This is a genomic window from Longimicrobium sp., from assembly GCF_036388275.1.
GTDB lineage: Bacteria > Gemmatimonadota > Gemmatimonadetes > Longimicrobiales > Longimicrobiaceae > Longimicrobium.
Genome location: NZ_DASVSF010000043.1, coordinates 56,963 through 114,633, shown reverse-complemented (window position 1 = coordinate 114,633; position 57,671 = coordinate 56,963). Strand labels below are relative to the sequence as shown.

The following is a 57,671-nucleotide window of genomic DNA, read 5'->3' as shown; positions in this document are numbered from 1 at the left end:
AGAGAGATGACGGTGCACGACGGCATGGACGCGAGCGCCGCAACGCCCGCTCCACTTCCTGGGCGGGCGCAGGGGAGATAGGGTGGTGGCTGGTGGCGTGAACGAGTCCCCACGAACGCAGAATCCCGGCACCGCTGGTGCGGCGCCGGGATTCCGTCACCTCAGGGACTTGCCGTCGCGAGGACGGTATAGGACGACCTGAGGAATGGTGAAGAGAATGTATCAGCGATGAGGCGTCGGCGGAAGCCGAAGGTGGAGAGCGGGCTGGGTGCGTGCACCCAGCCCGCTCTACTTGTATCCAGAGTAAACACCCGTCCAAGCAATAACCTTCATCCAAATTCGCGCCAGTTCGGTGTTCGTCGGCGCGATGAGTTTGCGGCTACCTTCCAGCCAGGTACTCCTCCCAGTAGAGCGGCGGTCCCACGAGCTTCATCCCGTGCGACTGGAACAGCTGGCGAAGCCCGTCGATGGAGAGCGCCTCGTGCACGGGCGTTTCCACGTGGGTGCCGAGTTCGCGGAAGAACTCCTCCATGGCGCCGGCCGGCTGGTACACGTTCAGGATTCTGCCCGGCCCGCCGCCCGCGAACACCCAGACGTGGGGCACCTCGCGCGGAACGAAGGCGCTTTCCCCCGGGCCCAAGCGAAGCTGCTGCTCCCCGATGTGCAGCTCTACCTCGCCGTCGAGCACGTAGATCCACTCGTCCTGGCCGTGGTGCAGGTGGCGCGGACCGCCGCCGCTGCCGGTGAACTCGAAGATGCTCATGGCGCCGCCCGTGTCGCGTGCCGACACCTTGCAGTCGTTCGGCTCGCCGCCCAGCAGCACGTGCTCACCGAACCGGTCCTTGCCGGCCGCCACGTTGAAGCCGGCGAACATCTCCTCGCTTTGCATGGTCGTTCTCCCTTTCAGGTGGTCGAGGGTCCTGTCGATCGTTGCGATCAGCCTGCGGGTCCGCGCGACGTTCTTCTGCAGGACCTTCCGGTGCGATTCCAGGGCGTCTACGGTCGCGAACTCGGGGCGGCCCAGGATCTCCTTGATCTTCTTCAGCCCGAACCCGAGCTCGCGGTAGAACAGGATCTGCTGCAGCATCAGCAGCTGCGGCTCCTCGTAGTAGCGGTAGCCGTTCGCGCCGTACGAGGCAGGCTTCAGCAGGTCCGTCTCGTCGTAGAAGTGAAGCGTGCGCACGCTTATTCCCGACATCGAGGCGACTTCCTTGACCGTGTAGGCCATCGCAAGCTCCCTGAAAAGTCGAACCGCACCAGACGGCGACGTACACTCTAAGGGATCACGCTACGTGAGGGTCAAGGGCTTTCGTGCCCGGAGAGAAATGCGGCGCAGGCCGCCGTTCGGCGCCATGGCTCGCATCAGTAGCACGAAGGCGGGACGGACGCGTCAGGGCGGGGGGGCGTGCTGTCGACATCGATGGCCGGATCAGGAGATCCGATCCGCCGATCACTTGGTGAGCACGGTCGCGTGGCCTTCGGGGCAGATGCCGCGCAGCGTCCCGGGCCAGGGATCGTCGTTCTCGGTAATCGTCCAGCACTGGCCGCAGTAGACGAGGGCGCACGAAGGGCAGAAGAACGGCGTCCACTCAGGGTTCAGAAGGTGCAGCGAGATCACGTCCGCATTGTGCAGCGCATCCTGCACCCCCTCGGCGACGCGATCGCCGAACGTGGCCTCGTCCGCGGGCACGGGCACGCGCTGCCATCGACGGCCGGCGTAGCTGTCGATGGTCAACTCCGAAGCGTCCGAATATCGCCGGACGAACTCGACCACGGCGGCTTCCGTCCCGTGCCGTGCGCAAACGAAGCGCCCCCGGGTGGTTGCCATCTCGCGCAGCTCCGCCACCAGGTTCTCCACGGACCGCGGCGGGGCAGCGGGTGCCTCGTCCCGGCCCTCGGGCGTGGGCGGCGTTGGGGGATCGCGGCGCAGGATGGTGCGCAGCATGGCGATCACGCTCCTGCGGTTCATGCTCGATCTGCTGGCCGCGGGTTCGGGCGGGGAGGCAACGCGACGCCAATCTGCGACATGCGATGCGTGTACGCACCAGGCGCCCCCGCCGGATGGGACGCATCGCGGCTGCCATCATTTTGCTGACTGCCGGCGCGTCGCGGGCGGCGGAAGAGGTGAACAGAGCGAGCAGTCGTGCGAAATTCTGTGGATGTTCTTGGAAGTTCTTGACCGGTCAACGAGCTTGTTGTGCAAGTCGCTGCCGCGGCTGTGGATAGCATTGAATTAAGAAGTCGGCGTGCGGCGTACCGCGGCTTCGAGATCGCCTTCGCGGTCCAGGAACTCGCGCGGGCGAGGCCACGTGATCGCACCGGCAGCAGGGGAGCGCGGCCGACCGCGGAAAGCCAGCACCGCTGAACCCGATAATCGAATCTCTCTCCCACGCTGGCCGGTTGAGGGCGTCGCGTTAGCCCGACTGCGGCTGGGCGGCGCTCGGCGGCTGTCTTTGTGCGGCCCATGGTGTACTTCCGATGCTCTTGACCCATGGCGCGCGGCAGGGCAGCTTCCTTACACGACCGGCTTGGGGAACGAAGCCGGGACTCGGATGAACAATTTCCTCGGGACCCAGACCTTCATGAGCAGCTTCCGCGAGCGGATCACGATGGATCCGGCGATCTGCCACGGCAAGCCTACTGTGCGCGGCCTGCGTTATCCCGTGCAGATGATTCTCGAGTTGCTCAGCGCGGGCATGACCCCCGATGAGGTGCTTGCTGATTACGAAGATCTGGAGCGCGAGGACATCTTTGCCGTGCTGGAGTACGCGGCGCACCTGAGCGGCGTGAAGCGCATCGAGCCGCTTGCCGCATGAGGTTCATCGTCGATGCCCAGCTGCCGCGGCGCATCGCCGGCTGGCTGCGGGAAGCTGGGCACGACGCGATCCACACGCTGGATCTTCCCGAGGGAAATCGCACCACCGATCGCGCGATCATCGGCCTGTCGCTTCGGGAGCAACGGGTGGTGGTGACCAAGGATGCAGACTTCGTCTCGGGATTCGTACTCCAGAACGAACCCGAACGCCTTCTGCTCATCTCAACGGGCAACATCACCAATGCCGAACTCCAAGACATTCTCGTCCCGAACCTGCGTGCGATCGTGGCGGCGTTCGATGAGGCGCGGTTCGTAGAGATCAGTCGCGCCGGAGTGATCGCTCACGAGTAGAAGACTGTTCCGTAAACCATCTGCCTGTCTCACAGGTTCAGCTGTCAGGGTCGGTGTACGCTACGGAGCGATTCTCCCGGCGGATCGGTCGACTGCGGCGGCGTGACTCCCTCCAGCACGAAGCGGCTGAGGTCGCGGGTGAGGGCGGGGATCAGGCCCTCCTGGTGGGCGGCCTGGCCGCGGGCGGCGATTTCGGCGGCGAGGGCGGGGAAGGTGCGCGCGGCGCGGTCAAGCGCGCCGGGCTCCAGCGCGCCGCCCTCGGTGCGTAGCGCGTCGCGGTAATCATCCATGGTCATGCGCCAGGGGCTGGCGGCGCCGGGGTAGCGCGCCAGCACCAGCGCCGCGATCTCCAGCCCCTTCGCGTCGAAGTCGCCGCCGTAGAACAGGTGCGCGCCGCGCTGCACCAGTGCGTCCAGCAGCGCCTTGTCGGCCAGGTTCAGGTTGCCGTTCGTGCAGATGAGCGTGGGATGATTGTCCGGGACAAACTGGCGCACGTGCTTGATGAGCGCCGCCAGCACCGTCGGGTTCTCCACCACGAACGCCACGTTGCGCCACGCCCGCACGTCGCCCCCGATCTCGGCCAGCGTGTTGAGCGTGAACGGGCGGTCGATCCCCTCGCGCCGCAGCTCCCTCAGGTACGGGGTGTCGCCGTCCAGCCCAAAGGTGTCCACGCGCACGGAGATGGGATCTCGCGCGATCCCGGCCGCGGAGAGCAGGTTCAGCTTCCACGCCGCGGAGCCGCGCTCTTCGCGGGCGGCGGTCTCCGGAAAGGTGAAGGCGAGCGCGCGGATGAGCAGCGCGTGCGCCGGCTTGCCCGCATCCAGTCCGTGCGCGTTTCCCGTGACCTGGTTGGCCAGTTCCGCCAGGTAGACGGGCGGTGCGCCGGGCGCGGGAAGGCGGTGGAAGGCGAGTGCGACGGCGCGGATTCCCTCCAGCAGCGCCTGGTCGCCCCAGCGGGTGGCGTCCGCACGCAACTCCGGTTCGCCGGCGTGCATCCATCCGACGACACGGGCGTAGGCTTCCGTCGAAACTCCGAGCGTCGGCAGCAGTTCGAAGCACTGGCGGACCGCGCGCTCGCGGTTCGCGATCCGGCGTGCCCGTTCCTCCTTCGGGCGCGGGATCGGCGCGCCGCGGTGAAGCTCGATGGCCTCGTCCAGTGAGCAGTGGAAGACCGTCTGCTCCCGGAGGCGTTCATCGATGTCGCGGACGCCGATCGTTCGTCCCGGCTCCACCCATTTTCCGATCAGGTCCTGCAGCGCGTCGGCTTCGTCGCGCGACCGGATCTCCACGCGCCCCTTGGGCTCGCCGTTGCGGGCGAGCGAGGCATGCAGATCCTCCAGCAGCGGCGCGAGGTGCTTGTTGCGCAGCAGTGCGAGCAGATCGCGCCGAAGGTCAGGGTGCATGCTCCGTCTCCATTGATCCGCGCGATGAAGTTTCCATCCCCAGCAACTCGTCGCCGATGAATTCATACCGCCGCACGCCGTCCCACAGGCTGAGCGTGGGGGCGACGGTCACGCCGTCCGTGAGCATCTCGTAGGTGGCGGAGCCGCGCACCTCTTTCCCCAGCGCAGTGGCCTTTTCCGTCGCCATGATCCAGCAGAAGTCCAGCTCCGTCAGCAGCGCGTAGATCTCTGCCGCGTTGCGGTCGTCGACACCGGCGAAGGCCTCGTCGAAGCCGACCAGGCGCGGCGCCGCGCGGTCGGCGGACTGCAGGCGCGCGCTCACGGCCGCGATCAGCGGCAGCAGCAGGTCCAGCGTGCGCCGGCCGCCGCTTCCCTGACCGTAGAGCCGCTTGGTGAGCGGAATCCATCGGCCGGATTCGTCCTTGCGCTGCACGGTGAGCGTGTACCACTGCGTGTAGTCCACCATGCGCAGCAGCGCCGTGCGGTAGTCCTCCAGCAGCTCGCGCTCGCGGTTCCGGCGGCGGATGTCCGCCACCATCGTGCGGAAGATCTCCAGCAGTTCCTCGCGCCGCGCCTCGTCCAGGGCAATGCCGCGCTGCGTGAGCAGGTCGTCCAGGCGGCGTGGGTCGAATGCGTCCGTGGCTTCGCGGGTGCGCACGTCCCAGTGCAGGCGCATGATGCCGCCCTTGAACAGCTTCATCCGCCCGAGGATGCCGTTGATGTCGCTCACCCAGTGGCGCGTGTTGCGGATGGCGTCGCGGATGGCGTCTACCACGTCGCGCAGCATCAGCTGCTCGATCAGCCGGCGGTCCTCGTCTTCCAGCAGCGTCTCGTTGCGCGCTTGCTGCTCCTCGAGCGTGCGATACAGCTCGTCGAGCCGCATCGGCCCCAATTCGTGGGTAAAGCGGAGGATGTCGCCGTCCAGCTCGGGGCTCATCTCCTCGAACGCGCCCCGCGCCCGGGCATAGGCGGCGTTCAGCTCCTGCTGGGCGCCCTTCACCTCGTCGTCGATGGTCTCGGGGGCGATGTCGTGCAGGATGCGCTGCATGGCCCTGGAAAGGCCGGTCCCGCGCATGTCCCTGACGTATTCCTCCAGCGTGGGATACGCCTCGATCCGCTCCCGGAAAGCGGACTCGGCGGATTGGAGGGAGATGAATGCGCTCCGAAGCTGGCCGGCGTAGTCCGGCTCCTGGGCGGTGAGGGTGTCGATTTGGCCCGTGTTCCGGTCGATGGACTTCTCGGCCTCGCGGTCCTGCCGCTCGATGGCGTCCAGCCGCTTTTCCAGGTCGCGGATCTCTGCCGCCAGCACTTCACGGCCCACGCTGGCGCGGGATAGCTGCTCGTTCAGCGCGGCGATCTGCGCGTCCAGCGTCTGCACGCGCACGCTCGCCTCGGCGATACGGGGCGCCAACTCCTCGATCTGGACGCGGAACGCGTCGTGGGCGCGCGTGCGAGCGGCGTAGTTGCGGCGCAGCTCGTCCAGCCGTTCCACGTCCTCACCGATGGCGCGGAGGACGGCGACCACTTCGCCCAGGGCCGCCGCCGCGGCGTTCACGTCGGCGCGGGGTCGGCCGCGCAGCCAGGGCGCGTCGTCGGTGGCGCGTTCCAGCGCCGCGTGCGTCTGCTGTACCTCGCGCGTGGCGGTCTCGACGGCCTCCGCGGCCAGCTCGGCGGCGGCGCGGCGGCGCTCGCGCTCGTGCTCCTCGCGGCGCACGGCAAGCAAACGATCGTGCAGCGTCTGTAGCTGCGGAAGCTCATGCGCCGCCCGCCACTCGCGCGCCAGCGCCCGCTCTCGCGACTGCACGGTGTCCAGCGCTCCGCCCAACCGACCGATCTCCTCGCGCAGATCGGCGAGCTGGCGCCGCGCTTCCTCGATGCGGCGGCGGCGCTCCTCGCGGCGCGCCGTCTCGCCCAAAAAGCGGACACGCGGCTCCGCCGGCGCAGGCGCAAGGCCGTGCAGCGGACCCAGGCGCCATCCGCCCTCCGCATCCACCACTCCCGCACCGCCGCCCACACCCAGCGCTCGCAGTGCGGCCGCGACATCCTCCGGCGATACGGGGGATGATGCGACGGGCACCAGCCAGGGTGCCGCCCCGTCCCCTCCACCGTCCACAGACCCATCCACCGGCGCGATCCAGCGGTCGCCGAGGCCGTGCGCGTCCAGCAGCGTCCGGACGCGCCCCGCCTCCGCGCGCGGAACGACGAGCGCGTCGAGCAGCCCCGCATCCAGCAGCGCCGCCTCGAACCGCGCGGCGAGCCCCGCGTCCACCGCGAGCGATCCGCCCAGGTCCACGGCGGCGAAGAGCGGGGTGTGGGGGATGCCGTGCTCGCGCAGCAGGCGGCGCGCGCCGGCCTGCGCGGGCGTACGCTCCGGCTCCACGTCCGCCTCCTGTGACAGCCGCCGAAGCCGTGCATCCACCTCCTCCGCCTCAGACTGCAGGCGCCGCCGCTGCAGCCCGAGCTCCTGCCCCTCGGTGCGCAGCGCTTCCTGCGCCTCGTCGTGCGCGGCTTGCAGGGGGGCGAGCACGGCCGCGGGGCGCCCCGCGGGACGATAGGACTCGATGCCCGCCAGCACGGCCTCGAACGCATCGTCCGGGACGAGCAGCTCCGTGGCCGCGTGGCGCCACGCGGTGACGCCCTCCACCGCGGCGGCGCGCGCGGTGTCTGCCTCGCGGCCCGCCGTGCGGAAGCGGTCATCGGCGTGCCGCAGCTCGCGCCCGGCTACCTCGCTGGCTTTCCGCGCCCCGTCCAGCCGGCCCGTTGCCGCGGCCACTGCGTCGAGCGCCGCGCCCACGGCGTCGAGCACCAGGCGACGCTGTGCCGCCTCGCCTTCGATGGACGAGCGGGCCAGGTCCGTCGCGATGCCGCCGCTCCCGTCGATGCCGTGCGTGCCCAGCGCGTCGACAGCCAGCGCAGCCCGCTGCTCCAGGGATGGCCAGTGCGCGCGATGCGCCGCGTCCCGGCCGGACTCCAGCCGCTCGCCCAGGCGGGCACGCTGCCGCGTCCACGACTGCTCGAGCGCGCGCAGGGCCTCCTGTTCGCGGTCGGCGGCTTCTTGCGTGCGGTTGCGATCGGCCCGCAGCGCCTCGTAGGCGTCGAGCGCGCTCCCGTGCTCCGCTCGCACCTCGCGCAGCCGGTCCTCGACGTCGAACGCTTCGCTGGCCCGGTACTGCTCCTTGAGCACGGAGACCCGGCCGCCCTTCTCCGCGCGCTCGGACGCCAGCTCCGTCCGCACGTCGCTCTGCCGCGCGATCTCGGCGCGGGCGGCGTCCAGCCGGCCGAGCAGGTCGTCGTGCTTCTTCTTCCGATCCGCGTGCTCGCTCGAAGCCTTGCGGTATGCGGCGGCGGCTTGGCGCGCGCGGGCCAGCACGGCGGCTTCCTGCGGGCCCTCCAGCTCGCGGGCCACCGCCAGCTGGTCGTGCAGGCGCTTCAACTCCTCCTCGATCGTGTCCAGCTTCGAGAAGACCTCGGAAGCCGCGTCGATCTTGTCGGACTGGATGGGCGGAAGCGACTCCTTGAGTAGCGCCTCCACCTTACGCGGGTTGAGGCCCTCGCCCAGCTTGGGCGTGCGCACCACGTGCAGCATCTCCAGGAAGCGCTCGTAGTCCTCCACGGTCTGAAAGCCGAAGAGCGCATCGTTCACGGCCGACTTGTAGGTGCGCTGGTCATCCGTCACCTGGCCGTGGCGGCCCAGCCGGTCGCGCAGCTCGCCCGGGCGCAGTGGGCGCCCCTTTTCGTGCAGGTGGAATCCGCCCTCCTCCACGCGATGGCTTCCGTCCATCACGAAGCCCCAGCGCTCCACCTTCTGGTTGGTCCAGTCGCGCGACGAGCGCAGGCCGATGCCGATGGTGTGATGCATGCCGGACGCGCCGCGCTCGAACTCCAGAGCGATGTACGCCGTGCGCTCGCGGGGCCAGTTGAAGCTGCCCTCCTGCGCGTCGTCCTTGCCGATTAGGTAATAGCGGATGCTGCGGTCGTTGCTGCCCATGGTGTCCACCCGGTCGGGGGTGAGCATCATGTCCAGCACCAGGGTGATGGCGGTGACGAGCACGGTGGACTTGCCGGACTCATTCTGCCCGGTGAGCATCAGGTTGCCGCGCCCGAAATGGAAGATCTCCGGCTCCTCGAACAGCCAGTAGTTCTGCAGGATCAGCCTGCGCGGCAGCCACCGGTCCGGGTCGCCCGCATGCATGGCGTCCAGCAGCGCCTGCATGCGCGGGGGCACCCCCGTCAGCTTGAAGAAGTCAGACTGCATTCGTTCGCCAGTCGCCATCGTTCAGGGCTATTCGAGGTCCGGAAGCTGGTCGCGAGGAACGCCCAATCGGATCGAACGCGACTGGCCGGGAATGCGCGAGATCAACTTCGCCGACTCCAGCTTGAGGATCATCTGGTGGACGGTCGGCGCGCTTACGCCGAAGTAGCGAACGAAATCCGCCTCGGCCGGCGGCACGCGGTTCAGCTTGGCGTAGTAGTAGATGAACGTCAGGTACTGCCCCTGCTTGGGCGTGAACGCCGCTTGTGCTGGATCGAGGTTCGTCATCGATCCTCCGCCTCGTCGTCCGAAACCGCCTCGCCGGCATAGTGCGCGGCCAGGCGCCCGGCGGTGGGGAGCACCAGGTACTGGCTGGGCTCCTCCGTATCGCGCATCAGCCCCCACGCCTTCATCTCGGCGACCACGTCGTCCGCCAGCGCGCTCACCTTCTGCTGCTGCATGGTCTTTCCCCACTTGGCGCCGAACCGCTTCTGCAATTCATCGAGATCCTGCCAGATGCGGCTCTCATCGATCAGAAAGGCTTCGTTCCCCGCTGAGACCAGCCGGCCCGCCTGCTGCCGCTCGCGCAGCAGCCCGCAGAAGCAGAGGACGGCGTGCGCCAGGCCTGAGGTGACCGGAATGGGCGTCTGCACCGCATCGTCGGAGCGGGCCGGGCGCAGCACGCGCGCGTATTCCGGCGTCACCTCCAGCTCCCAGTTCGTCAGGTACTTGAGGTTGTGGATCACCCGGGCGAGGCTTTCCTTCGCGTCCAGCAGCCGGAACGCGGCGGGATCGTCGCGGCGGAAGAGGGCGGGGTTCAGGAGCAGCGTGCGATAAAGACGGAGCTCGTCCGTGCCGTCAGGCGGGGCGGGGGACGCGGCGGCCGGCCGGCCCTCCGCCAGCCTCTCCAGCTCCGACGCGGGGATGCCCACGTGCAGGCGCCATGCGGCGTCGCCCCAGGCGTACAGCGCGTCGCGCTTGCCGTTTTCGTCCGCCCACTCGTCGACGCTGCCGTCCTGCAGCCGCAGTACGCCCAATTCCTCCAGCCCGCGGAACACGCGCCGCGCCGCCAGCCGCTGGTCGCGCGATGCCCAGTCCAGCCCGGGATCGCCCGGCGCCGTGCTGCGCAGCTTGATCTCTTCGGCGATCTGCGACACGGTGAACCTGCGGCCACCCGTGTGTTCGCCGTACCACAGCACCCACGTGAGCAGCGCGTAGTCCGTCCGTCCCCGCGCCCACGCCAGCCCGTGCGACGCTTCGGCCCTGGCTGGCGTCTTGACCAGCCGCGCGAATTCCGGGTGCGCCTGCACGCGCCAGCCGGTCAGCCGTCCGAAGGTGGACTGGAGCGCGGGCTGATGGCGGCGGATCCGGTCCAGCAGGGGCCGGTCGTCCGCGGCGGTGACGATGGGCCGATCGATGAGCGCCTCGGCGCAAATGCGGAACTCGGCAGCGCGCGCGACATCGCTAGTGATCATCGCGCGGCCTCGGTGCGGCGCAGCCGGAACGCGCGAAGGTAGAGAAGACCGTCCGGCGCGACGATCTCGGCGATCGACCGCAGATCCTCGGGAGGGAGGATTTCCACGCGCGAACCATCCGTCAGCCGCACGTGGCGGTCTGGCGAGCGCAGGCAGTCGCGCACCAGGCGCACCACGCGCGAGCGGTCGGCGCCGGAGCGCAGCGTCAGCCCGTCCAGCACCAGCTCTCCATCGTGGAAGACGGAATCCCAGAAGCGTTCCTCCGCCCGCTTCTGCTCCAGCACCCGGGCGCGCAGTTCCGCGCGCTCCACGCTGCGGTCCTGCATGGGCGTGACCGCGCGGAAGTTGGGGTTGCCGCGCACGCGGGGATGCAGCTCCACGTCCCACGGCGGCTGCAGCCAGACGGAGGCTTCCGCGTCCAGGTCCCGCACCGCGTCGGCGCTGTAGGCGCGCATGTGGCGGGGCGTGCCCCAGCCGAACGCCGCCGCGGCCAAGCGGTGTGCGTCGTCGTCGCTGCCCGCGCGGCGAAAGGCCTGGGCCAGGAGCCGCAGGTCGCGCGAGCGGTTCAGGGCATTGCGCCGCTCGGTGACCACGCGTTCGATCTGCTCCACCAGGGCGCGGACGCGGGCGGTGGTTCTGGCGTGGAGGATCTCCGCGTCGCCGCCGCGCGCGCTGAAGCCACGGAGAGAGCGGATCTGCCCCGCAAAACCGGCGACGACTTCCTCCTCCGCCCGCAGGTCGCCTTTCCGCTCGCGCTCGTTGCGGGCGAGCGCGGAGGCCAGGCGCGCGTCGAGCCCGGCCACCGCCCAGTCGTCGAACAGGTCGCGGGTGCGCTCCACGAAGTCCTTGAGCCCCAGCGCGAACTCGTCCAGGTAGTCGCGCAGCATCCGCTTGTACTGCAGGAACACCACGAGGTCCGCCGCCGTGGGCATGCGGTCGTGCTCCAGCTCGCGCATGTAGCGCAGGGCCTGCTCGCGCAACTCGCGGCGCGCGTCGTCGGCCGCGTTCCACAGTCCCTCCACCTGCCGGAGCGCCTCGTGCGGCGCGTGTGCGGGGTCCAGCTCCGCCAGCACGCGGCCCAGTTCGATGAGCGCGTCGCGCAGCCGGGTGAGGCGCGTGGTGTCCAGCGAGCCGCGTGAGCCGTCGTGGCTGCCCAGCCGAATGAGCATTTCTTCGATCACCCGGGCCGTCTCGGTGATCTGGTACCGCCGCGCCGCACGCACGAATTCCTCGATGGTGCGCGCCTGGTTGACGTCGTGCTCCGACGCGAGCACGCCCCACGCCTCCAGCTGCTTGAGATGGCCCTCGCACTCCTCGTCCGCGTACGCCGGGTAGTGCGGATGGTGCTGGCGGATGAACGCGGCCACCTCACCCGGCCACAACCATCCCGTTTCGCCGGATTCGTAGCGCTGGTGGAAGAGGCGGACGATGGGCCGATAGAGCGCCGCGTTTGCGGCCACGAGGTAGCTCACCTCGTCCACCCGGCGCATCAGCAGGTCGTCGACGAGCAGCCGTTCGCGTGCGTCCATGAGGGCAGGGCGGGGGAGGGTGCCGGCGGCGGTTTCCGAATCGTACTCTCCGCGCTCCCCAGCAGCAAGAAGGTCCGTTTCGGAGCGGCAGACTGGTCGGGTTATGCCGCGGGTGCGACATCGTCGTCGTTCCAATCCAGGCGAGAGTCCCGCCGAGTTCCCATTTGCGCGGCTACGTGGTATTTTCACGAAACATCTGCCGTTCCCCGTCACCTCGCTCGTCGATCCCATGCTCGCCCGCATTTTGGTGCTATTCCTCGTCGCCGCAGCCTCGCCGGCCGCTGCCCAGCACTCCACGCCCGCCGCCGCCGACACGGCACGCGTTTACGAGTTGGCTGACGTGCAGATGCAGCCATCGGCGCTGAACGGCGATGATCTCCTCGCCGCGCTGGACGCCGCGTATCCGCCGCACCTGCGGGCTGCCGGAACGCCGGGAACGGTTCACGTACGGCTCGTGATTGGCGCCGACGGCGTGCCCCGCGACGTGACGGTGCTCAGCACCACCGACACCGCGTTCAGCGCCCCGACGGTAGCCGCGCTCGGCATGCTCCGGTTTCTGCCCGCGAGCCTGGGCGACAAGCCCGTGGCCGTACGCGCCGTGTTTCCGGTGAACTGGAGCGTCGCGCCGGATTCGCCGCCTCCGCCGCCCGCTGCCGGCGCCGCGACTGCCCCGGCGGATCGCGAGCCCGTCGCCGAGACGCAGCCCGAGTTGCGCAATGGAGGCCGGATCGCGCAGCGGATGCGCGAACTCCATCCCCGCGGTGCTCCGCGGCAGGGGGAAGTGTGGGTGCGGCTGCAGATCACGGCAGAGGGAACCGTCACCGACGTAACCATGATCCGCGCTTCCGATCCGGTCTTCGTGCAGCCGTCCCTGCAGCTGGCGTCCGAGATGCGGTTCTATCCCGCGCAGGTGGAGGGACGCGGCGCAGTCGCCGTGTGGGTCGCCATCCCGATCACCTGGTCGCGCTGAACGCGCCCTCCGCAAACCTGCATGGAGGTATCAACGGGGACGGGCGCGGAGCCGAGAGCTCCGCGCCCGTTCGCGTTCCACACGTCGCCTGGGCCCTCGATCACTGCCTCCTGGTGTGGGAACGGCACGTGGGGGATCTCCGACGGGCCCTTGATGAAACTACGCAACGGCCCCTAACGTATGCAGGTGCGTTCGGGCCGATTGAGCCTTTCCATCTAGAACTGTGTGCCGATGTCCAGCTTCATTCTCCGTATCGCGCTCCCGATCGCGGTGTGCGCCGCCACGATCCCCCTGACGGCCCAGGCCCCGGCGGCGGTACCGGATACCGTGTACGACCTGGAACAGGTGCAGGTGCGTCCGGTGGCGCTGCACAATCCAGAACTAGCGCCGGTCCTGCGGACGACCTACCCGCCGCACCTGAAAGAGGCGGGGATCGGAGGGATCGTGGTGGTGTCGATGGTCATCGGCGCCGATGGGCAGCCGCGCGACCCGCGAGTGGTCAGCACCACGGATACGGCCTTCGACGCGCCGACGCTCGCCATGCTGCCGCTCCTCCGCTTTTCTCCCGCCCAGGTAGACGGGCGCGCGGTGGGCGTCAGGGTAGCCATGCCGATCACCTGGGAGCCCGGGCCCAAGCCCGTGGACGAGCCCGTACCGGATTCCACCGCCGGCTATGAACTGCGCGAGTTGGATGAGATGCCTCGAATCATAAACCGGGCGGTGATGAGCGCGGCGCTGGTGCGTGAGTATCCGCCGCACCTGAGGGATGCGGGGACTACGGGCACTGTAGAGGTCCGATTCCGGGTGGAACTGGACGGCAGTATCTCCCAGTCGGCCATCGTCCGCTCCTCGCACCCCCACTTCAACGAGGCTGCCCTGCGTGCGATTCAGGTACTGCGGTTTGCGCCGGGAAAGATCGACCGGAAACCGGTCAGGGTGTGGGTGGTTCTCCCCATCCAGTGGCAAACGCGACCCGAAGTGTCGGCCCCGAGCGGGCTGTACGGCGGTCAGCTGGCGCCGCGCTGTGCCAACGATGCGCCGGAGAGGTGCTGAGTGGAGTCGGCTGGTGAACCTGCGAGCCACGGCGGCTCGTACGATCATCAAGATCTTCGTACCGTGCCCATGACGCTTATCTTTCACTTCCGCCCTCATTCACGTCCCATGATCGGCTTTCTTGTTCGATGCGCCCTCGTGGCCGGCGTATGCACCGCCGCTTCGCCGCTCGCTGCGCAGGAGCCGGCACCCGCGCGCGACAGCGTGTACGAACTGGCCGAGGTAGATGTAGCGCCCGCGCTGCTGAACGCGGCGGAGTTGGAGGCCGCGCAGGAAGCTTCGTACCCGCCGCGCCTGAAGGACGCCGGAATGAACGGCAGCGTGCTGGTCGCGATGACCGTGGGCACCGATGGCCGGCCGCGCGACCTGCAGCTGGTCAGCTCCGGTGACACCGCGTTCGATGCGCCCACGATGGCGATTGCTTCTCTGCTTCGCTTTTCGCCCGCGCGGGTGTCCGGGCGCAACGTACGGGTGCGGCTGGAACTGACCATCGACTGGCGATTGGAGCGTCCGCGTGATACGCCCGGACCGGATTCCACGGGCGCCTACGAGTTGAGTGAGGTCACGGAAGTGCCGCGGCCCCTGAACCGCGACGCGATCCGGGCCGAGATGGTTCGCTCGTACCCGCGAGAGCTGCGGCGAAGCGGCGTGATCGGCAGCGTGCAGGTGCGAATGCGGCTCGCGGACAACGGCAGGGTTTCGGCCGCGTTCGTGACGCACTCGACGGACGCGCGGTTCAACGAGGCTTCGCTGGCGCTAGCCCGAGTCCTGCGGTTCACCCCAGCTACCATCGGCAGGAAGCGGGTGGCGGTATGGGTGGAACTCCCGTTCCAGTGGGAAGAGCCGGGGGCGCCCAGATCGGACCGGCCGACACGCCCAGCGCCGCGCGGGCCGTAGCCCGCTGGGCCTTGCCCCCGGCCCGCCGCTGCCCCTTCACCACACGTCGCCTGCACCCGTGCTTTCGTCGGCGTCGGAAGGCACGTGGCGGATCCTCGATGGTTTTTTGTGAAACCACGCTGCGGCGCCTCCGTATGCAGGTGCGTACGCGCTGATCGAGCCTTTACTTCACGTCTGTGCCGATGCCCAACTTGATTTTCCGTCTCGCGCTTCCGATCGCGATGTGCGCCGCCACGATCCCGCTGACGGGGCAGGCTCCCGCGGGTGCACGGGAGACCGTGTACGACCTGGACCAGGTGCAGGTACGTCCGGTACCGCTGAACTCGCCAGAACTGGCGGCGGCCCTGCGGACGACCTACCCGCCACACCTGGAAGAAGCGGGCATCGGAGGGGCCGTGGTGGTGGGGATGGTCGTGGGAACCGATGGGCAGCCGCGCGACATGCGGTTGGTGAGCTCCACGGACACGGCCTTCGACGCGCCGTCCATCGCCATGATGTCGCTCCTCCGCTTTTCTCCCGCCCAGGTAGACGGGCGCGCGGTAGGCGTCAGGCTGGAACTGCCAATCAACTGGGAGCCTGGCCCCAGGCTCGTGGACGCTCCCGAATCGGATTCCACCGCCGCCTATGGATTGCGTGAGGTGGAGGAGATGCCTCGAATTATCAACCGGGACGTGGTCGCGCGGGCGCTGGAGCGTGAGTATCCGCTGCACCTGAGGGACGCGGGATTCACGGGCACCGTACACGTTCGATTCCTGGTGGAAATGGATGGCAGTATCTCCCACCCAACCGTCATCCGCTCCTCGATGGTCCAGTTCAACGAGGCCGCCCTGCGTGCGATTCAGGTCCTGCGGTTCAGACCGGGAAAGATCGACGGGGCACCTGTCAGGGTGTGGGTGGTGCTCCCCATCAACTGGGAAACATCGCGTGGCGGATTCGGGGACCCGATCCCGGGGTACGGGCCTACGCCGTCCCTGCGCTGTCCCGTCGATGCGCTGGGGAGGTGCTGATCGAAGCCGGTGCACCAGCCGGCGCCCGGAATTCAGCGTGCGACGACGGCGCACTCGATCTGAGCCAGGTGCCAGGTAGCTTTCCAGCACGTCCGGCCGGGGCGTCTGCGGCCGGAGCGCCTTGGGTGCGGCGAGTGGCTTCTCCACGGGCGAGAAGAGCAGCCTAGGCCAGACCGGTCGGCTCCCGGCCGGCCGCGTGAGTCGACGCGGTCCATGGTCGAAAACGGTGCGGCCGCCGCGGGCGTGTGCTCCCGCGGCGGCCGGTGTGCGTGGCGGCTCGACGGGGCTCGGGCCGCCTAGGGCGTCGCGGGCGCGTCGGCGTTGCGCGCGGTGACGTAGAAGTTCGGATCTACCCGGAAGTCCGCCGCCGTCACGCCGCGCAGGTCCGTCGTCCGCCAGCTCGTCGTGGGGCGGATGCGCGCGTACTGGCCCGGCGCCAGCGTGACCCGCACGGGCATGTCGAAGCCGGGCACCACGCGGCTCCAGCGGAACGAGAGCCGGTTCCCCTGGATGCGGTACTCCAGTTCCGGGATCTCGGTGGTGGTGAGGTACTGCTGGAAGACGCGGCTCAGGTCCATGCCCGCCTGGCGCGAAATGTACTCCGTGACCTGGGTGCCCGTGACCGTCCGGCGGCCGAAGGTCTCGTTCAAGCCCCGCAGGATGCCGCGCCACCGCTCGTCGTCGTCCACGAGTTGGCGGATGGTGTGCAGCATGTTGCCGGCCTTGTAGTACATGTCGCCCGACCCCTTCGCGTTCACGCCGTACGGGGCCACGATCGGGGCGTCGTTCTGCACGTGCGCGCGCACGCCGATCACGTACTCCGCGCCCGCCTCCTTGCCCTGCCGGCACTCCACGAACAGCGACTCGCTGTAGTTGGTGAAGCCCTCGTGCACCCACATGTCGGCAAGGTCGCGGGTGGTGATGTGGTTGCCGAACCACTCGTGACCCGACTCGTGCACCACGATGAAGTCCCACCCGAGCCCGCGCCCCGTGTCGGAGAGGTCCTGGCCGCGGTACCCGTCGCGGTATCCGTTGCCGTACGCCACCGCGCTCTGGTGCTCCATCCCCAGGTGCGGCGTCTCCACCAGCTTGAAGCCGTCCTCGTACCATGGATAGGGGCCGAACCAGTGCTCGAAGCACTGCAGCATGGGCTTCACGTCGCGCCCCCACTGACGGCGTGCCGCCTGCTCATGAATGGCCAGGGGCCAGAAGTCCAGCGTCAGCGGCCCCTTCTCGCCCTGGAAGACGTCCTGGAAGTGGGCATAGCGCCCGGCGTTCACCGCCACGCCGTAGTTGTTGATGGGGCTGCCGACGAACCACGTGAACGTGGTGGTGCCGTCCGCGTTCTGAACGGAGTCGCGCAGCCGGCCATTGCTCACGTTCGTCATCCCCCGCGGCACCGTGACGGCGATGCGCATGCTGTCCGGCTCGTCCGCCTGGGTGTCCTTGTTGGGCCACCAGGCGCTGGCGCCCAGCCCCTGCACGGCCGTGGCGATGAACGGCTCGCCGGCGGGGTCGCGCGCCCACACGAACCCGCCGTCCCAGGGCGCGCGCGCCGCCACCCGCGGCCGGCCGTGGTAGTGCACCGTCACGGTCTTGCGGGCGTTCGCCGCCTGGGGCGCCTGCAGCGCCACGAACAGCGCGTCGCCCTCGCGCCGGTACCGCAGCCGCCGGCCGTCCTGTACGATGCTGTCGACCTCCAGCCGCTGCAGGTCGATCTGCATCTCGCGCGCGGGGCGCAGCACCCGGTAGGTGATGCGGTTGAACCCGCGCACGCTGCTGTCGGCCGGGCTCACGGCCACGTTCAGGTCGTAGAAGGCCACGTCCCACCACTCCCGCGCCGGGCCGATGGACCCGCGCAGCGTGTCCGCGCGGGTAAAGCGCGGCTGCTGCGCGTGCGCGGCGGGGGCGGCCAGCCCGAAAGCCAGCAGCGCCGGCAGGAGGATTCGGATGCGTGTCATCGGTCGCGCGATGGAGGGGGCGGACAGCGGCTCGTGGCTTCACGAGCGCTCCGTGCCGCCGCAGGTGCCTGGCCCACATTGTACCTGCCGTTCGCCGGATCGCGATAGTGCCAGGGCTCAGAGGTGGGCGACGGCTCGCTCGATCTGGGCCAGGTGCCGGCGCACGTGGCCGGCGTGGAAGCGGAATCCATCGCCGACGTTGAAGCGCAGCGGCACCCACCGCGCGAGCGGCGGGGCGAACCGAAGCTTGTTCCAGTCGCGGTCCGCCGCGTCGGCGAGCACGGACGCGAACCGCGCGTCGAACGCCAGGTAGCTTTCCAGCACGTCGGGCCGTGGCGTCTGCGGACGGAGCGCCTTGGGCGCCGCGAGCGGCTTCCCTCGCTCGACCGTGCGGATGAAGAACGCGCCCAGCCGCGTGGGCCGCCACGGGCGGGAGGGCGCGGCGGGGTCGCGCGGCGCCGCCTGCACCAGCGCCGCCACCGGCGCGAGGAACAGCTCGTTCGCCACCAGCAGGTGCTCCAGCACCTCGCCGACGCTCCACGAGCCCTCCGCCGGGCGATGCTCCAGCTGCCGCGCGTCCAAGGGACGGCACAGGGTGGCGATCCGCTCGTGGTTGGCGGCCATGTCGGCGGTCAGCCGCTCGTGAAGCTCTCGCTGCGTCGTGAACATGGGCGGGTGATCGTCAGGCGAGGGTTGCGTCGGTTTCCGTGGATCCATCCTCCGCCGTGGCGTGCGGCACACCGGCGATCACGAGCGTGTCGCCCAGCAGCACGCGTCCGGCCTCGGGCGCGGGCAGCTCCTGCACGTCGCGCAGCCTCCGTTCGATGGCGCGGGTGCGCACGCCGGCATCGTGCATGGTGTTGCTGGCCTCCTGCAGCTTCTTCTGCACCTTCTCCAGCACGCCGCCGAACTTTCCGAACTCCGTCTTCACGGCGCCCAGCACGCCCCACACCTCGCCCGAGCGCTTCTGGATGGCCAGCGTGCGGAAGCCCATCTGCAGGCTGTTCAGCACGGCCCACAGCGTGGTGGGGCCGGCTACCACCACCCGCCACTCGCGCTGGATGGCGTCCGTCAGCCCCGGGCGGCGCACCACCTCGGCGTACAGCCCCTCGGTGGGAAGGAACATGATCCCGAAGTCGGTGGTCCGCGGCGGGTTCAGGTACTTCATGCAGATGTCCCGCGCGCAGCCCCGGATGCGCTCCTCCAGCGCGCGCGAGGCGGCGTCCATCGCCGCGAGGTCGCCGGCCTCCTGCGCGTCCACGAGCCGCTGGTAGTCTTCGAGCGGAAACTTGGCGTCGACGGGAAGAAGCACCTCGCCGTGCTCCTGGCCGGGGAGGCGGATGGCGAACTCCACGCGGTGGCCGGTGAACTCGTTGGTGGCGGCGTTCGCCACGTACTGCTCGGGGGTCAGCACCTGCTCCAGCAGGCCGGCCAGCTGCACCTCGCCCCAATTGCCGCGCACCTTGACGTTCGACAGCACCTTCTTCAGGTCGCCGACGCCGCTCGCCAGCGTCTGCATCTCGCCCAGCCCCTTGTGCACCTGCTCCAGACGGTCGCTCACCAGGCGAAAGCTTTCGCCCAGCCGCTGCTCCAGCACGCCCTGTAGCTTCTCGTCCACCGTCTGCCGCACCTGCTCCAGCTTGGCGGCGTTGTCCGCGCGGATCTGGTCCAGCTTCGCTTCGACGGAAACGCGCAGCTTTTCCATCTGCTCGCCGGTGGATGCGGTGAGCGTGGTCATAATGGACGTCACCTCGCCGCGAAGCCGGGCCGACTCGCTCCCGGCCTCTTCCCGAGACCGGCCGATCTCGTCGCGCAGCGCGCGCTCGGTCCGCTCCTGGCCCCGGTCGACGCCGTCCAGCCGCGCCGCGAGCTGCATCACCGCGTCACCCTCGGTCCTTCTGCGCAGCAGCACGACGAGCAGCACCACGCAAACGCCCAGGAGCGCGATCACGACGAGGAGCAGGAATTCAGCGGTCATGCGGCGAAAGTGGGAGGCGTGAGGTGATCGGCGACAGCGGATGTGGTGGGGCGGACATCCTGCGGAAACATATCGCGGCCGTGCCGGTGAAGCGAACGGATGCCGTGACCAGCCTCCGCCCCGTGTTGAAGCCTGCCCACGGGCCCCTTCGCCTCGGCTTGACGTACAGACGCTGCGGCAGTGTGGGACCTCCGCGCCGTACCGGGCGAGCCCCACGTCCCGGTGTGCCAGTCGGATCAACGTCGGTAAACCATTGCAGTGCGGGCGGTTAGCAGCTGGAGCCGAAGTTGCTTGGGATCGCCGCACAATTCTGAGTCGTCCATGTGCCGGAGGTTCGCCATGCAGAACGCGATGGACGGAGGGATGGATATCCCCGAGTGGGTGCCCGAGAACGGTTCCGAGAAGCTTCTGCTTTCACACTTGGCCACACTCACGGGCGGCACGCTCGCCCCCCAGCAAAGACGCGAGTTCCGGGTCCAGGTGAACGGCTGTGTGCGGGCCGTGCTGCTTCAAAGCGTGCTCACGAGCCGCACGATCACACGGGAACTACGCGGAAACCGCCTGGTCCTCATCGGTGTCGTGCTCAAGGATCCATTAGACCTTTCGTTCGCCCATATCCGCTTTCCGCTCACCTTCGAGCGGTGGACGGCCACTGCGCCGGTCATCCTGAACCACCTGCAGTGCGTGCACCTGACGTTTTCCGGCGGTACGTTCTCGTCCGTCGAGGCGAACGGCATCCGTGTGGGAGGAGACCTGGACTTCTGCAACGGCGTCCGGATCGTAGGGCAGCTCTCCGTCGAGCGGGCCTGCATCGTCGGTACACTACGGATGAACGGGGCTGTCATCGTTAACAAGGCGCCACGAACGAAGGATGGAACCGCCAGCGGCGGGGCGGCCCGGTCCAAGGGGGGCAGTCCCGGCCCGGTGAAGCCCAGACCCACCCTCTACGCCGTTGCCGCAGACGACATCCTGGTGTACGGAGCCGTCGAGATGAGCGGTTTCCGTTCGCGCGGGCACGTCTCGTTCTACAATGCGACGATCCACGGCAATCTCAACTGTGACCGGGCCCGCTTCAACGCTCCCGGGTCACGCGCGTTCATCGGAAACCTCCTCCGCGTGCACGGGACTATCTACATGTCCTGGGTTCGCACCCGTGGGGAAATCATCCTGTTGAACGCGGAATGCCGCGGAAACCTGGTGTTTAGCAACGCTGAGCTCTCCAATCCATACGCGGACGCGCTCAGCTTGGACCAAGTGGCGGTGAGAGGTACGGTCTTCTTTCGCGCGCTCCACAGCCGAGGCCGGGTACGTCTGCCGGGCGCCAGGATCGCTCTGGACCTGGATTGCATGTGCGCCCGTTTGAGCGCCCCGGATCCTGCAGTGATGGAAAAACGAGAAGCAATGCAGCCGCCCACGGAGAAGGGTGCAAAAAAATGTCCCCCGGATGACGAAGATCCTACGCGTCGGGACGAGCATGTAGCGCTGGGCGCATCGCGGGTGCGCGTACTCGGGAACATCTATCTGAGCCACTGCACCATCCATGGCCGGCTGGTGCTGGAGGGGGCCCGGGTGGGGGGGCGCCTCGTATGCAAGATGGCGGACCTGAACCTTTACCGGCCTACGCCTGACACGGACCGGGTCGGCAAATGCTGCCTGGATGCCGAGGGGATCGCGATACGCGGGTCGATGGACCTTTCCGGCGTCAATGCGAATGCGCTCTTCGATCTGCGTAGCGCGAGGATCGGCCAGAACCTGCGCGTGCGGAAGCTCACACTGCAGGAGAGCTGGATCACAGGCATCCTACTCGAGAACGCTCGGGTACGCGGCGAATTCTCGTGGGTGGACTCCAACGTCTCCGAGGGCACAAAGCTGGTCCTCTCCCATGCGCGCATAGGGCGCCTGCGGCATGGGAGCACGAGTTGGCCGACAGCAGGGGTGAGGAGGCTGGAGCTGACCGGATGTGTTTACAACACGCTGGACTTCAATGAGCCGGAGAGCGGTGTCATCGACTCGGGTCAGGCCTCGGCGAAGGTACCACCGGCGGTTGTTGCCGACCGGGACAGTCGACTTCCCGATGCAATAAGCAAGAGCGTGGTGAAGGTGAAAGCTGTCGCTCGCCGCATGATCCAGCTCCTGTGGGGCGAGATGGAAAAGCCCGAATCTGTCGAGTGGCTGGAGCGGCAGGGCAGGGGCAGGTTCGATCCACGCGCGTATGAGCAGTTGAGCCTGGTGCGGCGCAACGAGGGGAACGACGACGAAGCCAAGCAGATCGCAATCGCGAAGGAATCCAGGCGGACCGAGATGGCCGGCCCGGACCAGTTGGCGTCACGGCTGCGCCGCGGCATTGGGTTCGTCGTGGAACACGGGTACGGTACCCGACGACTGTGGGTACTCTCCGTCGCATGGGTATTGTTCGCCGCCTTCTGGTTCGGGCAGGCCAAGGTCGCCCGGGTCATGACCACGGCGAGCGAGGAGGTATTCCTCGATTCAGGGTACACGGCCGCTCGCGCGGAGCCCTACGAGTACCCCAAGTTCAATGCTCTCGTGTATGCCGGGGACGCGTTCCTACCGATCATTGACCTGCACCAAGAGACTTATTGGCTGCCCAATGCCAAGTCGGCGTGCAACGTGCGGCTGACTACATGGTTCAACCCACATTGCGGCGGGATGTTCAGGCTGTTTCTATGGGTCCATATTCTTGTGGGCTGGCTGGCGACCACCCTCATGGTGTTCTCCATCACCGGGCTTATTCGGCACAGTTCGCGGGAATAAATAGCGCATCCGCCAGCCGGGGCAGCACGTCGCCCAGGCGCCCCTCCACCTTGACGGCCGCCACCTCGTCCGCCCGCGTGGGGCCGATGTTGACGATGGCGATGGGCACGCCGTCCTGCTGCGCGCGGTAGATGAATCGGCGGCCGGAGTACACCGTCAGCGACGAGCCCGCCACCAGCAGCACCTCCGCCTCGCCGAACAGGTTCCACGCCTGCTCCACCCGCTCCGCCGGCACGTTCTCGCCGAAGAACACCACGTCGGGCTTGATCACCCCTCCGCATCTCTCGCACGCGGGCACGCGGAACGCTTCCAGGAGCGCCGCGGGCAGGTCTGCGTCCCCGTCCGGCGCCGAGCGCACCTCGCCCGACTCCGCGCGGACGGCCATCTCACCCGCCCATTCCCGGTTCGCCGCCAGCAGCCGCCGCTGGAAGTCGTCGCGCGGCCCCACCGCTCCACACGCCATGCACCGCACGGACGACAGCGAGCCGTGCAGCTCCACCACGTTGCGGCTCCCCGCGGCACCGTGCAGCCCGTCGACGTTCTGGGTGATGATGCCCCGGACGGCGCCGCCTTCTTCCATCCGGGCCAGGGCAGCGTGCGCATCGTTGGGCTGCGCGGCCGAGAAGCGGGCCCACCCGGCCGCGCTGCGCGCCCAGTAGCGGACGCGTGCGGCCTCCGTGCGCATGAAGTCCTGGAACTGCACGGGGGCGCGGGGCCGCGCGTCTGGCCCGCGATAGTCGGGGATGCCGGATTCCGTGCTGCATCCCGCCCCGGCCAGCACCACGATGCGCCGGCCGCGGACCAGGTCCAGCAGGGATTCGAGATCGGGGCCGGTGGAAACGGCAGGCATGGACGATTCCGGATGCACGGACCAGGAGGCGAAGTCGTTCTCGTCGCTCTCCATATACCCGGAGCCCCCGCCCACGTTCGCGTCCACCGTCGCGGCGTGAGGCGTTTCCTTGCCCTTCGCGGTCCGGTCCCTGCATCTTCACGGCAGGCTGTCCACTGCCAGTGAGGGGAACCAAGGAATGTCGAAACTTCTACGGAGAACGGCGGCCCCCCTCGCGGCCGCCATCCTCGCGGCGTGCGGGCCGGCGGTGAGCGCGGACCCGCCCCAGAGCGCTCCGCCCGCGGTGCCCGTGCAGGCAACCACGCCCGCGACGGGAACGGCGGCGCGCGCCTACAGCGAGGCGGACGTGCGGTTTCTGCAGATGATGATTCCGCACCACGCGCAGGCGCTGGAGATGACGGCCCTGGTGCCGTCGCGGAGCACGCGGCAGGACGTCCGGGCGACGGCGCAGCGCATCGAGCTGTCGCAGCAGGACGAGATCGCCATGATGCAGCGGTGGCTGCGCGCGCGGCGGGTGCCCGCGGCGCAGGCGGAGCACCAGCACGGCGCCGGCCACGCGCACATGCCAGGAATGCTGACGCCCCAGCAGATGGACCGCCTGCGCGCGGCCAGCGGTGCGGAGTTCGACCGGCTGTTCCTGGAGTACATGATCCAGCACCACGAGGGCGCGCTGGCGATGGTGGCCGAGCTCTTCGCCACGCCCGGGGCGGGGCAGGAGCCGGAGCTGTTCTCGATGGCGTCGGAGGTGGATTCCGACCAGCGGATGGAAATCGCGCGGATGCGCGCGATGCTGAACGGGCAGCTCTCCGGGGCGCCCCGCAACTGACGCGCTCCGCACGGAGACGCGTCACGCACGTAACCCACACCCCAGATCACCGAGGATGAAACTCCAATCGATGGCCCGGCTCGCCCTGGTCGCGGCCGGCCTGCTTTCCGCCGCGCAGGCGGAGGCGCAGGGCGGCGGGTCTTCCGCCGCCAACGACCCGCGCGTGGGGCTGACCGCGGGGTGGAACGACGCCGGCCAGGCCGGGCGCAACATGGAGCTGGTGTCGAACACGCAGCGCCCGGCGGGCTTCTTCGACCCGGCCGACTCGGGCAACTTCTCGTTCGCCGTCTCGGACATGGCGTTCCGGGGCAACCTCCTCTTCGCCGGCGGCTACCACGGCCTGCAGGTGTACGACATCTCCAACCCCGACGCCCCCCGCGTGCGCGCCACGCTGGCGTGCCCCGGCGGCCAGGGCGACGTGTCGGTGTACGGCAACCTGCTCTTCTATTCGGTCGAGGAAACGCGCGGCCGGGTGGACTGCGGCGGGCAGGGCGTACGGGACACGGTGAGCACGGAGCGCTTCCGCGGCGTGCGCATCTTCGACATCACCAACATCGACGCGCCGCGCCAGGTGGCGTCGGTGCAGACGTGCCGCGGCTCGCACACGCACACGCTGGTGCCGGACCCGCGCGACGCGGGCACCCTCTACGTGTACGTGCAGGGCACCAGCGTGGCGCGCTCGCCCAGCGAGCTGGCCGGGTGCGTGCGCTCACCGCAGGACACCGCCAGCGCGTACTTCCGCATCGAGGTGATCCGCGTGCCGCTCGCCAACCCGCAGCAGGCCCGGGTGGTCAACGCGCCGCGCATCTTCGCCGACCCGCAGACGGGCAACATCGCCGGGCTGTGGCAGGGCGGCGCGCACGGGGCGGGAACGCAGACCACCTCGCAGACCAACCAGTGCCACGACATCACCGTCTACCCGCAGGTGGGGCTGGCGGCGGGCGCGTGCTCCGGCAACGGCATCCTGCTCGACATCCGCGACCCGGCCAACCCCCGGCGCGTGGAAGAGGTGACGGACCCCAACTTCGCGTACTGGCACTCGGCGACGTTCAACAACGACGCCAGCACGGTGATCTTCACCGACGAGTGGGGCGGCGGCGCCAGCCCCCGCTGCCGCGCGACGGACCCGCCGCTGTGGGGTTCCAACGCCATCTTCACCCTGGCCAACCGCGAGCTTCGCCCGGCCGGCCACTACAAGCTGCCCGCGCCCCAGACGGCGCAGGAGAACTGCGTGGCCCACAACGGCTCGCTGGTGCCGGTGCCGGGGCGCGACATCATGGTGCAGGCGTGGTACCAGGGGGGCATCTCGGTGTTCGACTTCAGCGATCCCGCCAAGCCGGTGGAGATCGCCTTCTTCGACCGCGGCCCCATGGCCGAGTCGCTGGTGCTGGGCGGCTACTGGTCGGCCTACTGGTACAATGGGCTGATCTACGGCACCGAGATCAACCGCGGCATCGACGTGCTGCGCCTGGGCACCAGCATGCACCTGTCGCACAACGAGCTCGAGGCGGCCAAGCTGGTGCGCATGGAGCAGTGGAACCCGCAGATGCAGACCCGCATCGAGTGGCCCGCCGCCTTCGTGGTGTCGCGCGCCTACCTCGACCAGCTGGTGCGCAGCCGCGGGGTTTCCACCGCCGCCGTCGCCCGCATCGCCGAAGACCTGAACCGCGCCGAGGCGATGGGCGCCGGCGCCGAGCGGCGCTCGGTGCTCAACCGCCTGGCCGGCTACGTCGACGGCCAGGCCCGCGGCGCCGACGCGCGGCGCGTGCGTGCCCTCGCCGCTTCGGTCCGCGCCCTGGCGCGCGCCGGGAGCTGACCCGCCCGGCCGCCGACTGACGGGCGGCCGGCTGGAACGAAAGGACGCGCCGCGGGCATTCGCTGCCCGCGGCGCGTCCTTTCGTCTTCTCCGAAGGGTTCAGAACGGGGCCGTTCCTGGTTATATTGGGGGATGATCTCCGTAACCAATCTCGAAAAGTCCTTCGGCGACCGTGTGCTGTTCGCCGGTGCAGCCTTTCAGCTGAACCCGGGCGAGCGCTACGGCATCGTGGGCGCCAACGGGTGCGGCAAGACCACGCTGCTCAACATTCTCAGCGGCGACGGCGAGCCCAGCAAGGGCAGCGTCTCCATCCCCAAGCAGGCCCGGCTGGGGGTGCTTCGCCAGGACCAGTTCCTGTACGAGGACCAGGAGGTGCTGGCGGTGGCGCTGATGGGGCACCCGGAGCTGTGGGACGCCATGGTGGCCAAGGAAGCGCTGCTGGCCCAGGCGCACATCCACTTCGACGCCGACCGCTTCAGCGAGCTGGAAGAAACGGTGCAGCGGCTGGACGGCTACACCGCCGAGGCGCGCGCGGCCACCATCCTGGAGGGGCTGGGCCTGCCGGCCGAGGTGCACCGGCAGCCCCTGTCCACGCTCTCCGGCGGCTTCAAGCTGCGCGTGCTGCTGGCCCAGGTGCTGGCCGGCTCGCCCGACGTGCTGCTGTTGGACGAGCCTACGAACCACCTGGACATCCTTTCCATCCGCTGGCTGGAGAAGTTTCTCCAGGACTTCGAGGGGCCCGTGGCGGTGATCAGCCACGACCACCGCTTTTTGGACAACATCTCCACCTACATCCTGGACGTCGACTACCAGACGGTGACGATGTACCGGGGCAACTACAGCGACTTCCTGGTGCAGAAGGTGGAAGACCGCGAGCGGAAGGAAAAGGAGATCGAAGGGCGGCAGAAGGAGATCGCGCACCACCAGAAGTTCGTCGACAAGTTCAAGGCCAAGGCCAGCAAGGCGCGCCAGGCCCAGAGCAAGCTCAAGATGATCGAGCGCAAGGTCGACGAGCTCGAGGAGCTTCCCGGCAGCTCGCGGCGCTACCCCAAGTTCCGCTTCGTGCCGCGCCGCGAAAGCGGCAAGCAGGTGCTGAAGATTTCGGGGATCAAGAAGGCGTTCGGCGACAAGGAGGTGCTCCCCGGCGTGAACCTGCTGGTGAACAAGGGCGACCGCCTGGTGATCATGGGGCCCAACGGCATCGGCAAGTCCACGCTGCTCAAGATCGTCATGGGCGACCTGCCCCCCGACGAGGGCGCCGTGGAGTGGGGCTACGAGGCGCACCGCGGCTACTTTGCGCAGGACCACCACGAGCAGCTGGACGGCGACGAGCAGACGGCCGAGCAGTGGCTGTGGAACTACTGCCCCGGCAAGGACCGCGGTTTCGTGCGCGGCCACCTGGGGATGATGCTGTTCTCGGGCGACGACGGCGAGAAGCGCCTCTCCGCGCTGTCCGGCGGCGAGGCGGCGCGGCTGGTGTTCAGCCGCCTGGCGCTGGAGCAGCCCAACGTGCTGGTGCTCGACGAGCCGACGAACCACCTGGACCTGGAGTCCATCGAGGCGCTGGTGGCGGCGCTGCAGGGGTACGAGGGCACGCTGATCCTGGTGTCGCACGACCGCTGGTTCGTCAGCCAGCTGGCCACGCGCGTGGTGGAGATCAGCCCCAGCGGCATCCGCGACTACCTGGGCACCTACCAGGAATACGTCCACGCCTGCGGCGACGACCACCTGGACGCCGACACCGTCGTCCTCAAGGCCAGGCGCGAGGACAAGAAGGGCAAGAAGCGCGAGCTCGTGGAGGCCTGATCTCCGCAGGCGATGGGTTTCACGCACAGGCGCGGAGGACGACGGAGAGCCGCGGAGGGATTTCCTCCGCGGCTCTTCCGTTTCTCCGCGCCTCCGCGTGATGCCTTTCGTCAGGCCGGGACGAGTCGCCGGCTTTCGTGCGATGCGGCGTAGCGCGACCAGTCGGCGCCCATCGCCGTCCTGATGACGTCCAGCGGGATGGGGTGCCAGTTTGCGCCGCGGGTCTGCTTGCGGCTGGTGTTGCCGGCGTGCACCAGGGCGGCGAAGATGGACGGGTCCGCGACCGACACGACCGAGGGAAGCGCCCACACCCACCGCGTGTCTTCGCCCTCGTTCACTTCGGGAAAGGGGCGCCGCTCCCACGCGGCGCGGCGGTACAGGAGCGTGTTGCCGCCCACCCACCGGCGCGAGCGATCAGCCCAGCGAAACTCCCACGCACGCCCCTCTACCGGCTCGAAGTAGCGCACCGTCGACAGCCCGCACACTTCGGCGTCCACCCTCTGAAGCGCCGACACCTGCGCCTCGATTCGCGTGTCCGCCATCCAGTCGTCGTCGTCCCAGTGCGCCAGCAGGCTTCCGCGCGCCAGGGAGCACGCCAGGTTGCGCTTGGCCCCCAGCGTGGGCGAGCGCGCCGTGCGCAGGTAGCGGATGCGCGGGTCGGCGGGAACCAGGTCTTCCACCGAATCCGCGCCATCGTCCACGATCACCAGCTCTCGCGCGGGCCAGGTCTGCCGCAGGAAGTGGTCGATGGCGTGCGGCACGAAGCGCCTTCGGTCCGCCGTCACCATCATGCAGGAGACGAGCGGCACCCCGTCGCATTCTTCGCGGCTGTCGCGCCCGGGTGGATCGCGTCGATCGACGCGGACGACCGGGGATGGCCCGCGGCCGGGCGCGGCGGGCGAGCGGGCGAGATAGAAGGCGCGCGCCTCGCCCAGGTGCGGCGGCTCGCCGATCCTGCGCCACCCGGAGGCGTCCACGTGCTTTCCGCAGGCGAACTTCCACGCGTTGGCGCCGTGGCGCAGGTACACGAACAGCCCGGGCGTGTCGATGCGCTTCAGCCGCGCGCCGCCACGCACGGCGCGGGAAAGGAACGCCGCGTCCTCGGCCAGCGAGGCGGCGGGATAGGTGGCTTTCGTGCCCCACACACTGCGCCGATACGCCAGCGTCCCGCCGTGCACGTCGTGAACGAACAGGCGCCGGTGAAGCAGGTCGGTGCAGCTCCAGAACTCCCACCGCTCCAGGTCGAAGAACACTTCCGCCCGCAGGGCCGTCACGTCCGCATCGCCCGCCAGGATGGGCGCCGCCTGCGCGCTCAACCGCCCGGGCGCGTACCAGTCGTCGTCGTCCCACTGGGCGATGATCTCGCCGCGCGCCATCTGCACGCCCCAGTTGCGCTTGGCGCCGATGCTGCGCCCGGCGGGCAGCGCCTCGTAGCGAATGCGCGGATCGTCCGGGAGGCGCTCCGCCAGGCCGCTCCCCGCGTCGTCCAGGATGACCAGTTCGCGGCGGGGATAGTCCTGCGCCAGGAAGTAGCCGATGGCCTGCAGCGCAAACTCCGGCCTTCCCGCGGTCGGCATGATGCAGCTGACCATCGGCGCGCCCACACCTCCCGATGACGAAGTGGGCGGGGCAGGGGAGCGGACGATGGCCGAGGCGGGCGATGGGGGCGCCGTGGCCGGCCGTTCATCCGCCACCACCGGCACCGGAGACGGATCGATGCGGATCTGCACGAGCGCCGCCGGGGCGAAGTGCTCGCAGGCGTCGCCACGGCAGTGCGTCTCGTACCGCGCGGCATCTCCCCGCAGCCGCAGGCCGCAGAGGCGGTCCTGGTAGCGGCGCCGGCTGGCATCGAACAGCCGCCGGTCGTCGCGGGCGCGGCGGGCGGTGAACGGGGCGCGCCAGATGAACGCCGCGGGCACCCACACCCCGCGCCACCCCGCCCGGGCGGCGCGCGCGTTGTATTCCATCTCCCAGCACGGCCCCGCGCCGAACCCCTCGTCCGCCGCGCCGAGCGCGTCCCACACCTCGCGGCGCACGGCGTAGCAGAAGTCGGCGAGCGAGTAGAGCGGCTCCAGGGTGCGCGTGTCGCCCCCGTGCCGCTGCGCCAGCCGCCGCCCCGCCGAGGCGATGGCCTGGGACGACGGGCCGCACGCGGGCTCGGCGCCCTGCGCGTTCCACGAGCGGTTGGTGGACGGGCCCGCCAGCCCGTTGCGCGGGTCGGCGGCAAGGCCGTCCAGCAGCCGCTCCAGCCATCCGTCCGCCGGGATGCAGCCGCTCTCCAGCAGCACGCAGACGTCCGCGTCGGTGCCGCCGAGCAGGCGGTTGAAGCACGCCGCCCCGCCGGGCGATTCGGGCGCGGGAAGGACGCGCACGCCGGCCCCGCGCACCGCCATCTCCGTCTCGCCGTCGGGGTGGTCGGGGACGGCGACGATCCCGGTGGATGCGGGAACGGTGGCGCGCACGGCGTCGAGCGTGGCGCGAAACCGCGCCGGCTCGGCGTGGACGGCGATGCCGACCGCCGCGCGCGCGGTCACTGCGGCGCGCCGGCGCCCGCGCGGCGCCGGTTCACGACGAGGGCGAAGCCCTGCCCGTCGTCTTCGGCGAAGCCGCACTCGGCGCCCCACAGCCGGGTGACGTTGTATCCGTCGGCCTCGATGCGCAGCAGCGCACGATCCACCGTCGCTCCCGGCAGGAAGGCATCGTGGAACAGGATCAGCCCGCCGGGGCAGACGAGCTGCACTGCCCGCTGGAACTCGGCGTAGACGTATTCCTCCTCGTGGAGTGAATCCAGCAGCGCTGCGTCGTACCGCTCCCCCCGCTCGATGGCGGCATCCAGCTCCTCCAGCGAATCTCCCGTGCGCGGCTGGATGCAGCCGCGGGCCGCGGGGGGAAGGGCGGCCCAGAGATCGTCGCGCTGCGCGAACGCCTCCCTGTCCACCGTCACCACCACCGCGCCGCGCCGGTGCGCCACGGCCGAGGCCAGGCACGCCGCGGAAACGCCTCGCGCGGTGCCCGTCTCCAGCACGCGGGCGCAGCCGTTGGACTTCACCAGGTAGTGAAGCAGGCCGAAGAGCGGAAACGTTCCCGGATCGCGCACCTTGCCGTTCAATCCGTCCGCGGTGCCGTAGAACGACCATGCCAGGGCGCGCTGGCCGTAGCGCCCCACCCATCCGCGCAGGGCCGCGACGAACGCCGCGTATCCATCGCCCCCGCCCGCGCCCGTCACGGGATCGCCCGCCCTGGCGAAGAGGCCGCGCCACTCGGGGCACTTGTGGCGGCCCAGGCCGTTGAAGTGAAGCACGCGCGCGCGCCGCCCCTGCCAGCGGGCGGCGGCGCGGCCGTCTTCCCAGGCCATCTCCACTTCCTGGTTGTTCATCTGCACGTTGTACACGGCGTCCAGCTCCACGCCGCAGCGCAGGTGGGCGATGGCCAGGTTGAAGACCGCCTGGTTGCGCCACCAGATGTCCTTTCGCTCGTCTACCCAGCGTGGCGCGCCCCGCCACTCGCGGAGCAGGGAATCCAGTGCCTGCAGCGCCCCCCGGCTGCCGGCGAAGATGCCGTCGTTCACCACCAGCCGGTCGCGCCCCTCGCCGCCGTCGCGCCCCATGATGCGCGCCAGGTCGCCGGGCCGGCCGCCGTAGACCGACATCACGGCGTGCTCGACGTCGTCGTAGTGAAAGCCGTTGGCCTCGCGGCAGGCCAGGATGGCGCCCGGGGCGCAGGCGTCGATGGCGGCGAAGACGGGATCGAGGTCGTCGAGCACCAGCATGTCGGCGTCCAGGCAAATGAACTGCTCGGCGTCGATCACCCGGGGGGTGGAGTACATCACGCTCTTCACGGTGGCGTTCACGTGCGCCTTGCGGGTGCACTCCACCACCTCGGCGCCGTACCGGGCGGCGATGCGGCGGCACGCGGCGTCGGGATCCACCGCGAATACCACCAGCCGCGCGTCGGGGCACCCGGCGTTGGCCACCACCGAGCCCAGCAGGTCGTCGAGGAGCGCCTCGAAGCCCGGCGACACCACCGTGGCGATGCAGCGCCGGGCCACGATGGGCGCGGCGGGGGGATGGATGTGCACCCGCTGCAGGCAGTCGAGCAGGGGCACGTCCGCGGCCGGCGCGGCGCGGTCCAGCTCGGGGTTCAGCCAGACGGCGTGGGACGACGCCCAGCGCGTGGTGGTGGCCACCAGCTCCAGCGTGCGCGCGCCGGTGATGTCGGCCTGCAGCGCCCGCGGCGGGGCCCCGGCGGAAACGCGGTACTCCTCGGCCACCCGCCGGCCGTCGGCGTACACCTGGAAGTCGGCGTGCGAGCGCCCGGTGGGCACGTCGCCGTTCAGCGCCACCTGGCAGCGGAACGTCTTCCACTCGCCATCCAGCTCCCACCGCACGCGGGCCGGGGGATGGGTGGAGAGCGCGTGCGAGTAGGCGGTGCGCTGCACGGTGACGGTCTTGCCCTCGTAGCCCAGGCTTCCGCCCGTCCCCAGCTCGCCGTAGCCCACCGTGGCCGAGGCGGGGGGCAGCGTGTCGAGGTGGAGCGTGGACGGGGGCGGCTCGGGCGCGGGGGGCGCCAGGAAGTCGTCGAGCGCGGAAGCGGGCGTGTCGAGCGTGGCGGTGGGCGTCATGGGATTCCTGTTCTTGGAGAGGGCGTCGCGTGGGGCGGCGCCCGGGTCGTGAAGCGGGCAGGGCGGCGCTCAGCCACCCTGCCAGGCGTGGCTGGTCAGCGAGTCCAGGGTGGCCTGCGCGATGGCGCGGACGTCCGCGTCCGCATCCTGCTCGGCGAGGCGCCGCAGGGGCTCGCGGAACGACGGCCAGGCGGCGTACGTGCACGCGAACACCGCGGCCCGGCGGACGTCGGCTTCAGGATGGGCGAAGAGCCGCTCGATGGCCGCGAACAGCTCGGGATCCTCACGGTCCTCTCTGGCGGCGGCCGCGATGTGGTAGATGGCGTGGATCAGCGTGTCGCGCGTGTCCGCGGCCGCAACCATCCCCAGCACCGCCTCGCGGCCGATCACCGGAAATTCGCGCTCCAGCTCGCCTGCCACCTCCTCGGCCTCCTGGCCCTGCACGACGACGTAGTGAAGCTGAAGGCCAAAATCGGCGACGTAGTTGATGAAGGTTTGCTGATCGGCCGTCATCCAGATCGCCTCCCGCGCGGCCTCGGTCGCCGGGCGGGCTTCCACGAAGGGCCAGCCGCGGTGCTGGGCCACCGCGTCGACATTGGCGTCGTTCATCCAGAAAGGCAGCAGGAGCCGAATTCGAGTCATTGGGTGCTCGTCAGGTGGGGTACTCGTTGCGTACGATGCGGGCAAGCTCGTCCTGCAGCTCCCGCCGGATGTAGGTGCGCAGGTCGCTTTCCGTGTTGAAGAGCGGCTTGGTGGTCTGCAGGCGCATCAGCACCGCGCGGACGATCGCATCGCGTTCGACGCGCAGGAAGCGCTCCATTTCGCCGGGGAGAGCCGTTGCCATGGCTCCCGAAAGCGGGGTTCCGTACCGGAAGTCCGCGCCGGGAATTTGCCTCCGGGCGATCTCGGCCGCCGTGCGCGGCGCGCCGGGGCGCTGGCCGGGGAGGGTGGCGCGCTCCATGGGATTGAGGTCGATGAGCGCCTGCTGCGGGGTGATGAGTCCTTCGCGCATGCCGTGCATGGTCGCGGCGCGGATCACCAGGTACCCTGGATCTCTCGCGCCCTCCACCGCGGCCAGCCTGGTAAGCGCGCCCGCCATGGGAGCCGCCTGCGCCCCGAACGGCACTCCGGGAGGCAGGATACCGCGCTGCTGGAAGGTGGTCAGCGCGACCGCGACCGCGGGACTGAGGCCCGACGGCGCGCCCCCGGACGGTGCCAGCGTAGGCACGCGAGTCAGGATGTCGGAATACGATCCGCCCCCGATGCTGGGGGACTGCACGCGGATGCTGCCCGCGGTGGTCCCCCTGCCCCGGAACTCGGTGAACGCGGAGCTGTGCATGCCCCCGCCGATGGTGTAGTGGCTGCGGAAACCGGGCGGGCGGTTCTGCAGGATGTCCAGGCTCTGCGCCGGGATGCTCGGCGGCAGGACCACGGGGGTGGCGGCGGTCGTCCCCCGCGCCCCGCCGGGGAACGACGCCTGCCGCTGGGCCTGGATCTGCCGGGCCATTTCGCGGGTGCCGGGCTGGCGCATGAGGTCGGTGGCGATCTCCCGCACCATCCGGTACACGCGCTGGCTTTCGCCTTCCATGACGCCGGTCACCACGTCGATCCCCAAGCTGTTGCCGGCCTCGACCGCGAGCGTGCCCCCGCCGCCCTTGAGGACGAGGCGGCGGATACGGTAGCTCGCGCGCCAGAGGGCGAGCTGCGCGCGCAGCCGCAGCTTCCACACGCGGCGGGAGAGCAGCGAGTTGATCTGGGGGCGGAGCACGCTCACCGCGTGGTCCAGCCGCTCGCGGTTGTGGCGCTCGCGCGCGTGCCGCCGCTGCGCCGCGTTCTGCCGTCCTCCGCGGCGGCGGCCGAACCGGGCGCGAAGGCGGCTGATCCCGCGCCGGACGCGCCGCATGCCGCGCCGGACGGCCCGCCCCACGCGCTGCATCACCCGCCGCAGGCGCGCCATGATGCGCTGCGCGATGGCCCGGATGCGCCCGCCCACGCCGCGCGCCGGGCGAATCAGCCGGCGCAGCAGCCAGTTGGCGGTGAAGTCGATCACCACCACCGCCGCCGCGGCGAGCGCCGAGGCGAACTGCGGCCCGGCGCTGCCCGTCTTGACCGCGCGCAGGAAGGCGAAGAAGAGCCCGAACGCGGTGATCACGCGGCTGACGGTGCCCCACGCCGCCTGCAGCCCCTCGACGATGGCCATTACCGCCGCGGCGGCCGGGACGATCATGGCCACCAGCTTTTCGAGCAGAATGGTGACCAGGGCGGCGGGAATGGCCGCTTTCAGCGCCTGGAACGCCATCCGCCCCACCTGCGCCAGGCTGATGCCGCCGCGCCGCAGCACGCCCCAGATGGCGGTGCCCAGCCCCAGCACCTCTTCGAGCTTGGAGTTGAACCATCCCTTGACGGCTTCCTTGAAGGCGCGCCACAGGTGGTTGCGGATGCCGTCGACGATGGCCGCGCCCAGGTTGCTGATCCACTGCCCCGGCCCGGCGGCGATGTCGCGGATCAGCGCCGCGAAGGCGGCCAGCCCCGCTACGGCGTTCCTGGCGAAGTCCAGCGCGGCGTTTACGGCCCGGTTCACGGCGTCTACCGCCGCGAGGAACCCGCGCTCCAGCGCGGCCAGCGCACGGTTCAGGGCCGCGCCCAAGGCATCCAGGGCGGCCTGCGCGCGCCGCTTGAGGCGCTCGGCCATGCGGTTGACGGCGGCCTCGGCGGCGGCGACGCGCTCGCGGATGGCGCGGCGGAAGCGGTCGCGCAGGGCGGGGAACCCGGCCAGCACCCGGTCGCCTATGGCGATCAGCAGGGCGCCGACGCCCCGGATCACGGATACGATGGCCTGGCGGGCGGTCTCGATCACGGCCATGGCGGCCCGCTTGGCCCGGTCGATCAGGCCGCGCACCGCCGACCGCGCGCGCTCGAACCCTTCCTGGATCCTGCGCTTGACCCCGTCGAAGAAGGCCCTGGCCCGGCTCCGCAGCCAGCCGAACACGCCGCCCGACTCGGCTTCCTGCTCGCCCCGGCGCTGCTCGCCCGCCGCCTGCGCCTGGGCGTCGCGGCGAACGGTGGCGGCTTCGGCCGCGCCGGATTCCAGGTGGCCGCGGGCCTGGCTGTCGGCCGAGGTGCGCTGTGCCTGGATGTCGGCTTCGCCGCGCCCGGCCACGCCGTCGGCCTCGGTGCGGGCGCTTTCGGAAAGCGTCTGCTGCTCGGTGCTCCACTGCTCGCGCTGGGCCTGCACCTCGCGACGGGCCGTGGCCCGCTCGGCCGTCTGCTCGGCGGCGCTTTCCTGCTCCAGCCGGGCTACCTCGCGGCTGGAGGCGGCGCGCTCCTCCGTGGCACGTGCGGCGTGGTCCTGCCGCTGCGTGGCCATGGCGGTGCGCGCCTGCAGCGCGGCGTCGCGTACCTGGTCGCCGCGCTCCTGCTGGGCGATGATGGCGACGGCGGGGTCGTCCGCCCCGCCTGCCGCGCCCGCCGCTCCCCCTTCGCCCGCGGCGCCACCGGCGGGCACCTGCGCGCGCAGCGTTTCGGGCGGTACGGTGGGATAGATCTCGTCCTCGCCCATGGGCTGGGCCAGGTCGCGCTGGCCGTCGGCCCGGGCCTGGACCATGCCGGCCTGCAGCTCGGCGCGCTGCTCGCGTGCCCGGGCGGGGTCGGCGTTGCCTTCCAGCGCCACCCGGGGCGGCGCGCCGGCGTCCACCTCCAGCCCCGGGTCGGTGGTGGGCAGGCGGCGGAGCGAGGCGGCCACGTCGGCCGGCTCCTCGGGCGTAGCCACGCGCTGCGTGGGCGAAGGCGGCGGCGCGGGAAGCGGCTCCGGCGCGGGCGTCTGCACGGGAGTGCCTTCCGGCGCGCGTGCCACCTGCCGGGGGGCGCCCTCGGCGGGGGGCGGCGCGGCGTCGGCGGCGCCGGGCGCGCCGCGGGTGGCGGGCGCGCCGCTGGGGCGCTGCAGCTCGGGCGGCGCCGCGGCCAGGGCCTGGCGCTGCTGGCCCACGCTGCCGGTGGCGGCGGCGGACACCTGGCCCAGCGCACCCGCCATCTGTGCCGGCGGCAGGCTGCTGACGGCCGCCAGGGCGGACTCTGGATCATTCTGCGGTACGGACGGCACCGTCGGCTCGGGCGGCTCGGGAACGGCGCCTCCGCCGCCTCCCCCGCCGCCAGCGTACTCGGCGCCGCCGCCCGACTCGCCGATGGAGCCGAGCCCGGCGTCACGTTCGGCCGGGGGCAGCTCCTCGCTGACCGGCGCAGGTGCGGGCTCGGCCCCGGCATCCGCTTCGGGCGCCGCCGCTTCCGCCGGTGCGGCGGCTCCGGGCTCCGTGTCCGCCGCGGGGGCGGGCGCCGCTTCCACCGGGGTGTCGGCGGCGGCTTCTGGCGCCTCGGTGTCCGCTTCCGCGGGAGCGGCTTCGGCTTCGCCCGCACTGTCCGCGGCTCCGCCCAGCGACGGCGCCGCGGGGGCCTCACCCCCGGATTCCGCTGCCTCTTCGTCGGCGCTGGCTTCGGCCGCACGATCGCTTTCCGGCTGGGCGGCGGCCATGCGCGCGGCGGTTTCGTCGCCGCTGGCCGCTTCGTCCTGCCCTTCCGGTCCTCCCGGGGCCGCCGTGTCGGGCGCGGCTCCGCCGCCTTCGGCACCGGCGGGCGCGGGTCCCGCCGCGGGTCCCGCGGCCGTGGCCGTGGCCGGGCCGGCGGGTCCACCCTCGAGCGCGGTGGCGCCGCCGGGCCCGGCCGCGCCGGCCGTGCGCTGCGCATCGGCGGCTCCGGCCGCGGCCTGGGCGGCGGTTTCCGGTGCGTCGGAGGTCTTGTCGGCGGGTGAGGCCGGCGCGGCTTCACCGGCGGCCGGTGCGCCTTCCGCACCCGGAACCACCGCGCCCGCGCCTGGCGCACCCGGCGCGCCCGCCACGGCTCCCGCGACGTCCGGGGCTGCGGCGCCGGGCAATGCTGCCGCCAGTGCGTCGGCCGGGCCCATGCCCGGGCCGGCAGCGCCCGCCAGCGCTCCCGCGGGCCCCGCTGCGGGAGCCTGGCCAGGCGCGGGCGTGGCCCCCACGGGAATGCCGGGACGGCGCCCCCCGAGGGTGAACGGAATCGGAAGCGCCCGCACTCCGGGAGGCGGGCCGGTGCGCGCCGCGCCGGGAGCTGGCGTGGGCGTCGTGGGCGTCGTAGCCGCGGCCGGTCCTGGTGTGGCCGCGGCCGAGGTGGGAGCCGTCCCGGGCGTGGTCACGGCAGCCGCGCCCTGAGTCGGTGCGGCCGTAGCCGGATCCGTTGCGGGCCTGGTGCCGGCAGTTGCGCCGGGCGCGGTGGCCGGCATCGTCGCGGCAGCCGCCAAGGGCGCTCCGGATACGGTGGAGGCTACGGGTGCGGCGGCGTCCCCGGATGGCGCCGGCGAGGCCGCACGGGGGGCCGGTGCCGGTCCGGCTGACGTGGTGGATGGAACGGGACCCGCGCCCGGCCGTGCTTCCGTTGCACCTGGAGCCGCCGTCCGGCCTCGGAGGCGGGGGGAGAGCATCCCCCGGAGACGATCCAGGATGCCGCGGCGCGGGGTGGGGGTGGCGGACCGCGGGACGGTGAGCGCCGTGGAGTCCGCAGCGTCCGCGGCTGGCGTGGCGACGTCGCGAGTGGGTGAGCCGGGTGCGGGGACGTCCCCGATGCCCGTGTCACGAGCGGTGGAGGCGGGAGCAGCGGCGACCCGACGTTCCGCCTGAGCGGGCGCGCGCGGAGTGCCGGGAGTCTCGTCGGATGATGGCGCGACGGGTGCTGCGGGCCCTGTTGCAGGGGAGGCCGTTGGCGCTGCACCCGCCGAGGCGGCTTCGGGCTCGCCGAGGCGCCGCGGCTCTTCGCGGCGCGGGGCCCCAGGCCCGGTGGATACTTCCCGCTGCGCGGCCCGAGCCGTGGCGCGGGGGCTTCCGCGCTCCTCCTGCTCCTCCTGCTCTTCCTCCTCTTCCCGCCTGCGCCGCTCGTCTTCGGCTTCCTGGTCCGCTACCTCCGCGGCGGGCGCGACCGGTGCGCGGCGGACGACGCCGTCCTGCTGCACGACGTGAGTCGCCTCGTGCGCCATCAGCCGCGTGTCGGACGGGCTTTCGCCGCGGCCCAGCCAGATGTCCTTGCCGTGGGTGAACGCCCGTGCGCGGAGCTGCTGCGTCGCCTGCTCGGCCGCGGGGCCGGTGTGCACGCGTACGTCGCGCAGGTCTACGCCGATGCCGGATTCCAGGGTGCCGCGCGTCGCGCGCGGCAGCGGCGACCCGGGCCCGCGTGTGGCGATGGCCGTACCCGCGGCGTCGCGCATGGCGGGAGATCCGCCCGCGAGGCCGCCTGGTGCTCCCTTGGCCTGCACGGGACCGGGCTCTCCCTCGGATTTCTTTTCGTCTTCGGGAGCTCGCTGGACGACGCCATCGATCGGCTTCGTCTGCACGGTAGACGGTGCATCGTCAGGCTTCTTTTCATCGTCTACCCCTTGGCCGAGAGCTCCGTCCGCCGGCTTGGTCTGAACGGGCGCGGGCTCGTCGTCGGGCTTCTTCTCATCTTCCGAAGCGCGCTGGACGACGCCATCCAACGCTTTCGTCTGGACCGGCGCGGCACCGTCCTCACGCTTCTCATCCTCCGAAGCACGCTGCACGACGCCATCCACCGGCTTCGTCTGGACGGGAGCGGGCGCCTCGTCGGGCTTGTCCTCGTCTTCGGCACGCTGGACGACGCCGTCGACCGGCTTCGTCAGCACCGGCGCGGGCGCATCGTCCCGCTTTTCGTCGTCCCCGGGTTCCGCCTGGCGCTGGACGACGCCGGGGCCGCCGCCGTCGGGGCGCTTTTCGTCGTCGTGATCGGTGCGGTCGCCGGGCGACTTGCGCTGCACCGGCGGGGCGAGCGCGGCGGCGGTGACACGGGAGATGTTGAGCGGCGCGGCGACGGTGCTGCGAGCGGCTACGCGGTCGGCCACGGCGTCGGCCTCGCGCTCGTACGCGTCGTCCGCGCGGCCGATGACGGGCTTGCGCTGCACGGGAAGGCCCAGCGAGAACGGCGCGGCCACGCTGGCCGCGGCCCACGCGGGCGCGGCCGGCTCCGCCGCCGGCGCCGTCGTCTGCGGCGCGGGCGCGTGGGGCGCGGGGGACGCGCCATCCGGCTGCTTCGCCGGGCGGCGGGCCTTCGCCGTATCGGTCACCGGAACGCAGCTCCGCTCATCGTCTCCACGTCAGATCCCGCGTCCGCGCGGCGTTCGCCCCGCGGCCATCGATTCACCTTCGTCCCACGCCCCGTCGGCATCTCAGCCCACCCGCTCGCGGCCGGGCGGGGTGGCCAGCTCCGCGAGGTCCGCCAGGGACGCGTCGGGGGCACGCTGGCCCAGGTCGTGGCGCATGGCGCGGATCAGCTCCGCCAGTTCGTCGCGCGCCTCGCCGCCGGACGCTTCGGCGCGCCGCAGCCGGGCGTACGCGCCCAGCACGGCCGGGCTGGCGTTCAGCAGGAGCAGCGGCTGCGGCGGCGCGGAATCGTCGGCCGGCACCACGGCCCCGCGCACCGCGAACACGCCCTCCACCGCGCCTGAGCGGGACTGCAGGACGGCCTCGTAGGCGGCGGCGCGCGAGGCCCGCCGCTGCGTCTTTTCGTCACGCCGGGCGACGGCATACAGGCCGCCCGCGACGATCCACGCCGCCAGCAGCAGCGCGAGCGCGGCGGTGGCGACGATCACCGTCGCCTGGCGGTCGACTCCGTCGAACACCCCGGCACCCAGGCGCAGGGCGGCGTAGACGGCGTACGCCAGCGCCACAATCAGGGCGAGGCCCAGGAAGGCGGAGAGGGTCTGGTTTGTTCGCGTGCTCATCGTTCTCCCCGGTGCCCGTTATCCCATGCGCCAGATGATCTGCACGTCCACGTTCCCCTTCTTGAGCTGCGCGATCTCGCGTTCGAGGTGCGCTTTTGCCTCGGGCGAGGGTGGCTTCGACGCGCGGATGTTGTAGATGATCGGCACGTTCGGGTACCGGGTGGCCAGGGCGAAGACGGTGGCCGCCACCTGTACGCGCTTGTGCGCCGGCGCCCCCGGGCTCGCGTCGCGGCCACCCTCGGGAATGCGGAAGGCCGCGTCGAGGGTGACTTCGAACACCTCCAGCTGGGGCAGTCCGTTGGGGGAAAACAGCACCCAGTCCGGACGCCGGTACATGTCGTCGGAATTCCGCCCGCCTCCCAGGTTGGCCTTTGGGTCGTGGGCCAGTACCGGGGCCGGGGGAAGCCGGGTGGTGGTGTTCGTCAGCCCCGGCATGTTGTCCCTCTTCGAAGCTCCCGAGGGCGTATACGCCTGCGGGTGCGGCAGTCCCTGGTCGTCCGCCAGCGCAACGCCAACCTCCTGCTCGAACACCCTGGGTGCGCTCTTGTGCATCGAGTCGGCGCTCAGTCCCGGCGAGATCGCGGGCATGGCGCCGATGGCGCTGCGCGAGTGCGGCGGCGGCGCGCTGAGCACCGAGACGTAGATGATGTCGCCCGCCGCCTCGGCCTTGCCCACGCCCGTGGGCACGTTGCCGCCGGGGCTGGCTTCCCAGTGGTAGCTCCACTTGTCCCCGCCATCCACCACCTCGAGCTTCTTGAAGATGGGGTGCTGCGCCTTTACGGTGGCCGCCACCTGCTCGGCCTCCTTGCGCGAGATGTTGTCGTCCTTCACCAGCTTGGCCTCGGTGGCGCGCACCGCGGCCAGCCCCACCTCCACCTTGGCGTCGTGCTCGGGGTCCGCCGTCTCGTCCTTCTTGTCGTCCTCCTTCTTCCCCTTGCCGCCGAACAGGCCGCCCACCGCCTTCACCAGCTTCACCGCCTGGTGGATCACCCAGTCGATGGCGGAGTTGATCGGCGCCTGGATCTTCTGGATGATGGCCTTGATGCGGTCGCCCAGGTCGCCCAGCCCCAGCAGGCTGGCCAGGAAGCCGATGGCCACGGGGACGGCCTTGGCCAGGGCCGCCTCGACCTTGGCCGCCATCCCGCCGATGGCGCCGTTGGCGATGGCCTCCATGCTGTCGAGCACGGCGTTCACCAGCGACATGATCTGCGAGCCGCGGTTCACGAAGAACATCACGATGTCGTAGATGGCCTTGGCCGCCTTGACGAAGGCCGAGGCCGGGTTCATCAGCCCGATGATCCAGGTGATTCCCGCGGTGATCACCTTTTCGATCACGAAGCTCTTGATCCCCTCGATCACCGTGGTCTTCAGGTCGGCCAGCTTGTCCTGGATCCACTTCCACAAGCCGGCAGGGCCCTCGGTGATCAGCACCTTGAAGATCTCGGCCACCTGCTCCAGCCGGGCCACCACCGCTTCGCCCAGGATGCCGACGGCGCGGGCGCGGATGTTGGCGTAGGTGAGCCCCAGCACCTGCAGCACGAGGCTGAGGATTCCCTTGAGGTCGAACGACGCGGGCATGGTGATGCCGGCCTGGGCCAGCGCGCCGAACAGCCACTCCATCAGCCCCTTCTGCAGGTGCGTGCCGATGTTGCCCATGAAGGCCGACAGCCCCGCGTTGACCCCCGCCACCAGGTTGCCCACGAAGCCGATGGGGTCCTGGATGATCTTGTCGATCACGCCGGCCGCGCGGGCCAGCACCCCCATCAGCATGTTCTTGAGGTTGATGATCGTGTCGATCACCCCCTGCACCGCTTCCTTCGCCTTCGTGACCAGCCCCTTGTTGGCCTCCTTCATCTCGTTGATGCGCGCGTCGACCTTCTGCAGGTTGTCGACGTACTTCTGCGCCAGCGAGTCGATGAGCTGGTCGCGCTTCTGGTCCACCGTCTGCCGCAGCGCGTCGAACTTCTCCTGGATCCTGTCCGCGGCCTGGTCGCCCACGCCGCGCAGGTCGGCGGGAAGGCTGTCGACGTACTCGCGCACCTCCTGCAGCCCGGCGGTGATGATGGCCTGCGCCTGCGCCAGGCCGGTCTCCACCGCGACGGACACCTCGTCGATCACGGCGTCCATGCTGGCGATGTAGCGGTTGCGGCCCTCCACGTAGAACACGTTGACTTCGTCGGGCAGGTCCAGGAACTGGTCCTTGATCCACAGCAGCGACCCGCCGGGCATCAGCAGGTAGCGGCGGATCTTGTAGTCCGTCATCCGGTCGTCGACGTACGCCTCGAAGTCCTTGCGCGCCGCCTCGGCGCCGCGGTCGAAGATCGTGCCGACTTCGGTGTCCAGCGCGGTGAGCCGCGCCTCGGCCTTTTCCTTCGTGCGCGCGTAGATCTCTTCGACGTGTTGCGAGACCTCGGCGCGCTTCCTTTCGTCGTCGGTGCGCGTGTCCTGCTGTGCGCCCACCACCTGGCCCAGCTGGTCCTGCCGGGTGGCGTGCATGCCGGCGGTCTGCGCCGCGGCGGCGTCGCGGGCCTGCGCCTGGGCGCCGTCCAGGATGGCGCCCTCCTGGGCGCGGTAGGCCGCGGGCGCGGCCTCGGCGTGGGCCTTGGCCTCGTTCTTGGCCCCCAGGGCCCCCTGGAACTCGGGCTCGTTTGATTTCTCCAGCTGTTCGTCGGTAACGCCGGCACTGGACATCTGCTCGTCGAGCCCGCGGCTTTCCGCCTGCAGCGAAACCTCGGACTCGGCCCTGGGCTTGGGCGCGGCCTGCTCGGCGGCCAGCGGCGGGGGCGGGGCGCCGGCCTCGGTGGGCGGAAGCGGCTGCACCACCTTGGGCGTGGCCACGCTGGTGTCGGGCGCTTCTTCCGTCGCCTGCTTGACGGGGCCCTGCGCCGCGTCGCCGCTTTCCTTTACCTGCCCGGTGACGGCGCCCTTGATGGACGCGGCCTTGTTCTGCGACTTGAACTCGTCGGCGTCCTTCTGGGTGCTGGGGGTGATCTGGGCCACCTTGGCCAGGAGCGCCGCCTTGAACCCCGCGCGGTCGAACGGACGCGGCTCCTGCGCGGCCATCTTGCCCACCTGCGCGGCCTTGGCCTGGCTGGCCACCTCGTTGGGCGGTCCCGACGCGGCGGCCTGCGCCTCGGCGGCCTTCTTTCGCGCGGCGCTGTTGTGCCCCTGCCGTTGGGCCGCGGTGCGCGTGCGCCCCAGCACCCGGCGGAACGCCGGGTCGTCGGTGGGCGCGCGCGGGGCCTGCTGGCCCTTTTCCGCCGCGCCGGCTGCGGCACCGGCGGTAGCCGGGTCCGCGTCGCCCTTCTCCGCGGCCGGTGCGGCCCCGGCTTCGGCGGCTCCGTCCGGCGCCTTTTCCCGCGCTTCCAGCTCCGCCACCTCGCGCTCGTCGCGGGCGGCGGATTCCACCGCCGCGGGAGGCACCTCTACCGCGCCGAGCGCCGCCGCTACGGCGGACGCCGTCTGCTCGGCCGCGGCGGCCGGACGGTCCGCGGCGGGAGTGCCGGCCGGCGCCGCGGGCGGGGCGGCGGCACCCGCGGCGGCCACGGACGTGCCGGACGCGGCTACGGGGGTGCGCTTCCGGGGGTCCGTCTCCACGTCCTCCCGGGGCGGCGCGGGCGCCGCCGCCTTGCGCTGGACGACCGGACTCACCGCGCCCTGCGCCGCCGGCTGGGCGGCCGCCCCCTGCTGCACGACGTGCGTGGCCTCGTGCGCGACCAGCCGCGCGTCCGCCGGGTTCTCGCCGCGGCCCAGCCAGATGTCGCTGCCGTGCGCGAACGCGCGCGCGCCCAGCGCGCCGGTGGCGCGCCGGGCCTCCGCGTCCGTGTGCACGCGCACGTGGCCCAGGTCCACCCCGAGCCGCGCTTCGATCAGCGCGCGGACGCCGGGAACCAGGGGCGCGCCGGGCCCGCGGCGGGCGATGGCGCGCGCCGCCGCATCCTCCATCTCCGGATCGCCGCGCTTTCGTCCCGCGGGGGCCGTGGCGCGCTGGACGACGCCGTTCGCCCGGGGCGGGGCGGCCTCCACGGCCGGATCGTCGTGGTCCGTGCGGTCGCCCGCGGTGGCGCGCTGCACCAGGGCCGTGGGAATGGACGAGCGCGAGCGCTCCTTCACCTCGCCGCGGTGCGTGGGGTCGCCGGCCGTGGCGCGCTGCACGGGGCGGAGGGCGCCGGGAGTGAGGGGGGTGATGCGGGGTGGCGAGGCGGCGGGGCCGCCCGCCACCTGGTCGGCAACGCGGTCGGCCTCGCGCTCGTACGGGTCGTCCGCCGCGCCGATGACGGGCTTCAGCTGGATTCCGGCCGGCCGCGCCATTCCGAACGGCGGCGCGGGCGACGAGGCCCACGCCGGGGCCGCCGGCCCGTCTCCCCCGAACGGCAGGGTCGACGACGCCCAGGGAGAAGTCCCCTCCGCATCCGCCCGGGCCGGAACCGCCGAACGCCGCGACGCCCGCGGTGAGGCCGGGGTCGGCTTCGCGGCGGGCGCGTGCGTCAGGGTCCTGGGTGCGCGGGGGGCGCTCATGCCGGCCGCGGCTCAGTGGATGGCGCCGAGGAACGCCGCCATGGCTCCGCCACGGTCGGCCGGCTCGCCGCGCAGGCGGGGGAAGCTTGCACCGGCCTTGCGGTACTCGGCCTCGATGGCGGCCCGCAGGTCCGCCTCGCGCAGCCGGCCGTCCGGGCGGCCCAGGGCCAGCAGCCCGGCGTGCACCGCGGCGTTGCGGATCTGCCCGCCCGCCAGCTCGTAGCGCGCGGCGGCGTCCTCCACCGCCTCGTAGGGCACCAGGTGGTCCGGCGGCAGGTGAAGGTGCCACAGGTGCACCCGCTCCTCCACGTCGGGAACGTGAAAGCTGACCACCGCGTCCATCCGCCGCTGAAAGGCGCTGTCGATGGACCCCGGCGCGTTGGTGGTGACGATCAGGATGCCGCTGTAGGTGTCCAGCCGCTGGAGCAGGTAGTTGGTTTCCAGGTTGGCCCAGCGGTCGTTGGCCGACTTCACCTCCGTGCGCTTGCCCATCAGCGAGTCGCCCTCGTCCAGCAGCAGCACCACGTCCAGGTCCTCGGCCCGGGCCAGCACGCGGCTGAGGTTCTTTTCCGTCTCGCCGATGTACTTGTTGACGATGCTCGCCAGGTCCACGCGGTACACGTCCAGTCCCAGCGCCGACGCCAGCACCCGCGCCGCCAGCGTCTTTCCCGTGCCGCTGGGGCCCTGGAACAGCGCGCGTACGCCGCGGTTCAGCCCGCCGGGAAACCCGTCCGACAGCGCCTCCAGCAGCCGCTCGCGGTGGCGGCAGCGGCGCTCCAGGTGGCCCAGCTCGTCCAGGGTGGATGCGTGGAGAACCAGCCGGTCCCACCCCCCGCCGTCGCCCAGGCGCTGGGCCAGGGTGTCCAGCTGCTGGCGGTTGATGGCCCGCGCCGCCGCCCGCACGTCGTCGGGGGTCACGGCGGGGCGCCGGTCCAGCGCCGCGTAGCCGCGGGCCAGCTCGGCGGTGCGGCGGATGTAGCGCCCGCCCAGGGTCAGCGAGCGGGCCAGGTGCTCGCGCTGCGCGCCGCCGGCCAGCGGAAGGGCCCGCTCCCAGTGCAGCAGCCGCAGCGCGGGCGCGTCGGGCGGCAGGTTCAGGGTCAGCGCGTTTTCGGCGGCCGTGCCTCCCACGCCGCCGTCGTGCCCCGCGACGACGCCCAGCGGGCCGGTGTAGCCGCGCCACTCGGGGGTCTCGAAGGTTTCGCCCGGCCCCAGGTCCGGCGCAAAGACGGGTACCGCGTGGGTCAGCGTGGCCAGCGGCCCCAGCACGCGGCTGACGTCGGCGCCGGCGCCGGCCTCGGGGCGCGCCTCCAGAATGCCGCGGCCCAGCGCGCCGGCCACGGCGCCCAGCACCTCCAGCCGCTCGCTTCCCGGCAGCCCGCGCACCACGACCACGCGCGCCTCGCCCGCCGCCAGCAGCGCCGTCAATTCCACCAGGCGGGCGCGCACCTCGCCGTCCAGCACCATCCCGGCGAGCGGCATGAACGAGCCCGCGGGATAGTGGCGCACACCGGGGAGCGGCTCGGCCGGCGTTTCGCCGCGCAGCGCCGTCCACAGCGCGGCCGGCACCCTCATCTGCCACGCGGCGCGCGGGGCGTCGGGGTTGGCGATCTCCACCAGCCCGGCCTCCAGCAGCGGCCGGCAGAGCGTCCATCCATCCCCCGACAGCCCGGGCCGGGTGATCCGCACCACCTCGTGCACCAGCGCCACCGCGGGGCGGCGGCCGCCTCCGGGTGCCTGCGCGGCCTCGAACACGTCGCCGAAGCGGGCGTCCTCCTCGATCAGCCCCGCCATCACCAGCGCCAGCACGTGCTCGTCGCCGATGCCGCGCGCGGCGTCGCGCAGGGCCAGCAGCGGAAGCCAGGCACCGTCCGCGGCGGCCTCCCACCCGGCGCGCAGGGCGCCCACGCCCGCCACCGCCTGGTCCCACGGCGCGTCCGGGTCCAGGTGCGGCGCCAGCTCGGCAAGGTATCCCTCCAGGAAGGGATGCTCGGCCAGCGGCGCGGCGGGGTCCTGGCCCGACGCGGCGGCGCGGGCGGAGGCGTACGCCACCACGCCCAGCACGGCCTCGTAGAACACCAGCCCCAGGTGGCCGCGGGCGTCGTGCGGAACGGAGGCGAAGGGCTCGCTCACGGTCAGGCGAAGTAGAAGGTGACCACGCGCGCCAGCTCCGGCACCCAGCCGGGGTTGGCGTCCAGACCGGCAAGGCGGATGGGGAGCGTCACCTGGTCCACGCCCATGTGCACGTCCACGTGCGTGCGGGTGGCGTCGACGGTGCCCTCGCGGCGGAACAGCGCCGATTCCAGCCCCTCGTCGGGGTCCAACCCGGCCGCCCGCAGCGCCGCGCCGATCCGCGCGCGCAGCACCGGCGTAACGAGGTCCAGGAACCGGCGCAGCTCCGCCGATCCCTCCATCCCCAGCAGGGGCGAGGACTTCGGCGAGGGCGGCGCTCCGCCGAACAGCTCGATCCACGCGTCGGGAAGCCGGGCGATGGACACCGGCGGAAAGCCGGTGCCGGGAAGCTCCTCCGGCTCGCGCCCGTCCACTTCGGCCAGGAGGCGCCAGAGCGGGTCGTCCGCCACCCCCGCCGCGTCCGGCCCCAGCAGCGCGCGGGCGGCCAGCTCCACCCATCCCCATCCGCCCACCACCGGCGCCACGCCGAAGTGCTCGTCCAGCAGGCGAAAGAAGTCCATCGACCGCAGCACGTTCACCAGGAAGAACACGCCGCACGCGCCGCTGGCCACGCGTGCCTCGTCCACCGGCGGCGAGAAGACGCGGACCTCCCACGGTTCCGCCTCCTCGGCCGGGAGCCGCGCCTCGTTCTTCGCGGGTGGTGTCGCGGAGCTGACCACTTTGACCACTATCTCGGCAGGCGCCCGCTCCGTCCCATCCTCCGCTTGGTCCGCTTCGTCCAACGGATGAGACGGTTTCGGCAGCTGGGGGTCGGTGGATGCGCGGGCCTCCATCCACACCTCGCGCTCCTTCTCGGCGGCCGCGGTGGATGGAGGAGGGTCGATGGCGTGCGGATCGGCTCCGTGCATCGGATCGTCCGCATCCGTCCCACGCCGCGCGGCCTCCGGTCTGGACGCGGACTCCGGCTCCGCCAACGGCGTCGATCGGGGGATCGGTGCACGCGGGGTCGTGAGGTCCGCCCCGGTTCCGGCGGCTGCGTCGGAGTCCGATCGGCGATCCGCAGGCGTGTGGAGCGGGGCGGCGGCCTGGGCGCGCCAGCGGACGAAGCGGGCGACGAAGGGCGTGCCGCGAGCCACGAGCGGCGCGCGGTGCAGCACCAGCCCGAGGCCGACGAGGGCCTCCTGCTCCGGCGCCAACCCGCGCGGCACGGCGTCGGCCGGCAGGAGGCCCGCCCAGGGCGCCGCGGTGGGGGACGGGACCCCCCGTGGACGCCCCAGCGGCGTGGCGGCGCGGGCGGGCAGCCCATCGGCGCGACCAGAGCCGGACGTGAAGGCGGACGGCGTCACCCGATCGCCGCCGGGCTCCGCGGACGGCGAACGGGCGACATCGGAAACCAGCGTCAGGCGGGGCGCGGCGAGGAGCGACGGCGCTTCGAACGCCAGGGCGACGGCGGCGAGAATGCGCGCGGCCTCCGCGGGCGGGAGCGCGGCGGCGACGCGGCCGGCGTCGTCGGTGCCGGCCAGGTGCTCCAGCGCGGCGGGAACGTGACGGGCCTCGCGCGCCCACAGCGCGGTGAGCGCCGCGACGGGAGCGCCGGGCAGCTCCTTCATCAGCGCCTTCCACCACCATTTGCCCACGTCGCCCGCGCAGGCGTCGCGCGCGAAGGAGGCGATCATCTCCGCCGTATCGGCGAAGAAAACGGCGTTCGCGCCGGCCGGTACCGGGCCGCGTCCGGGCCGGGCGGCGCTCCGCCAACGGTCGGCCAGGGCCGCGCGGACGGCTCGCTCCCACTCGGCGGGGGCGCGCACCTCGCCTGGCCGCGGCGCGATGCGGCCCGGAAGGGGATCGGAGAGGGAGCGCACCACGAGCACCGCGGCGGGCGGCAGGCCGGCCGGCTCCAGCGTGGCGGCCTGCAGCAGCCGCTGCACGCGAAGGCGCATCCCCGCCGGCGCCGCGGTGCTCACGTCGTCTGCTGGAACTGCTGCGGCGGCAGCCAGCGGCGCGTGCGGAACATCAGGTAGGGCGCCTCCTGCCCCTGCTCGCCGAAGCGGTAGTAGCGCAGCACCGGCGTGCCGGAAAGCAGCGACGGCACGTCCTGCAGCGCCTTGCCGACCAGCGGCGTCACCCAGTCGGCGGGAACCGTGTGGCCCCACGGATCGTCGCCCCCGATCCCCTGGAAAAACGTGTACGGCTCGAATCCCACGGTTCCGCCGCCGGTTCCGCGGGGCCCCGTGCCGATGATCGGCCCACCGCCCCCGCCGATGATCGGGGGCCCGGTGCCCGTGCCCTCGATCATCATCCCGTTCGCCATCGGCGCCAGCTCCAGGTGGGTGGCCTCCATCACCCTGATCCGCTCCCGCTCGCCACCCGTCTGCACGGGGAGAATGCCCACGGGCGGCAGGTACACGAACCACTCGCTGGCCACCACCGTCCGCGGCGCCGCCACGGCGTTGTCGCCAAAGAACATGGAGGCGTGGTCGCGGAACTGGAGGAACATGGCCGCGGATTCCGCGCGGGGCAGGGCGCCCGTCGCCATGCCGAACACCGTCTGCTCGCCCAGCGGGCTGGGCACGCGGCGCACCGACCACATGTCCACGAACTCCAGCTGCCGGCGGCTCACGAACAGCACCGCCAGCGGCACGTCGCACGTCGACAGCTGCCCGGCCTGGCGCAGCGCGTCGATGGGCGTCAGCGGACCGGGGCTGGCGCCGGCCACCGCCAGCGCGGCGATGCGCACGTCGTGGCGGCCCCACCCCATGCACCAGTAGGCCATGGCGTTGCGCAGCTTGCTGAGCCCCCTGGCCAGCCGCGGCGTAAGACCGGGGTCGGTGGTGTCGTTGCGCCGCGCCCTTTCGACGTCGTTGTTCACCGCCGTCAGCAGCGTGGAAAGCGTGCCCGACAGCGGCACCTGGGGGGTGGGCGAGGGCAGGGGAAGGGGCACCAGGGAGAACGATGCGCCCTCCTGGGTGAAGCGGCTGCCGCACGCGGCGCCGACCCCGTCCGAGGCGTAGTCCACCGCCGCCGCACGCTCCCGGCTGAACGCCGTCGCCGGCCGGGCGGAAAGAAGGTAGAACCCGGCGTTGGTCAGCGAGATCTCGGCGGTGGCCGTGGTGCAGGCGGCGAACAGGCCGGCGGCCGCGTCCTGCCCGGCGGTGCCGGGGGTCAGCCGCAGCTCCACCCGCTGCGGAAGCGCCACGGGGTCGCCGTCCAGGTTGAAGGCCAGCCCCGGCGTGATCGACACGGTGGGCCCCGACACCACCAGCGTATCGGCGCCGGATGCGGGCGCCGAGAGCGTCTGGGTGCCCACCGTGACCTCCATCCCGCGCACCACGCCTTCGCCCAGGGCGCCGGCCAGCCCGCGGTGCCGGCCGCGGAGCGCATCCTGTTCGCGCTTCAGGTCTTCGGCCGTGAGCACGCGGCCGTTGAAGAAGTGGGTGAGCCGCACCCCATCGTCCACCACCGGCTCGAGCAGCTCCGTCGTCATCGCTCAGCTCCGGTTACTTGATGGGAAAGCCGATTTCGCCGCTGGGATACCGGCTGACTTCCACGTGAAGGTCGCTCCTCTCGTTCGACGAGCCCAACCGGATCCATTCGAGCTGGTAGATTCCCGGCTTCGGCAGGACGAGCGCGGCGACCCCCCCGGCCACGGTGGCCTTGACGACGTACGACCACTTGTCGATGTCCAGCTCGGGGATGCCCAGCTGGAACAGGCGGTTGTCGCCGATGAACCCGGCGTCGAACAACTCCAGCCCGTTGTAGCGGTCGACCGCCGCAACCTCGCCGGTGGACTCGTCGATGACCTTTTCCAGGATGAAGTGCCCGGCCCCGATCACCTGGTACTGGCCTGTCCCGAAGCCGGTGCCCGGGTCTGCCGCGTCCCACGACTTGCCGTTGAACACCAGCACCTGGCCCGGGTCGGTGCCCGGGGCCACCGGCTGGTTGTTGATGCCGGTTACCGTCGGGCTGGGGTACAGGCCGGTCAGGTCGCCGCCCGCCGCGCCACCCGGTCCGCCGCCTCCGGCCGGTGTGCGCGCCACCCAGCTTCCGCGGCCGTTCACGAGCTGCCAGGTGAGCACCTCGCCGTCCTTGGTGGGCGTGGCGGCGTAGGCGTGCCCCTTGAAGCTCCTGACCTTGGTCGCGGGATAGGTGTTGTCGAGGTCGCTGTCCGTGGCGTATTCCAGGGTTCCGGCCACCCATTGGCCGGTGGGCAAGGCCGGCGAGGTCTGGAACTTCAGGAACTGCCCGTTGGCCGCGGTGGCCGGCACGGGCTTTCCCTGCATGCGCTCCACCTTCAGGGCGCCGTACGGCCCGGTGACGTCGCCCGCCGCGGGTCCCAGCACCGCCTGCGGAGTGTTGGGCGCCCACTCTACGCCGTTGTACGCCAGCACCTGGTTGGTGATGGTGGGCTGGGTGGCCGAGACGCCCTTTCCCTGCAGCCCGACGACCTTTACCGCGTCGTACCGGCCCTCGACGTCGCTGGGGTGCGAGAACCGCAGCTCCGTGGGCGTCCACTCCGGCGACCCGGGCGGCGACCCCGACCGGCGCCACTGCAGGAAGTCCAGCTCCACCGGGTCGGTGGCCGACACCCGCTTTCCCTGCAGCCCCCGGACGAGGTTGTGCGGGTAGACGCCCGACAGGTCCTTGGTTCCCGCCGGGAGCGCGCGCGGCATCCACGTGGTGCCGTTGGAGTACAGGTACTGGTCGTTCTGCGGCGTGGTGGGCGCCACCGGGAACTTCTGGATCTTGGCGACGATGGGCAGCAGGTACTCGCCCGCCAGGTCGCCCCCCTCGAGCTTGTTGTAGACGGTGTACGCCGGCAGCGTCCACACGTCGCGGTCCAGGTACTCGCCGCTTCCCTCGCGCAGGTCGTCGGCGACGGAGCGCGGGGGCGAGCCGGCAAGCATCACCTCTTTGGCGTTGAACCTCACCTCCACCACGTCGCCGTCGTTCATGTCGTGGGGATCTTCGGCCAGGTTCGGCGCGGGAACGCGCGCCACGACCTTGCTGGGCACCGGCTCGGGAAAGACGATGTCCCACACGTTGCGGATGCCCGCGGGGATCACGTTGGCCACCTCGCGCGGCACCTCGTTCACCCGCACCTCCACGGCGCCGGGCGAAAGCGCCAGCTGCCGTTCGTGGTGCACCCACGCGCGGATGCGGTGCGGCCCCAGCACCTGCAGGGTGGCGAACGAGTCCACGTCGGGCCGCCGCTCCACGCTGTTGGCCAGCAGCCACTCCTGCAGCAGCCGGGTGTGGAGCAGGTAGGGGCGCGTGTCTTCGCGGACGCGGATGGGGGGCGACTCTTCGGAGGCGTGGGCCAGCCTCCCCCCCGGGGCTACGCGAAGGTCCACCTCGGCCAGCAGCACGCAGCATTCGCCGCCGGCGTCGCCGCAGGTGTTGGGGTTCTCTTCGCCCCGGATCACCGGGCGCACCTCGGTAACCCACACGCCGAAGGCCTCGCGCAGGATCTCGCGCGCCTCGCCGGCGGGGAGCAGGATGGGGCTGTTGTCCAGCGCGGGGGGGCTGGCGATCCCATCCTCGCCGATGGCGCGGGGCAGGGCGCGCACCGCGGCCAGCAGCTCGGCCCTGCCGCCCACGGCCACCAGGGTGTCGGTGGTCTCCACCCGGCCGAGCAGCTGCCCGAAGGCCCGCACGGCCCGCTCCTCCGCCTGCGAGGTGCGGTACACCGTCAGCCCGGTGGACTCCGGCCCGGGAGGCGAGCCCACCGGCGGCACGCCCCAGGGCGCGTCGTCGCGCACCGCCAGCTTCAGCTCGAAGCCGTCGCGGATGCGCGAGGGCTGCATGGCGTCGTCCTGGCTGCGGCAGGGCTCGCCGGGAACGGGAACGGTGTCGGTGGGGCACTCGCGGTGGCACAGGATCACCGCCAGCGGAAGCGTGGTGCCCCCGGCTCCGAACAGGTGCTCCAGCGACTTCTGGTGCACGCTCAGCCAGCGGTCGAGCTTCACGCACATCAGGTCCGTGATGCAGATCTCACGGCCGCACGGGTCCACGGCCATCCCCGGCTCCACCTGGATCTCGGGCTCGGCGCCGCCGGGAACGGCGTTCACCCGCAGCCCCCACACGGTGCCGTAGCCGTGGAGCAGCCGGTTGTGCCCGCGCCGGCCGGCGGCGTGGTACAGCTGGTCCTGCTGAAACTCGTCGACGCCCAGGACCAGGCCCAGCGTGTAGTTCACGCGCTTGGAGGCGTCGGTGCGAAGGGGCCCGGCGGCGGGCGATGCCTGTGAGATCATGTCCACCTCTGAAAGTTTCCTCGCGACTGCGGGGAGGCGCCCGCCGGGTCCCGCCCGACGACCCGCCGCCCGCGAACGTTCCATGGCTCCGTCCACCCCAGGTGCGACCCGGCCAGCTCGCCGGCGGCCAGCACCAGCGAGGTGAACCGGCTTCCCTGGCCCAGCAGCGTGTCGGTGCCCAGCCGGGCCTCGCCCACGCGAAAGGCGGCCCAGTACAGGCGCGTGCTCACGATGGTGTGAGCGGGCTTTTCCAGCAGGGCAATGCGGTGTGCCAGCTCCAGCCGCCCGCGCTGCGCCTCCTGCCCGTCGCCCGGCGCCACCGGCACCAGCACCGAAAAGCGGTGCGCGCCGCGGCGCATGGGCACCACGACCGAGACGAACGTCGTCCAGTCGCCCAGCGCCGCCGTGTTGTCCGGCAGCTCGGCCGGGTAGCCCACCTCGTCCCACGACGCGTAGCCCTGGCCGGCCCCGCGCCCCCACGCGCGGGCCAGGTCGCCCGGCTGGCGGTAGCGGCGCGCCAGGAAGTCGCGCCACAGCGCCAGGTCGGCCCCGCCATCGGGGACGGCCCAGGTAAAGCCCAGCCCCTCGCGCAGAAAGCGCGTCCAGTCGGCGGCCTTGGCCGCGTTGCGCGGCGTGGTGGGCGGAAGCTTCAGCCGCGTGTCGTCCAGCGACTCGTAGTCGGGATCTTCCGGCGCCGCGGCGGCGAGCGTCACCTCGAACGCGGCGCCCAGCACCGCCCTCACCTTGGCGGTCTTCGCGGCGAGCGCGACGCCGCCGTCGTCGTCGGACTCCAGCCCCCACGCCTCCTTCAGCGCGTCCACGTCGGCGTAGCGGCCGGCCAGCCACTCCCGCCAGCGCGCGTGAAGCGGCTCGGGCCCCTGCGCGGGCGTCCATTGGAGCGCGGTGGTCGTCGTTCCCGGGCCGGACAGTCCGCCCACGTCGCCGTAAGCCACGCCGGGGGCGTCGCGGGTAAGGAACTGCTCCACCACCCGCACCGTGAACCGCCGTTCCGGCCCGTCGCCGCCCTTCTCCGAATCGCCGCCGCCGCCGCACCCGCATCCGCATCCTCCCGCGGACGGGGTTGCCGGAGCCGCGGCCGCGGCGTCGCCCGCATCGTCGAACAGGTGCGGGTCCACGCACTCGTCCAGCGCCAGCCGCAGGGCGCGGATCATCCCCTCGCGGGTGCCCCGGCCGGCGAACATCTCCGTGGCGTGGGCCAGGAAGAAGCGCTTCTTCTCCTCGCTCCACGCGGCGTCGACGGCGGCGCCCATCCATCCCGCCAGCCACTCCAGGAACTCCGGCGGCACGGTGCGCGTGTCGAACAGCACCTGGGCGGCGGCGATCCGCTCTTCCACGCCGGTGAAGGTGCCTTCGACGTTGGCCAGGTAGCGGTCCAGGAACCACGCGGACCCCGCATCCTCGCGGTACACGGCGGGCAGGTACTCGCGCAGGTAGGAGAAGCGGGGATAGTAGGCGCGAAGGCCCCGCAGCCGGGGGGTGATGCGCCCGTTCCCCGTCAGCGTCACCCGCAGCTGCAGGTAGCGCCCGACCGCGTTCTGAAAGAGCAGCTCCCAGGTGCCCGCCTGTCCCTGCGGACCCGGGGGATAGGTGGACCGGTAGGGAAGCTCGGGCCCGGCGGCGCGCAGGTAGGGGGCGGGCTCGCGGCTCCACTCCATGGACGCCAGCTCCGCCCGCGTCTCGGCCGCGCGGCTTTCCACCGTCACCGACGACTCCGGGGGAATGCAGCCGTCCAGGAACAGCCGGTGCCACACGCACCCCGGCTCGCGCCCGTCGAAGGCGGCTGCCTCGCCGTCCTCCGCGGGGAGGGCGGGGAAGACCAGCTTCGCCCCGCGGCCGAAGGTGGGACGCGGATACTCCAGCAGCGACACCCAGCGCGTTCCGCTGTCGTAGTGGGCCTCGCCCCCGGCCACCACCAGCGCGCGGCCGCCGTGGCGGCGCATGGGAAAGAAGCGCGGGTCGAACTCCAGCCACGGCTCGTCCGCGGGGCCGGCGATGGTGAAGGCGAAGGCCTGGTTGCCGTCGGGCGAGGTGAGCAGCACCTGCCCCGACACCGCCTCGCGCGAGCACCCCGCCGCGGGGACGAAGGCGAACTCGTGCGCGTACGGCATCTCGTGGATCACCTCGGGATGCGCGTACAGCAGCGGGGCCAGGGGATGCACCGACGTTTCCCCGCGCTGCAGGGTGAAGCGGTGGATCACCGGCGCCGTGCCGTCGCGCCCCAGGACCAGCGCGCTTCCGTCGCACAGCACCTCGACGGCGATGGGGTCCAGCACCGAAGCGATGGAAAGCGAAGCCTGCAGGCGCAGCGGGCCCTCGCGCGGCTCCCGCCGGGGCCGCTCCCCGCCGTCTTCGGGGGGGAGCGCCGGGGCGAAGTCCGGCTCGTCCGCCACGTCGGGCGAGGGATGCACCTGGCGGACGCGGAACAGCCGGTCCAGCGACCAGAGCCGGGCGTTGTCGCGGTCCAGCACCCACACGCCGCCGTCCGGCGCCGCGGCGATGTCCCAGGGCGCAAAGGGCACCCCGGCGGGCCAGCGCAGCGCCAGCGGCTCGCCTCCCGCGGCCAGGTCGAACACCAGCAGCCCGTTCTGGTCCGGCGTGCCCGCCACCAGGTAGTGCTCGCCCGTCACCGCCAGCCCATGGATGCGCGCGGGGGGCCGCGGCGGCGGGGGCGCGGCGGGGGCGAAGTCGCTCCCCGGCGCCGGCGCGCACGAGGGCTCCGGGTGCGGCCAGAACGCGGTGGGCTCGGCGTCGTGGCGGCCGCGGCTGGCGATGCCGCGCCCGTCGTCCGACACCCAGTACCAGTTGCCGTGGCGGTCGCGCCCGGCGCCGCGGCGGTCTTCCAGCCGGGGCGGGCTCTCGGCCCGGCGCGGGGGAAAGACGAAGGGAAGCCGCTCCAGCCCCACGCTGGCGGTGGCGTCGTCCCACTCCGCGCCGGCCACCGGTCGGGGAAGCCAGTCGCCGCGCCCCAGGAGCAGGTGAAAGCGGGTGCCGTTGACGTCCACGCGCGCCTCCTCAGCAGCTCCGCGGAATCACCGGCACCGGGCGCCGCTTGCGCGCGGCCCCGCCCGTTCCGGTCCCCGTGCCGCCCGTTCCCGTTCCCGTTCCACCCGTTCCCGTTCCACCCGTCCCCGTTCCTCCCGCGCCCGTCCCGGGGCCGCCGGTGATGGCGTCCTTCAGGTCTTCGGGGTCTCCCGTGCGTACCGACAGGTGGTCCAGCCGGGGAAGCTGAAGGCCCGAGATGCCCAGCGTGCGGATTTCCGCCCCCGCCGCGTTCCACATCCTCACCCCCCGCACGCTCGACACGCCGGGCACCCGCGCCACCTGCGCCCACAACTCGCGGTCTTCCACGGCGGTGTCCAGCAGCCACCCCCGGGCGGTGGGCTCGTCGTACGCCGTCGCGCGGACGGGATGCCCCCCCTGCAGGGGAGACAGGAAGCGCCGCAGCGCCGCCTTCACCTCTTCGCGCACGGCCGCGATGTCGCTTCCCGCGATGGCGTCGAAGCCCACCGCCAGCGACACCGGCACGTACTCCGGCCCGCGCAGGTGCACCTCGGTGGTCACCAGGCGGCGCGGCTCCAGGTAGCGGCAGACGGCCTGAAGGAAGAGGCGGTCGGGAACCGGCCCCTCGGGGCGCAGGGGATCGTTGGGAATCAGCAGCAGGGTGACCACCCCCGGCGCCGGCGAGCCGATGGACGGGTGGTAGCTGGGGAGCACCTCCATTCGCCCCAGCGAGATGCCGGGCGTCTGCGGGACGATCTCGCGGAAGTCCTCGGCCGAGACGGCGCGGTCCTGGTGCTTCAGGTGAAGGGGAATGCGGCGCTCGGCCTCGGCGACGCTCTCGCCGTCGTCGCCCCCCCAGGTGGGCACGGGGTTGAACGGGCGGAACCCCGCGGGAAGCCGCGGCGCCGTCCGGATGCCGCCCACGCCCACGTTCCCGGCGCGGCCGCCGCCGTGCGCGTACGCCGCGACGATGGCCGCCCCCGGGGGCGGACGCATTCCCGCGTAGCCGCTGCCGAACGTCACCTGTCCGCTTTCGCGATCGACGGCGAACACGCGCGGGTCGCCCGCCGCGGGCGCCGGGGCGCCGGGGGGAAGCGAGGGGTCGCGCACCGGCACCTCGGGCGGGGCGGAAAGCAGGTCGTCCACCCGCGTCCACGCTTCGCCGCCCACGGCAAGCTGCACCGAGCCGGGGATCACGGGGGTGTTGGGAAGCACCAGCGACTGGTGGGGCTCGCCCGTCCCCGTGCCCACCCGCAGGGGGGCGACGGGGACGCGCTGCGAAACGCGGGCGGCGTTGGCGCCCACCCAGCTGAAGCGCGCCTCCCATCCCTTGGACGCCGTTCCCCCCGCGTCCGACGCATCCAGGCGAATGCGGATCCAGCACAGCACCCGGTCTGCCACCTTTTCGTCATCCAGGGCGGGGGGAAGCTCGCCCACGCCCTCTTCCATGGGGTCCAGGTCGTTCCAGGCGCCGAACCCGCCCGCCTCGGGGAGCGTCAGCTGCACCAGGGTAAGGTTCTCCAGCGCGTCGTCGTCCGCCGCGGCGTCCAGGCGGGCGTAGCGCGGGGTGTCGC

At 71.7% G+C, this 57,671-nt stretch carries 33 protein-coding genes (1 of these 33 cut by a window edge); 10 read left to right on the top strand and 23 right to left on the bottom strand.

The features are described from left to right. Nucleotides 1-379: 379 nt before the first annotated feature. Nucleotides 380-1,228, bottom strand: coding sequence for a cupin domain-containing protein (locus tag VF632_RS09505; RefSeq protein ID WP_331022641.1), 849 nt, complete (start codon nucleotides 1,226-1,228; stop codon nucleotides 380-382). A 222-nt stretch (nucleotides 1,229-1,450) separates the two neighbouring features. After that, complete coding sequence (locus VF632_RS09500) at nucleotides 1,451-1,969, bottom strand: hypothetical protein (RefSeq protein ID WP_331022640.1); 519 nt, start codon at nucleotides 1,967-1,969, stop codon at nucleotides 1,451-1,453. Between the two features lie 583 nt (nucleotides 1,970-2,552). On the opposite strand from VF632_RS09500, the gene VF632_RS09495 reads away from it, so the two are divergent. After that, nucleotides 2,553-2,816 carry a DUF433 domain-containing protein gene (locus VF632_RS09495; RefSeq protein ID WP_331022639.1) on the top strand — a complete coding sequence of 88 codons (264 nt, stop codon included), beginning with the start codon at nucleotides 2,553-2,555 and terminating at the stop codon, nucleotides 2,814-2,816. Continuing rightward, nucleotides 2,813-3,166: a DUF5615 family PIN-like protein gene (locus tag VF632_RS09490; protein ID WP_331022638.1), complete on the top strand. Its 354-nt coding sequence runs from the start codon at nucleotides 2,813-2,815 to the stop codon at nucleotides 3,164-3,166. The genes VF632_RS09495 and VF632_RS09490 overlap by 4 nt, the downstream gene beginning before the upstream one ends. Nucleotides 3,167-3,210: 44 nt before the next feature. Here VF632_RS09490 and VF632_RS09485 read toward each other — a convergent pair whose 3' ends face one another. From VF632_RS09485 to VF632_RS09465, 5 genes are read right to left on the bottom strand one after another with little or no spacing between them, the layout of a single operon-like run. Next, on the bottom strand, nucleotides 3,211-4,569 hold the full coding sequence (locus tag VF632_RS09485; protein WP_331022637.1) for a DUF2399 domain-containing protein: 1,359 nt from the start codon (nucleotides 4,567-4,569) through the stop codon (nucleotides 3,211-3,213). Next, a complete protein-coding gene (locus VF632_RS09480; RefSeq protein ID WP_331022636.1) occupies nucleotides 4,559-8,842 on the bottom strand; it encodes an SbcC/MukB-like Walker B domain-containing protein in 4,284 nt (1,427 codons plus the stop codon). The genes VF632_RS09485 and VF632_RS09480 overlap by 11 nt, the downstream gene beginning before the upstream one ends. A gap of 9 nt (nucleotides 8,843-8,851) precedes the next feature. Then, nucleotides 8,852-9,109 carry a helix-turn-helix domain-containing protein gene (locus VF632_RS09475; protein WP_331022635.1) on the bottom strand — a complete coding sequence of 86 codons (258 nt, stop codon included), beginning with the start codon at nucleotides 9,107-9,109 and terminating at the stop codon, nucleotides 8,852-8,854. Next, nucleotides 9,106-10,296, bottom strand: a complete 1,191-nt coding sequence (locus VF632_RS09470; protein ID WP_331022634.1) for a TIGR02678 family protein — start codon at nucleotides 10,294-10,296, stop codon at nucleotides 9,106-9,108. Before VF632_RS09470 ends, VF632_RS09475 begins: the two co-directional genes overlap by 4 nt. Beyond that, a complete protein-coding gene (locus VF632_RS09465; protein ID WP_331022633.1) occupies nucleotides 10,293-11,825 on the bottom strand; it encodes a TIGR02677 family protein in 1,533 nt (510 codons plus the stop codon). The genes VF632_RS09470 and VF632_RS09465 overlap by 4 nt, the downstream gene beginning before the upstream one ends. A 229-nt stretch (nucleotides 11,826-12,054) precedes the next feature. Between VF632_RS09465 and VF632_RS09460 the strand changes: the two genes are divergently transcribed. The 4 genes from VF632_RS09460 (at nucleotide 12,055) to VF632_RS09445 (ending at nucleotide 15,752) form a co-directional block, all read left to right on the top strand. Next, complete coding sequence (locus VF632_RS09460; RefSeq protein ID WP_331022632.1) at nucleotides 12,055-12,795, top strand: TonB family protein; 741 nt, start codon at nucleotides 12,055-12,057, stop codon at nucleotides 12,793-12,795. Nucleotides 12,796-13,026: 231 nt separating this feature from the next. Further along, nucleotides 13,027-13,848 carry an energy transducer TonB gene (locus VF632_RS09455; RefSeq protein WP_331022631.1) on the top strand — a complete coding sequence of 274 codons (822 nt, stop codon included), beginning with the start codon at nucleotides 13,027-13,029 and terminating at the stop codon, nucleotides 13,846-13,848. 108 nt (nucleotides 13,849-13,956) lie between these two features. Beyond that, a complete protein-coding gene (locus VF632_RS09450) occupies nucleotides 13,957-14,745 on the top strand; it encodes a TonB family protein (protein ID WP_331022630.1) in 789 nt (262 codons plus the stop codon). Nucleotides 14,746-14,927: 182 nt separating this feature from the next. Further along, the gene (locus tag VF632_RS09445) at nucleotides 14,928-15,752 is read left to right on the top strand and encodes an energy transducer TonB (protein WP_331022629.1); all 825 of its coding nucleotides are present in this window, start codon (nucleotides 14,928-14,930) and stop codon (nucleotides 15,750-15,752) included. Nucleotides 15,753-16,048: 296 nt separating this feature from the next. Here the strand turns inward: VF632_RS09445 and VF632_RS09440 are convergent, their stop codons facing one another. The 3 genes from VF632_RS09440 to VF632_RS09430 all read right to left on the bottom strand — a co-directional run bounded on the left by VF632_RS09440 (nucleotide 16,049) and on the right by VF632_RS09430 (nucleotide 19,691). Further along, nucleotides 16,049-17,713 (bottom strand): M1 family metallopeptidase, encoded by a 1,665-nt coding sequence (locus tag VF632_RS09440; RefSeq protein ID WP_331022628.1) that lies wholly within the window; start codon nucleotides 17,711-17,713, stop codon nucleotides 16,049-16,051. A gap of 117 nt (nucleotides 17,714-17,830) precedes the next feature. Next, nucleotides 17,831-18,382: a DinB family protein gene (locus VF632_RS09435; protein ID WP_331022627.1), complete on the bottom strand. Its 552-nt coding sequence runs from the start codon at nucleotides 18,380-18,382 to the stop codon at nucleotides 17,831-17,833. A 13-nt stretch (nucleotides 18,383-18,395) separates the two neighbouring features. Next, nucleotides 18,396-19,691, bottom strand: coding sequence for a DNA recombination protein RmuC (locus VF632_RS09430; RefSeq protein WP_331022626.1), 1,296 nt, complete (start codon nucleotides 19,689-19,691; stop codon nucleotides 18,396-18,398). A gap of 339 nt (nucleotides 19,692-20,030) precedes the next feature. Here VF632_RS09430 and VF632_RS09425 point away from each other — a divergent pair, with 339 nt between their 5' ends. After that, entirely contained in the window at nucleotides 20,031-22,463 is a 2,433-nt protein-coding gene (locus VF632_RS09425; RefSeq protein ID WP_331022625.1) for a hypothetical protein, read from the top strand. Here the strand turns inward: VF632_RS09425 and VF632_RS09420 are convergent. Next, complete coding sequence (locus tag VF632_RS09420; protein WP_331022624.1) at nucleotides 22,438-23,313, bottom strand: NAD-dependent protein deacetylase; 876 nt, start codon at nucleotides 23,311-23,313, stop codon at nucleotides 22,438-22,440. The two genes, VF632_RS09425 and VF632_RS09420, sit on opposite strands and share 26 nt — an antisense overlap. A gap of 178 nt (nucleotides 23,314-23,491) precedes the next feature. Here VF632_RS09420 and VF632_RS09415 point away from each other — a divergent pair, with 178 nt between their 5' ends. From VF632_RS09415 to abc-f, 3 genes are all read left to right on the top strand, one after another. After that, nucleotides 23,492-24,139, top strand: coding sequence for a DUF305 domain-containing protein (locus tag VF632_RS09415; protein ID WP_331022623.1), 648 nt, complete (start codon nucleotides 23,492-23,494; stop codon nucleotides 24,137-24,139). 55 nt (nucleotides 24,140-24,194) lie between these two features. Then, the gene (locus tag VF632_RS09410; protein WP_331022622.1) at nucleotides 24,195-25,955 is read left to right on the top strand and encodes a hypothetical protein; all 1,761 of its coding nucleotides are present in this window, start codon (nucleotides 24,195-24,197) and stop codon (nucleotides 25,953-25,955) included. Between the two features lie 132 nt (nucleotides 25,956-26,087). Then, on the top strand, nucleotides 26,088-27,761 hold the full coding sequence (gene abc-f, locus VF632_RS09405; protein ID WP_331022621.1) for a ribosomal protection-like ABC-F family protein: 1,674 nt from the start codon (nucleotides 26,088-26,090) through the stop codon (nucleotides 27,759-27,761). 110 nt (nucleotides 27,762-27,871) lie between these two features. Here the strand turns inward: abc-f and VF632_RS09400 are convergent, their stop codons facing one another. The 12 genes from VF632_RS09400 to VF632_RS09345 all read right to left on the bottom strand — a co-directional run. After that, nucleotides 27,872-30,295, bottom strand: coding sequence for a glycosyltransferase (locus VF632_RS09400; RefSeq protein WP_331022620.1), 2,424 nt, complete (start codon nucleotides 30,293-30,295; stop codon nucleotides 27,872-27,874). Beyond that, entirely contained in the window at nucleotides 30,292-32,382 is a 2,091-nt protein-coding gene (locus VF632_RS09395) for an NPCBM/NEW2 domain-containing protein (RefSeq protein ID WP_331022619.1), read from the bottom strand. The genes VF632_RS09400 and VF632_RS09395 overlap by 4 nt, the downstream gene beginning before the upstream one ends. Nucleotides 32,383-32,451: 69 nt before the next feature. Next, nucleotides 32,452-33,024 carry a hypothetical protein gene (locus VF632_RS09390; protein ID WP_331022618.1) on the bottom strand — a complete coding sequence of 191 codons (573 nt, stop codon included), beginning with the start codon at nucleotides 33,022-33,024 and terminating at the stop codon, nucleotides 32,452-32,454. 10 nt (nucleotides 33,025-33,034) lie between these two features. Next, nucleotides 33,035-39,520 (bottom strand): eCIS core domain-containing protein, encoded by a 6,486-nt coding sequence (locus VF632_RS09385; protein WP_331022617.1) that lies wholly within the window; start codon nucleotides 39,518-39,520, stop codon nucleotides 33,035-33,037. Nucleotides 39,521-39,622: 102 nt separating this feature from the next. Beyond that, on the bottom strand, nucleotides 39,623-40,177 hold the full coding sequence (locus VF632_RS09380; RefSeq protein WP_331022616.1) for a hypothetical protein: 555 nt from the start codon (nucleotides 40,175-40,177) through the stop codon (nucleotides 39,623-39,625). Nucleotides 40,178-40,195: 18 nt separating this feature from the next. Beyond that, complete coding sequence (locus VF632_RS09375) at nucleotides 40,196-44,488, bottom strand: eCIS core domain-containing protein (RefSeq protein WP_331022615.1); 4,293 nt, start codon at nucleotides 44,486-44,488, stop codon at nucleotides 40,196-40,198. A gap of 219 nt (nucleotides 44,489-44,707) precedes the next feature. After that, nucleotides 44,708-46,825 (bottom strand): ATP-binding protein, encoded by a 2,118-nt coding sequence (locus VF632_RS09370; protein ID WP_331022614.1) that lies wholly within the window; start codon nucleotides 46,823-46,825, stop codon nucleotides 44,708-44,710. A gap of 2 nt (nucleotides 46,826-46,827) precedes the next feature. Next, complete coding sequence (locus VF632_RS09365; RefSeq protein WP_331022613.1) at nucleotides 46,828-48,789, bottom strand: hypothetical protein; 1,962 nt, start codon at nucleotides 48,787-48,789, stop codon at nucleotides 46,828-46,830. Beyond that, complete coding sequence (locus tag VF632_RS09360; RefSeq protein ID WP_331022612.1) at nucleotides 48,786-50,309, bottom strand: hypothetical protein; 1,524 nt, start codon at nucleotides 50,307-50,309, stop codon at nucleotides 48,786-48,788. Before VF632_RS09360 ends, VF632_RS09365 begins: the two co-directional genes overlap by 4 nt. Before the next feature lie 13 nt (nucleotides 50,310-50,322). Further along, on the bottom strand, nucleotides 50,323-53,076 hold the full coding sequence (locus VF632_RS09355) for a hypothetical protein (RefSeq protein WP_331022611.1): 2,754 nt from the start codon (nucleotides 53,074-53,076) through the stop codon (nucleotides 50,323-50,325). Further along, on the bottom strand, nucleotides 53,073-56,099 hold the full coding sequence (locus tag VF632_RS09350) for a phage tail protein (RefSeq protein WP_331022610.1): 3,027 nt from the start codon (nucleotides 56,097-56,099) through the stop codon (nucleotides 53,073-53,075). Before VF632_RS09350 ends, VF632_RS09355 begins: the two co-directional genes overlap by 4 nt. A 10-nt stretch (nucleotides 56,100-56,109) precedes the next feature. Continuing rightward, on the bottom strand, nucleotides 56,110-57,671 hold the 3' portion of the coding sequence (locus VF632_RS09345) for a baseplate J/gp47 family protein (RefSeq protein ID WP_331022609.1). It continues 781 nt past the right edge of the window; only the last 1,562 of its 2,343 coding nucleotides appear in the window; the start codon falls outside the window, past its right edge; its stop codon occupies nucleotides 56,110-56,112.

What these genes read in the sequence shown, in the direction of transcription:
- VF632_RS09505 (WP_331022641.1), bottom strand. Translation starts at nt 1,228, where the DNA reads ATGGCCTACACGGTCAAGGAAGTCGCCTCGATGTCGGGAATAAGCGTG.
- VF632_RS09440 (WP_331022628.1), bottom strand. Translation starts at nt 17,713, where the DNA reads ATGACACGCATCCGAATCCTCCTGCCGGCGCTGCTGGCTTTCGGGCTG.
- VF632_RS09445 (WP_331022629.1), top strand. Translation starts at nt 14,928, where the DNA reads ATGCCCAACTTGATTTTCCGTCTCGCGCTTCCGATCGCGATGTGCGCC.
- VF632_RS09390 (WP_331022618.1), bottom strand. Translation starts at nt 33,024, where the DNA reads ATGACTCGAATTCGGCTCCTGCTGCCTTTCTGGATGAACGACGCCAAT.
- VF632_RS09465 (WP_331022633.1), bottom strand. Translation starts at nt 11,825, where the DNA reads ATGGACGCACGCGAACGGCTGCTCGTCGACGACCTGCTGATGCGCCGG.
- VF632_RS09415 (WP_331022623.1), top strand. Translation starts at nt 23,492, where the DNA reads ATGTCGAAACTTCTACGGAGAACGGCGGCCCCCCTCGCGGCCGCCATC.
- VF632_RS09455 (WP_331022631.1), top strand. Translation starts at nt 13,027, where the DNA reads ATGTCCAGCTTCATTCTCCGTATCGCGCTCCCGATCGCGGTGTGCGCC.
- VF632_RS09355 (WP_331022611.1), bottom strand. Translation starts at nt 53,076, where the DNA reads ATGATCTCACAGGCATCGCCCGCCGCCGGGCCCCTTCGCACCGACGCC.
- VF632_RS09420 (WP_331022624.1), bottom strand. Translation starts at nt 23,313, where the DNA reads ATGCCTGCCGTTTCCACCGGCCCCGATCTCGAATCCCTGCTGGACCTG.
- VF632_RS09395 (WP_331022619.1), bottom strand. Translation starts at nt 32,382, where the DNA reads ATGACGCCCACCGCCACGCTCGACACGCCCGCTTCCGCGCTCGACGAC.
- VF632_RS09430 (WP_331022626.1), bottom strand. Translation starts at nt 19,691, where the DNA reads ATGACCGCTGAATTCCTGCTCCTCGTCGTGATCGCGCTCCTGGGCGTT.
- VF632_RS09450 (WP_331022630.1), top strand. Translation starts at nt 13,957, where the DNA reads ATGATCGGCTTTCTTGTTCGATGCGCCCTCGTGGCCGGCGTATGCACC.
- VF632_RS09480 (WP_331022636.1), bottom strand. Translation starts at nt 8,842, where the DNA reads ATGGCGACTGGCGAACGAATGCAGTCTGACTTCTTCAAGCTGACGGGG.
- abc-f (WP_331022621.1), top strand. Translation starts at nt 26,088, where the DNA reads ATGATCTCCGTAACCAATCTCGAAAAGTCCTTCGGCGACCGTGTGCTG.
- VF632_RS09470 (WP_331022634.1), bottom strand. Translation starts at nt 10,296, where the DNA reads ATGATCACTAGCGATGTCGCGCGCGCTGCCGAGTTCCGCATTTGCGCC.
- VF632_RS09460 (WP_331022632.1), top strand. Translation starts at nt 12,055, where the DNA reads ATGCTCGCCCGCATTTTGGTGCTATTCCTCGTCGCCGCAGCCTCGCCG.
- VF632_RS09485 (WP_331022637.1), bottom strand. Translation starts at nt 4,569, where the DNA reads ATGCACCCTGACCTTCGGCGCGATCTGCTCGCACTGCTGCGCAACAAG.
- VF632_RS09410 (WP_331022622.1), top strand. Translation starts at nt 24,195, where the DNA reads ATGAAACTCCAATCGATGGCCCGGCTCGCCCTGGTCGCGGCCGGCCTG.
- VF632_RS09380 (WP_331022616.1), bottom strand. Translation starts at nt 40,177, where the DNA reads ATGAGCACGCGAACAAACCAGACCCTCTCCGCCTTCCTGGGCCTCGCC.
- VF632_RS09435 (WP_331022627.1), bottom strand. Translation starts at nt 18,382, where the DNA reads ATGTTCACGACGCAGCGAGAGCTTCACGAGCGGCTGACCGCCGACATG.
- VF632_RS09360 (WP_331022612.1), bottom strand. Translation starts at nt 50,309, where the DNA reads ATGACGACGGAGCTGCTCGAGCCGGTGGTGGACGATGGGGTGCGGCTC.
- VF632_RS09500 (WP_331022640.1), bottom strand. Translation starts at nt 1,969, where the DNA reads ATGAACCGCAGGAGCGTGATCGCCATGCTGCGCACCATCCTGCGCCGC.
- VF632_RS09475 (WP_331022635.1), bottom strand. Translation starts at nt 9,109, where the DNA reads ATGACGAACCTCGATCCAGCACAAGCGGCGTTCACGCCCAAGCAGGGG.
- VF632_RS09495 (WP_331022639.1), top strand. Translation starts at nt 2,553, where the DNA reads ATGAACAATTTCCTCGGGACCCAGACCTTCATGAGCAGCTTCCGCGAG.
- VF632_RS09490 (WP_331022638.1), top strand. Translation starts at nt 2,813, where the DNA reads ATGAGGTTCATCGTCGATGCCCAGCTGCCGCGGCGCATCGCCGGCTGG.
- VF632_RS09375 (WP_331022615.1), bottom strand. Translation starts at nt 44,488, where the DNA reads ATGGCGCGGCCGGCCGGAATCCAGCTGAAGCCCGTCATCGGCGCGGCG.
- VF632_RS09425 (WP_331022625.1), top strand. Translation starts at nt 20,031, where the DNA reads ATGCAGAACGCGATGGACGGAGGGATGGATATCCCCGAGTGGGTGCCC.